Origin of the sequence: Microbispora sp. NPDC088329, assembly GCF_040685655.1 — a bacterium.
GTDB lineage: Bacteria > Actinomycetota > Actinomycetes > Streptosporangiales > Streptosporangiaceae > Microbispora.
In genome coordinates this window covers 207,958-262,927 of the sequence record NZ_JBFBIP010000006.1, presented here as the reverse complement: position 1 = coordinate 262,927, position 54,970 = coordinate 207,958, and the positions used below count along the sequence as shown (strand labels likewise).

The following is a 54,970-nucleotide window of genomic DNA, read 5'->3' as shown; positions in this document are numbered from 1 at the left end:
GGGCGAGCGCGGGAACACCCGATCCCTCGGCCGTCCTGGGCAAGGCACTGGTCCAGGGGCGCGGGGTGACGTTCACGGAGACCGAGAAGTCGTGGATCGGGGACGACAGATCGGACCCGACGATCTTCCGGACCTCCGGAGTTGTGGCTTTCGGCAAGGGAAGGCTCACCGGCGCGTCCATCAAACGGGTGACCAAGTCCGGGAAGACGTTCAGGTTCCTCATCGCCGGCGGCAAGACCTACGCCCGGGGCGGGTTGTGGTCGGACGCCCTGCCAGCGGGCAAGAGCTGGGCGTACAGCCCGGACCTCGCCATGCGGCCGTACCAGGCGTCCGGCCAGTCGATCGACGTCTTCGACCCCGCGGCGCTGCGTGTGGTCTACGCGACTCGGAGCGGCCAGGCCATGCGTCAGAAGGTCAAGGGCGTCGCGGCCACGCGCTACAGCGGCATCGTCACGGCGAAGGCCCTGTGCGCGGTGGCGGCCGCGTGCCGCGAGGAGTTCGGCAAGTCGAGCCCGGTGAAGATCGGCTGGAGCCTGTGGGTGGACGGCCATGGCCGGATCGTACGGCTGACCACGCAGTGGGCGAGGAAGCCCGACCGTGACAAACGTGTCATCGGCGGCGGCGGGCAGACCGACACGTACTACGCCCGCTGGGGCGCGCGGGTCGTGGTGAAGGCTCCGCCCCCGGCGCAGGTCGACGCCGGATGAGCCAGGCCCGAGCGTCCGTGACTCCGCCATGTGGTCGGCCGGCCTTCAGACCTCCGGGTTGTGGCGCGCGATGGCGGCGTTGAGGGCGGTGGCGAAGACCGTCCACCCGGCGTACGGCAGCAGCAGGAGGCCGGCCGTACGGTCCTGACGGAGGAGACGGCGGGTCAGCAGCGCGTTCGACACGTTGAGCGCGAGGAGCTCCGCGAGCGCGAGGCGGGGGTTGCGCGCCTTGAAGAACAGCGGCGGCCAGGCCGCGTTGAGCGCCAGGTTCGCGGCGAGCGCCCACCGCAGGGCCCCCCGGGAGTCGTCGTCCCCGTGCGACAGCGCCCGGGCGGAGGCGTAGGCGATCGTCGCGTACAACGGCGTCCAGACCAGGCCGAACGCCTGCGGCGGCGGCTGCCAGGAGGGCTTGCGCAGCCGGGCGTACCAGCCGGAACGGACGTCGGTGGACAGGCCTCCGACCGCGGCGGCGGCGGTCACGGCGAGGGCCGTGCCCATCAGGGTCTTCGTCGATGTGCGTCGCATAGGAGGTCCTCTGCCCAGCGGGCGACGCTCATGCGGGAGCACTCCGCGAGGACGAACTCATGCGGGAACGTGGTTGCGCAGGCGCAGCGCGTCGGGATAGGGCGACAGGTACGTCTGGTCGCGGACGTACTCGACCCCCGCGCCCCTCGCGTGGTGCCTGAGCAGGGCGAGCGGCACAGTCAGGGCGACCCTGCGGGCCCGGTAGGACGCGATCACCTCGGCCAGATCGGCCCGGCGGACCGGATCGAGCTGCCCGCCGATCATGCCGAGGCAGTGATGCAGGACGTTGACGTGGCGCCCGACCGTGGCCGTGGTGGCGAGGGCCGCCCGGAACGCCCGGTCGTACTCGCGGGCCAGCGCCTCCCGGGGCGACTCCCCCGCCGCGGCAACCAGCCGCCCGATCTCCCGGTACGCCGCGGGCGCGTGGGAGAGGATCTGCATCTTGTGCCGGGCGTGGAAGGCGACCAGGTCGCGTGGGCGCCAGTCGCCGGCCAGCAGGGCCCGCAGGCGGGCCGAGGCGAAGATCCGTTCGACGAAGGCCTCCCGCAGCACCGCGTCGTGCAGCCGGCCCTCGTCCTCGACGACCAGCTCCGGGCGGGCGCGGGTGATAGCGGCGGCGAAGATCCCCTCGCCGTGCCGGTCGGCCGGCCCGTTTCCCCCGGCGTACACGGGGATCCCGTGGAGCCCGCAACTCGGGCTCCTGGACTTGAACACGTAGCCGTCGACGTCCGCCAGATCCGCCGCGCGCCCGGCGGCGAGGCCGGTCATCGGGGCGGTCAGGTCCTCGCGGGTCCGGCGGGTCACCAGCCGGGGCCCGTCCGGGGAGCGCTCCAGCCGGAGCGTCTCGCGCGGGGCGCCGAGACCGATCTCGATCTCCGGGCAGATCGGCACCCAGTCCACGTGTTCCGCGAGCTCCTCGGTGAGGAACCGATCGCGGCTGTGGCCGCCGTTGAACCGCACGGGAGCGCCCAGCAGGCAGCTCGACACCGCCACCCTTGGCCTGACCACGGTTGTCATGGTCAGGCCGCCCGCAACAGCGTTGAAAGGCGGTGCAGGCCGCGCGCCGTACGCGCCTTGACCGTGCCGAGCGGAACCCGCAGGTGCTCGGCGATCTCCCGCTGGGTCAGGTCTCCGTAGTACGCCAGCTCGATCGCCTGGCGCTGCACCTGCGGCAGCGCGGCCAGCGCACGCCGGATCCGGTCGCGGTCGGCGAACTCGTCGCCGTCCAGCCGGCCGTCGTGTCCCGCCGGGTCGGGCACCGCCTCCAGCGGCACCGTCGCCGGCGTACGCGCCCGCAGATGGTCCACCGCACGGTTGCGGGCGATTCCGTACAGCCAGGCCGACAGGCTGCGGCCCGGGTCGAAGCGGTGCCGGAAGCGCCACACCTCCGTGAAGACGACCTGCAGGACATCCTCCACGTCCTGCGACGGCACGAGTCTGCGCAGGTAGGAGCGCACGGCCGGGGAGTGGGCGCGGTAGCACTCCCCCAGGGCTCCCGCGTCCCCCGTGGCGAGCCGGAACTCCAGCGTCTCCTCCATCCGGGCCCCCTTCGCCGGAGAAGTTATTCAAAACCTATTCATAACTGCCCGCGTCTGGAGGGAACACCCACGATCACCGAACACTGAATCAAGAATGCGTCAAAGACGCACGAATCACCGCAGAGTGGTCATTACCGCCGAGATGGCGTCGCGAAACGTCGTCACCCGAACGACCTCCGAGGGCAGGCCGTCCCCCCAGCCAGGGCCGCCGACCACGACGCGGCAGGCGGGGCGGAGCCTCGGCAGAGCGGCCAGCGGTGCCGGATCACCGGTCTGACGGATCTGCGACCACACGAACACCGCCGCGGGACCGAGGCGGCGCATCGCGTCCGCCAGCGCGGTGTAGGGCGTGCGGGCACCGAGCACGCGGGTCTCCACCCCGAGCGTGCCGAGCGCGGCGGCCAGCGCGTGGATCGGCAGCGCGTGCTGCTCCTCCTCGGCGCCGGCCAGCAGGACCGGGCGGGGGTGCACCGGCGAGGGCGCACGCGCGGCGAACCGCGTCAGCGCCGCCTGGATCCGGTCGGAGAACAGGTGCTCGATGTCGATCCCGGTTCCGGTGTCCTGCTGCCTGCGGCTGACGGCCGCGAACACCGGCAGCACGAGCCGCTCCCACGTCCACACGACGCCGTGCGCGGCCAGCGCCGCGTCCAGCCCCGCGTTCACGGTCGTCGCGTCGAGCGCCGTCACCGCGCGGACCAGCATGACCGCCGACAGCGATCCGAACTCCGGGGCCGGCCGTACGGCGGAGAACGGTGGCGCCGGGGGTGACGGGGCGGCCGATGGGGAAACGGCCGCCGACGACCCCTGCGCCCCCGGCGGAACGGATGGCTGGAACGATTGGGGCGGCTCGAAGGGCGCTGGGGACACGAAGGGCGCTGGGGACTCGAAGGGAACGGCGGAATCCGGCGGCGCCGTTCCCTCTCCGGGCGCGGGCCGCGGCCGCAGCGCCTGTCTGGCGGCGTCGGCCGGTGGCATTCCGGCCCGGATCAGCCGGTTCATCTCCTCCAGGCGGCGCAGGTCCGCGTTGTCGTACCGGCGGTGGCCGCCGGGGCTGCGCCTGCTCGGGCCGATGCCGTACCTGAGGTTCCACGTGCGCAGCGTGGACGCGGGCACGCCGAGCCGCCGGGAGACGGCTCCGATGCCGTAACCCGGCTCCTCCTCGGCGGCCGCGTTCTCGCCGGCCCCCGGTGCGCCCTCGCGCGTCACGCGCTCACCCCGCGTCCGTCCCGCCGGTCATCCCGGCCGCTCGCCGTCCTCCGGCCACCCGCCCTCCCTATGGCCAGCCTCTCAGCCCCCGGCCCGCGCTCCGTACGGGCCCCACGCTCCGTACGTCGGGAGCGGCGGGACCGGCAGGGGACCGGCACGCCTCGGCACCCGCCGCTCGTGGCCGCCCCCGCGCACGGCGCTCGTGGCCGCCCCGGCCACCGGCCCGCCCCTGGCCTTGTTTCGGCGCGGCGGCCCTGTGCGGATGCAACCGCCGGAGCGAGCGGGCGCGAAAACTCTACTGACGGCGCCGCCGATCACCGTAGCGATCGAAGGAGCAGGACCCATGGTGACGTTGACCCGCGAGACCGGCAGCGTTCGGGACCAGACGCGGGAGCCGTTCGATCGCCGGCTGTTCGCCCTGTCCCCGTTCGACCTGTTCGATCTGCTCGACTTGTTCAACCCGTTCGGCCTGTATCCCCGAGGCCAGGACGGCCCCGCGCCGCTGTCCCGGCCCGGTCCCCGGCAGGGCGTCGCCCCTCCGGCCGGCTCGGCCGCGCCCGTCAGCGGGCCCGCGACCGGAGGGGCCCGCTGATGCGCGCGGGCGGACCGGTCGTGATCGTCGGCGCCGGGCTGGGCGGTCTGGCCGCCGCCATGCGGCTGGCGGGGGCGGGGCACGAGGTGACGGTCGTGGAGGCCTCCGAAGTGCCGGGCGGCTGCTGCGGCACGGCCACCCTGGGCTCCCACCGCTTCGACACCGGGCCCTCGGTGCTGACCATGCCGGGAGTGCTGGCCGACACCTTCGCCGCCGCCGGGCAGGATCTGGAGCGCTGGCTGCCGCTGCGGCGGCTCGATCCGTACTACCGGCTGACCTTCCACGACGGGTCGCGACTCGACGTGGTGGCGGGGGCCGACGCGATGACCGAGCAGGTGCGCGCGCTGTGCGGGCCCGCGGAGGCCGCGCGCTACCGGCGGTTCCGGCGGTCGCTGGGAGAGCTGTTCGATGCCGAGTGGAGCGCGTTCATCGACCGGGACATGACCCGGTTGCGCGCGCTCGCCCGGCCGTACGCGCTGGCGCGGCTGGCCGCGCTCGGCGGCTTCCGCCGCATGGACGGGCTCGTGCGGCGTCACCTCACCGACGAGCGGCTGATCAGGGCGCACACGTTCCAGGCGTTGTACGTCGGCCTGTCGCCGCGCCGCGCCCTCGGCGTGTACGCGGTGATCGCCCACATGGACACGGTCGGCGGGGTCTACTTCCCTCGAAAGGGCGGCATGCACGCCGTCCCCCGGGCCATGGCCGCAGCCGCCGAGAAGGCCGGGGCGCTCTTCCGGTACGGCGTGCGGGCCACCCGGATCGAGACCGACGGGGCGGGGGTCGTCGCCGTCCGCCTCGACACCGGCGAACGGCTCGCGGCCCGGCACGTCGTGGTGGCCTGCGACCTGCTCCGGGCCCTCGGCCGGCGGGGCGGCGACGGCCTGCTGCCGGAGGAGGCGGCCGACTGGCGGCTGCGCCGGCCCCGGTTCTCCCCCTCCTGCCTCGTGGCGCACTTCGCGCTCGACCGGCGTCCGGAGGGGCAGGCCCACCACACCCTGCACTTCGGGCAGGAGTGGGAGACGACGTTCGCGGCGCTGGAGGCGGGCAGACCGCAGCCCGACCCGAACCTGCTGGTGACCTGTCCTGTCAACCACGGGCCTGTCAACCACGGGCCTGACGACCACGGGCCTGACGACCACGGGCCCGGCGGCGGCGGGCGCGCCGTGCTCAGCGTGCTGGAGCCCACCGCGAACACCCGGAGCGGCGCCGACTGGACGGTCCTCACCCCCCGCCTGGTGGACCGCATGCTGGAGCGGCTCGCCGGCCTCGGGTACGGCGACCTGTCCGGTACGCCCCGGCTGGTGTTCGATCCCCCCGCCTGGCGGAGGCGCGGCCACTCGGCCGGCACGCCCTTCGCGCTCGACGCCCGTTTCACTCAAACGGCGTGGTTCCGCCCGTCCGGGGCGGCCCGGCGGGTCCCCGGCCTCCACTTCGCGGGCATGTACACGGCTCCCGGGGTCGGGGTGCCGCCCGTGCTGATCTCCGGCCGTCTGGCCGCCGAACGCATCCTGGAGAGCACCCCATGAGCACACCGCCTCAGGCGCCGACCGCGACCCTGACGGCCGGTTACGAGTGGTGCCGCAGCCTGCACGCGAGCTACGGCCGCTCGTACTACCTGGCCACCCGCCTGCTGCCCGCCTGGAAACGGCCGCATGTCCACGCGTTGTACGGTTTCGCCCGCTACGCCGACGAGATCGTGGACTCGTTCGCGCTGACCGGCGACCGGGCCGCGGCGCTGGATCGCCTGGTCTCCCGGCTCGCCGCCGCGCTGGACGGCGACCGCGCCCGCGACCCGGTACTCTCCGCGTTCACGCACACGGTGCGCGCGTTCGAGATCGACCAGGACGACGTGCGGGCGTTCCTCGCGTCCATGCGCGCCGACCTCACCGTGCACCGGTACGCGACCTACGACGACCTGCTCGGATACATGGAGGGCTCGGCGGCGGCCATCGGGACCATGATGCTGCCGGTGCTGGAGGCCCTGCCGGGCGAGGAGGAACGGGCCCACGAGCCCGCCCGCCAGCTCGGGCTGGCCTTCCAGCTCACGAACTTCATCCGCGACGTGCGCGAGGACCTGACACGGGGCCGCGTCTACCTGCCGCTGTCGGACCTCGACAAGTTCCGCGTCCGCGAGGCCGACCTGGCCGCGCCGTACGCCTCCGCGGCCGTGCGGGAGCTGGTGGCCTGCGAGTGCGACCGCGCCCGCGACCACTACCGGCGGGCCCGCGACGGCATCGCGCTGCTCGCGCCGTCGTCCCAGCCGTGCATCAGGGCCGCGTACGAGCTGTACGGCGGCATCCTGAACGAGATCGAGGCCGCCGGGCACGACGTGCTGGCGAGGCGGGCGACGGTTCCCCGGCGGCGCCGAGTTGCGATCTTCGCCCGGCACCTGCTCGCCGCGCGCGCCGCCGTACGGGCCGAGCGGCGCGTGGAGGTGGCGTGAGGTGGATCCGGACGCGATGCCACGGCCGGTCGTGGTGGACGCCATGGGCGGGGACCACGGGCCCGCGGAGATCGTGCGGGGGGCGGTCGAGGCATGGCGGGACCACGGCGTGCCGGTCGTCCTCGTCGGCCAGGCCGGGGTCGTCCGCGGGGAACTGGCCCGGCTCGGGGCGGCGGGCGAGGTCGACGTCGCGCACGCCGCCGAGGTCGTGCCGATGACCGAGCGGGGTGCGGGTGCGGTCCGCATGGCCTGCTCCAGCCTGGCCGTCGGCTTCGATCTCATGCGGGGCGGGGCGGGCGCGGCCTTCGTGTCGGCGGGGTCCACCGGGGCCGTCGTCGCGTGCGCGGCCGACCGGCTCGGCACCGCGCCCGCCGTGCTGCGTCCCGCGCTGGCCGTGGCGCTGCCGACGACGGCGGGCGGGGCCACGGTCCTGGTCGACGCCGGCGCGACCGTGGATCCGACGCCGGAGATGATCGCCCAGTTCGCGCTGCTCGGGGCGTCGTACGCGCAGCTCGTGCTGGGCGTGGCCGACCCTCGTGTCGGGCTGCTGTCGATCGGCGCGGAGCCCGGCAAGGGCAACCGGCTGACCCGCCTGGCCGAGAGGTTGCTGCGCGGCCTGCCGCTGCGCTTCCAGGGCAACGTGGAGGGCGGCGACGTGCTCACGGGGGCCGCCGACGTGATCGTCACCGACGGCTTCACCGGCAACGTCGTGCTGAAGAACGTGGAGGGCACCGTGCGCGCCACTCTCGCCCTCGCGGCGGCGGAGGGCGTGGCCGGTCCCGCCGGTCTGCGCCGGGTGGCGCGCCGTTACGCCCCCGAGACGCACGGCGGCGCGGCCCTGCTCGGGCTCACCCGCACCGTCGTCGTGGCGCACGGCTCCTCCCGGGCCGGCACCATCGCCCGGGCCTGCGTCGTGGCGCGCGACCTGGCCGAGGGCGAGGTCGTGGCCCGTCTCGGCGACCGTCTCGCGCTCCACCCCGGGTGGTGAGCTCCCGCACGGCGGGCCCGGTCACGGCTCACGACGGGGGATTCGCGAGGGACGCGAGCACGGCGGCGACGCGCGCTTCGAAGGGCGAGGTCATGGAGTTCCCGGGACGGGGGACTCACGCGCTTGCCGGAGGCTTGGGACTCGGGTGCGTACCCTGAGCCCATGGCAGTCCCGACCCCGCGGCGTGTCGTCAGGACATGACGCCTGTCGCCTCCGGCCGCTCAGCACTCTGGCGTTCCGCCTCCCGGACGTCCGGTGACCCACGCGGCGAGGGGATCGGCGCCGTCCCAGGTGCCCGCGCTCGCGTAGGGAATGAACCGGGCGAACAACTCCTCCGAGTACCAGTCGTGAGCGCGGACCCGTCCGACGACCTCGCGGTGCGCCCGCCCGGCATAGGCGAACGCGCGTACGGCGGCGGCCTCGCGCCACAGGGAGAAGGTCGCCTGCCGGGCCAGCGGCCACTCCCCCAGCCCGACGGAGGCGAGGCAGCCCTCCTGGGCACGCAGCGACCGGTCGACGGCGGGTACGTACCGGTAGAACACCGGCAGCCTCGACGGCCGGATCGACGCCCGGGTCAGCACCGCCACCGGCCCGCTGTGCGGGCCGCGGGTCAGGGGGGTGAACGGCTCGACGCCGTTCCAGCGTCCGCGCGAGGCGATCGGCGCGAGCCGTACGTGCCAGCTCTCGATCGCCTCGCGCCGCCACCTGGCGGGGATCGGCGAGTGGGCCAGGAACTCCTCCAGCGCCCGCTCGTCCCGCCAGACGGCGAGCAGGGCCCAGCGGCGCAGATCGGCGCCGAGGGTCGTCGACGGCCCCCGGCCCGTGCCGAGCAGCCGCCAGAACAGCAGCCCCCCGGTGCGGCGCAGCACCGGGCGGTCGAAGGCCATGTGGCGCATCGCCCCCCGGTCCGCGTACCTCTGGAGGTGGAACGTGACGACGCTCCCACCGCTCGTCCCCATGCTGGTGGCGCTCATCGGCGGCTACCTTCTCGGTTCGATCCCGGTGGCGGTGCTGGCCGGGGGGCGGCGGGGCGTCGATCCCCGGGAGGTGGGCGACCGCAACCCCGGCTTCTGGAACGTGCGCGAACGGCTCGGCCTCCGGGCCGCCGCGCCGGTCTTCGCCGGGGACATGGCCAAGGGCCTGCTCGCCGGGCTGCTCGGGCTGCTGGCGGGCGGCGCGCACACGACCGCGCCGGGAGTGGTCGCCGGTGCGAGCGCCCCGGCCGCGTACCTGGCGGTGGGGGCCGCGATGATCGGGCACGCCTGGCCGGTCTTCGCCGGGTTCCGCGGCGGGCGGTCGGTGCTGACCTTCGCCGGCGGCATCGCGGTGATCTGCCCGCCCGCGTTCGTCCTCGCGCTCGCCGTCCTGGCGGTGGCGTTCCTGGTCACGCGATCGTTCGCGATCGGGGCGCGGGCCGGGGTGTTCGCGATCCCGCTGCTGCAGCTGCCGTTCGCGCCGATCGGCCACGTCGCCGCGACGGGCGCGCTGATGTGCCTCATCGGGCTGCGCTTCGGGCAGGCGGCGCTGGCCGCGCGCCGCACGTGACGGCATCGGCGGAGGCGGCGGGGCCGGGGTCGCCGGCACGGCGGGCGCGGCAGGCAGGGTAGGCGCGGTAGGCGCGGTTCCGCCAGGTCCTGACGGGCCGCAGCGTCGCCTGCGTCAGCCGTACGGCCGTGAGCGGGTCGAGCAGGAACGACAGCACGACGCCCGCGCCGGGCCGGGCGTAGCTGCGCCGCAGCGCGGCGGTGAGCAGCACGCGTACGGCGAGCAGCGTCAGGTCGAGCCGGGTCGGCCGACCGGCGGCCAGGCGGAGCGCCGGCAACGCGGCGGCGAGCCAGACGACGGCGAGATCGGCCGCCTGCCAGACGGGGCGGGTGACGTCGCGCAGCGGCAGCGAACGCCCCCACTCCCGCCACACCTCGCCCGCCGACTCGTGCATGTCGACCTCCAGCAGGTCTCCCGCGTCGAGGAAGCCGACCCTCCAGCCGTCGGCGGCCAGGGCTCTGGCGAGGGCGACGTCGTCGGTCATGTGGCCGCTCACCCGGGCGAAGCCGCCGGCCCGCCGCATCGCCTCCCGCCGGAAGGCCAGGCACTGGCCGTTGGCCACCACCCGGTGGGGCGGTGGCGGGGCCGCAGGCCCGATGGGGCCGAACCGGTAGACGAGCGTGGCGAGGAACGACGCGTGCAGCGCCTGCTCGGCGAGGCCGTCGCAGACGAACCGCGGGCCCGCGCTGACCAGGTCGTGATCCCCGAGGGCGGCGGCGAGCGCGCCGAACAGGCCGGGACGGGGCCGGGTGTCGGCGTCCAGAGTGACCACGATCCGGCCGTTCGCCTCCCGCATCCCCTGGTGCAGCGCCCACTGCTTGCCCACCCAGCCGTCGGGCAGCGGGTCTCCGCGCACCACCGTCGCGCCGTACGCGGCGGCGAGCCGCGCGGTGCCGTCCGACGACTCGTCGTCCACCACGATCACCTCGGTGACGGCGGGATCGGCCAGCACCGCCCGCAGGCAGGGACCGAGCCGCCGTTCCTCGTCCCTCGCCGGCACGACCACCGAGATGCCCGGACGCCCGGCCTCCGGCGTCCCGGAATGGCCGATACGCCCGCCGCTTCCGGACCGGGATGTCGCACCCTCGCCCGCCCTGGCCGCCCCTGCGCCGGGCCCCGCCGGGTCGCCGGCGCCGGGAGGCGGGTCCGGCGGGGGCGCGGTGAGCGGAGGCAGCCGCCGGCGGCCGCGGGCGAGCCGCACCAGCACGACGAGGGCGGCGACGGCCTGGGCGGCGGTGAGCACCCGCGCGGCCGTCCCGGCCACCCCGGCCCTCCTGACCACCCCAGCCCTCCCGGCCTTCCCGGCCCTCCCCGCCCTCCTGATCACCTCGGTCCTCCCCGCCCTCCCGGCCCTCCTGATCAGCCCGGCGCTCCTGACCACCGCGGCCCTCCCCGCCCTCCCGGCGGCGCCGGAAGCCCCGGCACCCCCGCAGGCCCCGCGCGCCCCGGTCCTCACCCTCGCGACTTCCCCGGCCGTCATGCGGAGCCGGGGAAGTCGCGGCGCACCAACGCGGCCACGATCCGCCCGCCCATCGCGACCAGCGGCAGCCCGCCTCCCGGATGCGCGGACCCGCCGACGAGATACAGGCCCCGCCGAGGCCCCCGGTTGCCGGGACGGCGGAAGGGGGCGAACGGGCCGCCGTAGGCGCCGCCGTAGATCGCCCCGCCCCACCCGCCGTACCGGTCGCGCAGGTCCGCCGGGGTCAGCAGGTCGAGGAAGCGCAGCCGCCCGGAAAGGTCGTACCCCCTGCTCGCCAGGCGGTCGAGGACGAGCTCCGCGTACGCCTCCGGCGGCATCGGCCAGCGCCCGGGGTCCCCCGCGGGAACGTTGACCAGCATGCTCCAGCTCTCCGCGCCCTCGGGAGCCTGGGCGGGGTCGTCCACCACCGGGCAGGCGATGTAGACCGTGGGGTCCTCCGGCGGCCGGCGCCGGTCGAAGATGTCGCCGAACTCGCGCCGGTAGTCGGCGGAGAACACGACCGAGTGATGCGCCATGCCCTCGGTCCGCCCCTCCACGGCCGCGAGCAGCAGGAAGGCGGACGACGACAGGCCCAGCCGCGCGATCCGGCGCAGCCGGGCTCGATCGGGCAGGAGCCGCCCGTACAGGCAGGCCGCGTCGGCGTTGACGACCACGATGTCGGCGCGGACCGCCTCCCCCCGGGCCGTACGGACGCCGCCGACCCGCCCCGCGCCGGCGATGACCTCGGTGATCTCGGTCTCCAGGCGGATCTCGACGCCCGCCTTGTCGAGCGACAGCGCCAGCGCGTCCGCGAGGCGGGGCAGACCGCCCCGCACGTACCACCCGCCGTCGCCGTGCTCGATCGCGGGGACGCAGCCCAGGGCCGCGGGCGCCCGGTAGGGGTTCGACCCGGCGTAGGTGGCGTAGCGGTCGACGTACTGGCGCAGGCGGGCGTCCCGGAAGAAGCGGCCCGCCAGGGCATGCAGGGTGCGGCCCGGCGCGACCGCGAGCAGGTCGCCCGGCCGGGGGCGCGCCAGAGGCCCGCCCGGCTGCCCGCTCTGCCGACCCGCCGGCCGATCGCCCCGGCGATCATCCGGCCGCCGGCCCGCCGGGCGGAACGGCGGCTCGACGACGGGCCCGGACGACGGTCCCGCGAAGAACGTGCGCGCGGAGGCGTCCAGGCAGCGCTCGGCCCAGCGATGAAAGGCCCGCCAGTTGCGGCCCTCGCCCGGCGCGAGCCGGTCCACCTCCTCCGCCGTACGCTCCGGGTCGCGGTACGTCGGCAGCACCGAGCCGTCCGCCCAGTGATAACGGCACAGCTGGTGGAGTTCGAGCAGGTCGAGCGGGACGCCGAGGTCCAGGAAGAGACCGGGCAACGTGAGCAGCGACGGGCCGGCCGAGAACGTGAAGCCGTCCCGCGTGTGCTCGGCCAGCTTGCCGCCGAGCCGGGGCAGCCGCTCGTACAGGCGCACGTCGTGCCCGTCCCGCGCGAGCAGCAGGGCGGCCACCATCCCGCCGACGCCGCCCCCGACCACGATCACCTCCGCCATGAGCGCTCCCAGGCGAGCAGGGCGAACGACCCCATCGCGAGCCCTCCGGCGGCGGCCACGAACACATCGGGCGGCCGGAAGACCACGGCGAAGCCGACGGTCTCCATCGCCGCCATCACCGTGTAGAGGACCACGAGCCCGGTCGCCCCCGCCGCCCGTCCGCCCCGGCCGCCTCCCACGGGCCCGTGCTCCCGCCCGGAGGCGGCACGGCCGGTGAGGAGGTCGAGAACCAGCATCACCAGGAGGGAGACCAGCAGCCACCCGGCGAAGTTGCCGAGCGGCACGCCCCGGTACGGCCCCGGCTCCGCCCAGACCCACAGTCCGAGCCGGAGCATCTGCGGATCGAGGAACAGGTCCCAGGCGGTGAGCGCCGAGGCTCCGGCGATGACCGGCACCAGCCGGCCGCGGGGCGTCACGCGCCGGGCGACGGCGTGGGCGGCCAGGCCCATGCCGCCCCAGGCGAGGGCGACGATCAGCGGCACGCCGCCGGGCCGCGGCCACAGGGCGCCGGTGTAGCGGTAGGCCCCGAAGGGCAGGCCGGTCCTCGTGCCGATCCACTCGGCGGCGTAGCCCGCCGCCACCGCGGCCGTGAACGCGGCCGCCGCCCTGCGCGGGGTGTAGGCCGCCGCCGCGAAGGCGAGAGCGCTCGTCGCGAGCAGGACCACGACCACGGTGGTGAGGCGGAGGTCCTGGGGGCGCAGCCCGGTCGCGATCTGGGCCGCCACCATCGCGGCCAGCGCGGCCACGCCGGTCGCGTTCGACCAGGCGTTCTTCGGGCGCGAGGGGTTCGCCGTCCCCGTCACCGGCCGCCTCATCGACAGCCTCACCGGTCGTCTCACCGGCCGCTTGGGCGGCCACGACCCGCCCTCCCGCGGCCCGCGCCGCCCGGAGGGCGTGCCGTCAGACCGGGCCGTCCTCTTCTCCGCGGCCTCCCACGTCTCCACGTAGGGTGATTCGAGCGGATCCCCCTGATCGGATGCGCCCCGCACGGCACGAGCGCGACTGTGGCGGCTCGCCTGCCTCATCGCGGCGCGGCGAGCCCGCGCCGGGGCGTCCGGGCCGGATCAGCGACGGCGGCACGCCGGCCCGGGCCGGGTCGTCACCAGCGGTGGTGCACCTGGGGGCGGATCAGGTCGTCGTAGATCCCGCGGACCGCCTCGTGCGTCTCGGCCGGCAGCTGCGCGAACCGCGCCGCCGCCGCGTTGGCCTCGGCCTGCCGGGGATTGCGGGCGCCGGGGATGACGACGCTTACTCCGGGCTGGTCGATGACCCAGCGCAGGGCGAACTGCGCCATCGTCATGCCCTCCGGCACGAGGCCGCGCAGCCGCTCGACCGCCTGGAGGCCCACGCCGTACTCGACGCCGGAGAAGGTCTCGCCGACGTCGAACGCCTCACCCTGGCGGTTGAAGTTGCGGTGGTCGTTTTCCGCGAAGACCGTCTGCGGGCCGTACCTGCCCGACAGCAGGCCGCTCGCCAGCGGGACCCGGGCGATGATCCCGACTCCGGCCTTCTCGGCGGCGGGCAGGACCTCGTCCAGCGGCTTCAGCCGGAAGGCGTTGAGGATGATCTGCACGGTGGCCACGCCGGGGCGCGCGATCGCGGTCAGCGCCTCGGCCACCGTCTCCACGCTCACGCCGTACGCCGCGATGCGGCCCTCGGCGACCAGCGTGTCGAGTGCGTCGAAGACCTCGTCGGTGTCGAAGACGGCGCTGGGCGGGCAGTGGAGCTGCACCAGGTCGAGCGTGTCGACGCCCAGGTTGGCGCGGGAGCGGTCGGTCCAGGCGCGGAAGTTGTCGAGGGTGTAGACCTCGGGCGTCTGCTGCACCCTGCGGCCCATCTTGGTGGCCACGGTCAGGCCGGACCGCTCCTTCAGCAACTTCCCGATGATCTTCTCGCTGCGGCCGTCGCCGTACACGTCGGCCGTGTCGATGAAGGTGGTCCCGGCGTCGACCGCGGCGTTGAGCGTGGCCAGGGCGTCGGCCTCGCTCACCTCTCCCCAGTCGGCCCCGAGCTGCCAGGCCCCCAGCCCGACGACGCCCACCTGCTTGCCCGTCCTGCCCAACACGCGCTGTTCCATGAGGTCAGATCGTAGCGGGGCAGCTCAGGCGGGGGGCGCTCCACCCGCCAGGTGACGCAGGAACCAGTCGCGAGCGAGCCCCGCGACCGTCTCCAGGGCGCCCGGCTCCTCGAACAGGTGCGTGGCGCGGGGCACGATCTCCAGGCGGACCGGGGCGGTGATCATGCGCATCGCCTCCCGGTTGAGACCGAGGACGACGGAGTCGCGCTCCCCCACGATCAGCAGCGTCGGCTGACGCACCGAGCCGAGCGCGCCCTCCGCGAGGTCGGGCCTGCCGCCCCTGGACACCACCGCCCTGACACCGCCGGGCCGCGCCGCCGCGGCGACGAGCGCGGCGGCGGCGCCCGTGCTCGCGCCGAACAGGCCGATGGGCAGGCCCCCGACGACCTCGTCCCCGGGCAGCCGGTCGGCCAGCGCGCCCACCCGCCCGGCGAGCAGGCCGATGTCGAAGCGCAGGTGACCGGTGACGGCGTCGGCGCGCTCCTCCTCCACTGTGAGCAGGTCGGCCAGGACGGTGGCCAGTCCGGCCCGCTGCAGTTCCCCGGCGACGTAGCGGTTGCGCGGGCTGTGCCGGCCGCTGCCGCTGCCGTGGGCGAACAGCACCGCTCCCCGGGCCTCCCGTGGGACCGCCACGTCCGCGTCGAGCACGACCTCGCCGATGGGGATCCGCACGCTGAGTTCGGCTTCGCTCATGAGGCCCGCCCTTCCCGGCCGCCCCGGCTGATCCCCGGTCTGTCCCCGGCTGGTCCCCGTGCTCCCCGCTGAACCACCGGGCCTACCCCCGGCCGGTGGCGGCAAACCGGGGACGGCGTGCCCTCCGTGCCAGGAAAACAGCAGGCGGCGCCGGTAGCGGCGCGAGCGCGCCGGGTCAGCGGCGGCATGGGCGCGGAGCCGGCGGTCCGCGTGAGACAACGGGGTCAGGAGCGGCGCGAGCGCAGCGCCTTGAGCACACTCACGCCGTGCTTCCCGCCCTCCGCCCTGCCGTTCCCCGCGCCGCCCACGGCGCCTTCCACGGCGCCTTCCACGGCGTCTTCCACGGCGTCTTCCACGGCGTCGCCCACCAGGCGCCGGTACTCCTCCGACTCCATGGGGCACAACGCGATCCGGCCGTCCCGGTCGAACAGCAGCCCCCAGCCGTACCTCTTGGCCAGGGGCGACGACCGCAGGCACGCCTGAGGACGGGAGAAGAACTCCTTCCTGAGCTCCGCGCGGCGCGCGCCGGACAGGTCCGCGGGCAGGTCCTGCCGCCGCAGCCAGGTCTCGAACAGCACGTCCTCCTGCGTCAGGCCGTACGGCGCGCCGGAGAGCAGCTCATACTGCAGGACGGCGACGGTGGGCTTGCCGCCCCGGGCCCTGGGCACCTCCGCGGCGGTCACCGGACAGTCGTCGGCGACCGCGATGAGCGTCGAGTAGTAGTTGAGATCCTCGGCCATGGCTCCACTATGCCCGGTTCGCCCGGCGGGTCGGCGCTTCCACGACGCGCCTCCGAGGATCAGCCGCGGGCGCCGGAGCTCGCCGGGGGGCGCGGCTCCGGGATGAGACGCACCCCCTCGGGCAGGCCGCTCACGTGCACCGCGCCGCTGCCCTCCCTGGTCTCCAGCTCGACCCGTACGCCCGCGAGCGGCAGCCCGGAGATCCGCAGGTCTCCGAACCCCTCGGGCAGCACCGGGGCGATCCACACCTTGTGGTGCGGCACCCACGGGTCGATGCGCAGCAGGAGCCGTAGGAGCTGGACCGGGGTGGCCGAGGCCCACGCCTGCGGCGAGCACGAGGTCGGGTACGGCACCGGTGCCGGGAACTCCCCCCGGTCGAACCCGCAGAACAGCTCCGGCAGCCGGTCGCCGAAGGCGCGGGCGGCGTCGAGCAGCCCGACGGCGATGCGCTGCGCCTCCCGCACGAAGCCGTAGCGCATGAGCCCGGACGCCACGAGCGCGCTGTCGTGCGGCCAGACGGACCCGTTGTGATAGCTCATCGGGTTGTAGGCGCCCATGTCGGAGGCGAGGGTGCGAACGCCGAAGCCGGTGAACATCCGGGGCGACAGCAGGTGCTCGGCCACGGCCGCCGCCTTGTCGCGGGCGACGATCCCCGACCACAGGCAGTGGCCCATGTTGGAGGCGAGCGCGTCGATCGGGCGGCCGTCATGGTCGAGCCCGACCGCGAAGTAGCCGCGGTGGGGCAGCCAGAACCACTCGTTGAACCGGGCGCGCAGCTCGGCGGCCCGCTCCCGGTAGCGCCGCTCGGTCTCGGTGTCGCCCGCCTCCTTGGCGAAGTAGTGGCGGGCAATGTAGGCGGCGTAGACGTATCCCTGCACCTCGGCCAGGGCGATGGGCGGCCGGGCGATCGTGCCGTCGGCGAAGTTGATGCCGTCGAAGGAGTCCTTCCAGCCCTGGTTGAGCAGGCCCTGGTCGGTCTTGCGCTGATACCACAGGAACCCGTCACGCATGCCGTACCGCTCGATCCACTCCAGCGCGGCGTCGGCGTGCGGGAGCAGTCGCTCCACCGCGTCCCGGTGCAGACCCCAGCGGCGCAGCTCGCCGAGGAGGATGACGAACAGCGGGCTGGCGTCGACCGAGCCGTAGTAGGCGTGCCCGCCGGCCGACGTGTCGTCCTGCCGGGCGCCGTACCTCAGCTCGTGCATGATCTTCCCGGGCTCCTCCTCGCTCATCGGGTCGATCTTGGTGCCCTGCAGGTCGGCCAGCCGGCACAGCGTGCCGTGCGCCAGGTCGGGGTCGAGCGGCAGGGCCAGCCACGAGGTGAGCAGCGAGTCGCGGCCGAACAGCGTCATGAACCAGGGCGCCCCGGCCGCGACGGTCGGCGGCAGCTCGGGGTGCTCGGGGTCGAACAGCCGCAGTGCGCCGAGGTCGTCGCGGGACTGGCGCAGGATCGCCGCCAGGGAGGCGTTGTCCGTCGTCACGTCGGGCAGGCGCTCGTCCCACTCGAACAGACGCCCCGCCCGCCGCGCCAGCGCCGGCGACAGCCGCTTCTCCGAGTACCACGGCTCGGTCTCGACGCCGTCGATGATCGGATTGGCCTGCACGCAGGCCGTCCACTCGCCGCGCGGCGGCACCACCACACGGAAGACGAGCAGGCGCGGGTTGACCACCGGCAGCACCGAAGTGCCGTCGGCCCTGGCCGCCACCCGCACCCCCCGGGCCTTGCTGACCGAGAACATACGCAGCGACCGCTCCTCCGCCGTGGTCGCCACGTCGGCCACCCAGTGCACCCGGTGGGTCTTCACCTCGAACAGGTCGCAGACATCGGAGCCGATGTGCAGGGTCACCACGCAGCCGGCCGGCTCGTGCGACATGTTGCGGATGGTGAGGTCCTCCGACAGCCCGCCGCCGACGTACCGGTCCCGCACGACCAGCAGCGTGCTCTCCGCCTGCCCCGGCCGCGGCGCCGCCCGGCCGACGAAGATCGCGTGGTACGGCTCGCGTGCCAGGACCTGGAGCTCCTCGATCGAGCCGTCGTCGACGCGCAGTTCCCACTGGGACAGCAGCCGGGTGTCGGCGTAGTAGATCCCCTGCGCCGACCCGGGCAGTATGTCGCCGTTTCGGGCCGACACGCAGAACGATCCCCCGGCCACGAGCGTCATGGCGCCCCCGCCGATGGCGCTGGGCTGTCCCTCGAACGTCCACCCGCTCGTCATGCCGATCACCTCGGCCCTGGTCCGTCGGTCCCGACAGTTGCCCCTTACCCGGACATCGAGCCGATTTTCGCCTCGTTCGCAGTCTGCTGCCGGGGCACTGCGCCACCACGCTGCCGCGCCTCCGGCACGTCGCCGCCGTACGCGTCGGCCCGCCGCGAGAGCCCGGCGGGCCCGGGCCGCACGCGGGATCTAATCCCCCGTGACCCGCTGTTTCCTACTCTTCCCGCATGCGCAGGTGGGTGAGCTCGCAGGGGCACGAGGTGGACCCCATCGTCATCGAGGGCCGCCAGTTGCTGCGCGTACGCCACCTGGGCTATCACGTCGGCTACTGCGCGTCGGTCGCGGAGGTGGCGGGCCACGTCGAGCTCGCCGACCTGGTGGAGGTCGTCGACCTGTGCCAGGCCGCAAGGCTCCGTGAACAAGAATGAGGGGTGAGCCGGACGGCTCACCCCTCTGTCGCGCCACCGCGTCACCTCACCGCGGCGCGTGCGCTCAGTCCCAGCCAGGCATGTTCCAGAAGTCGTCGGAGACCGGCGTCCTGGGCCCGGCCTTGGGCTTGGCGGCCTTGGGCTTGGCCGCCTTCGCCTTGCCCGGCTTCTGCATGCTCCAGCCCTGCAGCGGCCGTGCCCAGGCACCGGCGTCCTCGTCGTCGGTCTTGGGCTTCGACGGCGTGTGCGCGAAGTCGTTGCCCGACATCTTGGTGTACGTCGGCTGGTTGGACGTGGGGTGAAGGAAGATGTCCTGCGGCGAGCGCTGGCTGTTGTTCTTGCCGGTGGCGGGCATCGTGAACATGAAGCCCGGCTGCGAGCCGTTCGCCTGGTTACCGTTCGCCTGGTTGCCGGTGGCCGGGCCGGCCGGCTGGGTGCCCGCCTGCCGACCGCCGGATGCCTCGCCGCCGGGCGCCTGCGGGCCGGCCATCGGGCCGTTGGCGCTCTGGCCGTTCGCCGCCGGGCCGTTCGCCCGGTTGCCGGCCTCGTCGCCGGACATGAACGGAGCGACCTTCGCGCCCTTGTCCAGGATGTCCAGGGTCTTGGAAGCGACGACGTCGGGCTCCTCCGGGTGGTTCATCGCCAGCGCGGCGATCTTCTTGCCGGGCGACATCGGCTCCTTGGCGGACAGCGGAGCCGGGTCGGCGGGCGTGCCCGCAGGACCCGACAGGAGAGCCGCGGCGAGTATGGCACTGCATATAGGCATGAGAATTTCCCCCGAAATCTGGTGGACGGAACAAGAACGAAGGTAAGCGCACGATGCCGGGCGATCACGGAGCCGACACCCAGTGTCCGGTCAAATAAGAGAACCGTCCGGTTCAGGACATAGGCCCCAGGGCTCGCGCGAGCCGGGCGAATCCGGGACGTGCCCGAGGCAGAAGAGGCGGAAAACGGAACGGGGGCGAGCCGCGAGCGGCTCACCCCCGTAAGGCTGTCGCAGGGCGACGGCGGGTCACCTCGGCATGAGGACCTTGTCGACCTGATAAATGGTGGCGTTGCTCGTCGCGATGTTCCCGCAGGTGACCGCGGCGTCGTTGACCTTGAGGCTGGAGTCGGACCCGGAGACCGTGAGCTTGCGGCCCTCGAGAGAGGTCAGCTGGCCGTGCATGTCCGCCGGCCCCTTGCGTCCCTTCACCACGTGGTAGGCCAGCAGCCCCCTGAGCGACTTGCGGTTCGTCAGCAGCTGATCGAGCTGACTCTTCGGGATCTTGTTGAACGCCTCGTTGGTGGGCGCGAACACCGTGATGTCCTGGGCGGAGTTGAGCGTCTGGGCCAGCCCTGCCTTCTTCACCACCCGCGCCAGTGTGGACAGCGACGGGATGTCGGCGAGCGCGGTGCCGACCGGCACCTTCGCCAGCTCGGCGGGGCTGCCCTTGCCCGAGGCCGGGAGCGAGGAGCAGCCCGCCCCGACGGGCGACCCGGAGACCGACGGTGACGGGGTCGCGGACGCGGCCTCGCTCGCCTCGGCGCTGGGGGTCTCACTGGCCATGTCCGTGGCGGTCTCGTTGGCCGCGACCGGGGCCGCGGGATTGCCGCCGCCCTGACTGCCGCACGCCGCGGACATCGAAAGCGCCGCGGTCAGGGCGGCAAGGGCGAGCACACGGGTATTCATGATCGTGCTTCCTTAGTCGTGGAAAGGTCGTTGCTGGGTGGCGGGTCGGGTGCGTGATGAGACACGGAGTGAACGCACCGATCGGTCCTTCGACCGGACGCGGTGCCCGGCGTGCCACCCGCACGTCCGTCCGCGCCGTGCGAACCCCGGTGGACGGCGACACCGGAAGAGCCCGCCACACCGGCTCAGGACCGGTGTGGCGGGCCGATCGGATGGGCCGGTCACACGGGCCTCTTCCGTCAGGCCGTCCGGGCCGGGCTCACCGGCCGCGCGGCCACAGATGCCGGTGGGGCCGGGTGGCCGTCTTCTGACGCGCCGTCTTCGGCTCCCTCTGGGGCGCCGGATAGGACTTGGTCGTCTGGACCCCGTACACCGGGCGGAAGGTGAACGGCCGGGGTGCCTCGCCGGGCTTGCCGGAAGCGATGACGGGCTGGATGAACACGTCGCGCGTCTTGGGATCGATCACCGGAACGAGTGTGTTCGCGGTCGCCGCCCCGTCATCCGCCCTGTCGCTCTCCGTGTCGCCCGCTGTGCCGTCCCCCGTGCCGCCCGCGGTCGCGGAGGGCCGTCCCGCGCCCGCGACCGGCTTGCCGTTCGCGCCGGACGCTCCGGGGGCGCTCGCCCCTGTCTGCGAACCGGTCTGCGACCCGGCCGGTGATCCGGAGGCGGGGCCGGACGCGTTCCGCCCGCTGTCCGTCCCGTTGGGAGCCATCCATGGCGGCGCCTGGGGGAAGGGGAAAGGAAACTCCCCGGCCTGCGGCGCCATGCCGGGCAGCGATGCGAGTTGCGGCCGGGCCGTGGACGGCGGCGTGGCGTTGTTCTTGTCCGTGGTGGCCCTCGTCCCGGACGGAGCCGGGTCCGGCGGCACGGCGGCCGGCCCGGACAGCAGGGCGGCGGCCAGTACGGCGGCTGTACAGAGAGGCATGAGACTCCCCCGAGGTCATGGATGGTACGAGCACGACGGTAAGCGCCGCACCGGGGAGTGATCACGCATCCGACGACCAATGTCCGGTCAAGCATGATGATCGGGCGCATCACCCGCAAAGATCCCATCGCACCCGCAACCGGCCCCCGCGGGCCTTCGGGAGAGGAACGAGGCGAGCGGCCGAGGCGAACTCAGTCCGGCAGCCTGACCTCGATCGGCACCACGATGGGCGGATGCGACGGCGGGTTCGGCAGCGGCCGATGCCGGAAGTAGTGCTCCAGGGCGCGCCGCAGGCGGCCGAGCGCCTCGTCGACCGTGTGCCCCTCGCAGGCCACCTCGACCTGAACGCACCGTGCGCAGTACAGGCCACCGTCCTCGGGCGTGACGGTCGCGGTCAGCCGCACGGTCCGTCCCATGCTTCCACCGTGCGCGACAGCGGACCCGGATAATCCCGGCGCACGGGCAACAGTACGGAGATACGCGCCCGGCCGGTTCCGGCTCACCCCCGCTTCGTGCCGGGATTTTGCCTGATAGGGAGGCATGCCGGTGTCCCGCCGAGAGGATGGCGCGTTTCCCCGGGTAGGGCGGGGCACATGGGCGAGAAGGACAAGAAGGAAGAGCCGTCGGTGGGCGACGAGGTCACCTGGAAGAGCCACGGCGGCGAGGCGGCCGGCAAGGTCGAAAAGAAGATCACCGAGCGCACGGAGGAGGCGGGCCGCACCGTGGCCGCCTCACCCGAGGACCCGCAGTTCCTCGTGCGCAGCGAGAAGAGCGGCGGGACGGCGGTGCACAAGCCGTCGGCCCTGCATCCGAAGGATAAGGAGTGACGTGACCGCCGGCGGGGGACGGACCGCGGCCGAGTCCGGCCGGGCGGTCGACGTGTCCGTGGCCGCAGCGGGTCGATGACCGCGCGAGAAGCGGTCGGAGGAGATCGGTCAAGCTAAAGATCGGCCGAGTGGGAGATCAGCCGGACGGGAAATCGGCCGGGCGGGTCCACGGGCGCGCACCGGGGGTCGCGCCCGCCGCCCCGGCCGTCCCCGGCTCAGTTGAGCGTCTTCTTCCAGTGGAAGCCGCCGGGCAGGTTCACGGTGAGGGTACGCCGCCCGTCCGCCGTCTTCGTGACGCGGAAAGCGCGTCCGCCGAAGCTGTGCCCGACGCCGCCGCGCGAGAGGTTGAGCCTGAACGGTCCCATCTTGATCGATTTTCGGTAGCTCCAGCCCATGACTTCTCCAAGGTTGTCCGTGCCTCCGCGACTACCCGCAAAGACGATCAGCACACCGGATCGGCTCCGTTTACGACCGTGCCGATGGGTATGGGCTGGGCATGCCCGAGCTTTCGGGCCACCAGGAACGTGCCGGGAATCCCGAACGGGCGCGAAGGTTCACGGTCCCCGCCGCGTCCGCGGGTTCCGCGCCTGCCCGCGAAGATGCCCGCCCGAAACCGGAAGGAGTGACGCCATGGGACACGCCGGAGTGATGCTGGAGACCTATCCCGCCGATCTCGGCGGTGTGGACAGGCAGGTGCTGGCCAACTGCATCGAGGCCTGCTTCGACTGCGCGCAGACCTGTACGGCCTGCGCGGACGCCTGCCTGAGCGAGCACGCGGTGGCGGAGCTCGTGCGCTGCATCCGCACCAACCTCGACTGCGCCGACATCTGCGCGACGACGGGCCGGGTGCTGTCCAGGCACACGGGCTACGACGCGAACCTGACGCGGGCCCAGTTGGAGGCGTGCGCGCAGGCCTGCCGCAGCTGCGGCGACGAGTGCGGTATGCACGCCCACGTACACGAACACTGCCGGGTGTGCGCCGAGGCGTGCCGGCGCTGCGCCCAGGCGTGCAACGAGCTGCTGGCCGCGCTCGGCTGAGCGTTTGCCCGATGCGATGACGTACCGGTGAGAGAGACCGTGTAAAAACGGTTCCTATGGCAGAAGAAGGGGACGACGAGCCGACCGGCGACGACCTCGAGGCCGTCACCGCCGCCGTGCTCACCGCCTCGCGTGTGCTCGTCGCGATCTCCGCGCGGTCTCTCGCCGCCGCTGAGGATAGGGTCACCCTGCCCCAGTTCCGCATGTTGCTGGTTGTGGGACAGGGCGAGACCAAGCTGGTGACGCTGGCCGACAGGCTCGGTGTGAATCCGTCGACCGCCATGCGCATGGCCGACCGCCTCGCCGTCGCCGGTCTGATGAAGCGCGAGGTCAATCCGCACAACCGGCGGGAGACGCTGCTGCGGCTGACCGACAACGGACGGCGGATCGTGGACGAGGTCACGGCCCGGCGCAAGAAGGAGATCACCGCGATCCTCACGCGGATGCCGGCGGCCCAGCGGCGGGCCCTCATCGTCGCTATGCGGGAGTTCAACGACGCGGCGGGCGAACCGCCCGCCCGCATCGCCTTCCCGCTCGGGTGGCCCGGCCCGTCCTCCTGATCGCCGTGTCAGGCGGCCCAGCGGCGGGCGTTCGCGAACCCTCGCGGGCGGCCCGGCAGCGGGTCGGCAGCGGGTCAGCAGCCGGAGGCGGCGCAGGCCCCGGGGATGAGCCCGGGGGCTCCGTCGGCGCCCGACGGCACCTCACCCCGGTCCTGGCCGGCCCCGCCCTTCGAGGCACCGCCCGTCTTGCCCGACGAGCCGGTCCCGGCCCGGCCCGCTCCGGCGCTCTTCTGACCGGACGAGCCCCCGCCCGAGGAGCCGGAAGCGGTGTCCGCGCCTCCTCCGGCGGGTGCCTGCGCTCCACCGGAGCCGTCTCCGCCGGACCCGATCGCGCCCTGGTCCGACGCGCCCTGGTCCGACGAGCCCTGCGATTCCTGTCCGTCCCCCGCACCGGCGTCGTCCCCGGAGGAACCGGAGGAACCGGCGGTATCGCCGTCCTGTGCGGGGGCCGCCGACTGCTGCGTGCCGCCCGCGGCGGGCGGACCCGACGGGTCCGAGCGGCCGGCGAGCGCGTAACCCGCTCCCCCGGCGGCCAGCACGGCGACCAGGGCCGCGGCGGCGATGATGAGGGGTTTTCTGTTCTTCGGCCTGGTCGCCGGCTCCTCCTGACTGGAGAGGACTTCCTGCCGGAACCGATCATCCTGGCTCGTCTGCGAGGGGACGTGCCCGTGCATGTGAGACAACTCCCAGCGGTCGTTTCGGGGGAAAGCTCCACGGCTTCCGCGGGTGGCTGCCCACCTTAGCCCCACTGGTGACCAAATCTCACAAAGAGCACTAAACAATCATGAATTCCCCAGGGTTTCCTCTGGTCCGGGCACGCCGCGCACCAGCTCAGCGGCTGTGCGTCGCGGCGCTGTGGTAGTCGGTGTACGTGTAGGGGTTGCCGAGAATCCTCGTTTCGGGGATGTCGGGGTTCATCCCCTTCTGCCACGCCTCCTCGCCCAGCGTCGCACGCAGATACTCGACGGTCCGCTCCACCTCGCGGCGGGCCGCGGCGAGGTCCACGCCGGCAAGGCGGTGCTCGTGCTTCACCACACGCGACCGTTCACGAGGACCGTGTGCACGTCGCCGCGCTGCGCCTGGAAGCGACATGCTCGTACGGATCGAGCACAGGCGGAGAGCTCCCGCCGGGCGGGGTACGACGGGGAAGAGGCGGGCAGGTCCGCCTTGACGCAGGTTCGGCGGGCGCCGCCGCGGGCGGGGGCCCGGTTCGCCCGGCAAGGCGGGGACGCAACCGATTCACGCCGAGAGCGCGAGAGTGGAGGTGCCGGCCATGAGGGGACGCGTTCTGCCGGCGGCCCTGCTGGCGGCCGGTCTGCTGACCGGCGGCGCGCGGGGCGCCGCTCTCGCCGCGACGGCCCCGGCTCAAACCCCGGCTCAGATCCCGGCTCAGATCCCGGCTCAGACGCCGGCACCGACGCCGGCGGCACCGGTCGGCACGACTCTCGCCTCCGATCACAACGAGCAGGACGTCATGTTCGCCCGGATGATGATCCCGCACCATCGTCAGGCGGTGGAGATGGCGAAACTGGCCGAGGGACGGGCGTCGGACCCCCGGGTCGTGCGGCTCGCCGAGCGGATCGAAGCCGCCCAGTCTCCCGAAATACGGACGATGAGCGGCTGGCTCACGGCCTGGGGCGAGCCGGTGTCCGGCGAGAGCCCCGCGCCGGCGCACCGTCACGCCATGCCCGGCATGATGTCCCCCGAGGAGATGCGCCGTCTCGAAGGGCTGTCCGGCCGGGCCTTCGACCGGGAGTTCCTCTCGATGATGATCCGGCACCACGAGGGCGCGGTCACCATGGGGCGGGACGAACTGCGCGGCGGGGTCTACGAGCCGGCCCGGCGGCTGGCGGCGTCCGTCGTGTCCAGCCAGTCGGCCGAGATCACGGAGATGAAACGCCTGCGGGGATGAAGCGGACGACGCGGGCGGCCGCCGACGGTGTCAGACGATGCTCGGGCGAGGGGCGCCGTCTTCCCCGCCGGATGCCGGACCGCCGGACGCCGCCGCATTGACGGACGCCACATTGACGGGCGCTGGATTGACGGGCGCCGGCTTGACGGGCGCCGGACCGCCGGACACGGGCGCCGGACCGCCGGACACAACATTGACGGGCGCCGGATTCGCGGACGCCCGCGCGGACGGGCGAGCGGCCCGCGTCGTGGCCCCCACCGTGGCCCCCACCGTGGCACGCGCAGTGACCCGTCCGGGGCCGCGTTTGCGGTGCCGTCCGCCGGAGGTCGCCGCCGCGGCCTTGACCCGGAGCCCGGTGACGGCGGTGGAGACGACCGCGAACAGCAGGCCGGCCGGCAGGACGGCGTCGCCGGGCGACCACACGACGCCGGGGGACTGCCCCTGCGTGGCCGCCAAGTTCCTGATGGTGAGCCCCACCGCACCCGGGACGCTCGCGTGCACCGCCGCCACGGGCTGGATCGTCACCGGCGCCTTCGGCGTGACCTTGACCTTGCGCGGCAGGCCGTACCCGACGATCTTGCTTTTGTCGCGTACCTTGCGCTTCAGCCACACGCCGTCGACGTTGCCCTCGATCGTGTGGACCTTCCCGTGGACGACCTTCTCGACCACGCCGACGTGGTCGATGTCTCGGATCTTCTTGGACCCCGACCAGTCGAAGAAGACCACGGCGCCCGGCTCGGGCGTGCCGCTCCACGCGTCGTGCTCCTTGAACCACTTGGCGTGCCGTGTGGTCAGCGCGAACTCGCCGACGCGGTCCTGTACGCCCGCCTGGTTCGCCGCCCAGGAGACGAACATGTCGCACCAGGGGGCGGTCCTGAAGTCGGGGTCCTTGGCGATGGTGTCGGCGTACCATTCGCCGAACTTCGTGTGTTTCCCGGCTCGTTCGCGGTAGCCCAGTTCCGGGCGGACGGCGTCGAGCAGCTGTCGTGCTATCGGATCGGTGGAAATCGCGGGCTCCTCATGGCGCGCTTCGAGACATGACGAACCGGCCCGCGGGCGTGACGGCAGGGCGGCATCACCGCGTGACGGCACGGCGGCCGGAAGACACGGCCGCGGCGGGGCGGGATCAGAAACGGGAGACGTGGCAGCCCGTCACGGGCGCGCCATCACCCCGGAAGCCTGGAGACGTTCCAGGGCGGGCATGTGGTCCGGGCGACGGACCCCGGACCGGGTGGGCAGGTGGAGCGGACACTCCACGCGCTCTCCTCTCCTTGGCCGCCTACCGGGTTAGCTGACGGGTTCGGGCCAGGAGTAGCCCTACCGGATGGTCCGGATTCACCCCAGAAAAGGTGGGTCCCCGGTTCCCGGGATCGATGACATCCGGGATTCGGCGGTCGCCGGTCGTCCTCGGGTTGAGGACCGCTCACCGGCGTGACACACGGGAAGCTTAGTAGATAACAAGTAAGACACGGCCAAAAACCCGGCAAACAGCCCGATTCCTGCTGCGGTCGGCCGAAGTTTCCCGCAGGTCCCCACGGTTGCGGGCAACCAACCGTGAGATGCGCCACAGGGGGCGCCGACGGCCGGGCGGAGCCTGTAGAGATCACCGCTGTCCGACCACGTGGGTAGCCTTACGGTCATTTCGGATCGACCGACAGAAGGGACCCGGGCAGTGCTGGACGACGCCGGACTCCAAGCCCTCCGGGAGGCGGCGCGGCTGTCTCCGGACAACCTCCCCCTACGGCGGCACCTCGCCGGGCAGCTCCTGGCCAAGGGATATCTCGCCGACGCCGAGGCCGAGTACCGGGCCGCCCTCCTGCTGTCGCCCAGGGACCCGGACGTCGTCGCCGGTCTGGCGGAGGCCTTCGTCCGGCAGAGCTCTTACGGCGCCGCGCTGTCGGCGCTCCAGCCACTCCTGGCCGAGCCCGGTTTCCCGCCGCGGATCGGGCTGCTCGCCGCCAGGGCGCTGCTGGGCGAGGGTGACGTGCCCGGCGCGGCGCGCCGCTACCACGACGCGGTCTCCCGCGATCCGTCGCTGTCCGACCCCGGCCTGGCCGCCCGGCTGGAGCCGCAGCCGGCCACGCCGTACCAGACCCAGACACAGCAGAGCCAGACACAGCAGAGCCAGGCGCAGCAGCCACAGACGCAGCCCGGCACGCCGTACGCGCCGGGGCCGCCACCCGGCCCGGCGTACCCCCCACCTGCGTACCCCGCACCGGCGCACGACGGCGACGTGGAGGTCCAGCGCTCCGGTGTCACCTTCGCCGACGTGGCGGGAATGGAGGCGGTCAAGGATGCGCTGCGGATGAAGCTCCTGCTCCCCGTCCAGCAGCCCGAGCTGTTCGCCGCGTTCGGCAAGCGGGCGGGCGGCGGAGTGCTGCTGTACGGCCCTCCCGGCGCGGGCAAGACCCACCTGGCCAGGGCGGCGGCGGGAGAGCTCGGCGCGTCGTTCATCGACGTCGGCCTGGCCGACATCCTGGACATGTACATCGGGTCCAGCGAGCGCAACCTGCACGCCACGTTCGAGATGGCCCGGCGCAACCGGCCGTGCGTGCTCTTCTTCGACGAGGTCGACGCGCTGGCCGCGCGCCGCTCGGACATGCGCCAGGCGCACACCCGCCAGCTGGTCAACCAGTTCCTCGCCGAGCTCGACGGCGTGGACGAGAACGCCAACGACGGCGTCCTGGTGCTGGCGGCCACCAACGCGCCCTGGTACATCGACGTCGCGTTCCGGCGGCCCGGCCGCTTCGACCAGCTGGTGTTCGTGCCGCCGCCCGACGCCGCGGCCCGCGCCGCCATCCTGCGCATCCTCTGCCGAGACAAGCCGCTGGCCGAGATGGACTACGACGCCGTGGCCCGGGTGACGGACGGGTTCGTGGGCGCGGACCTCAAGGGTGTCGTCGACCGCGCGGTGGAGACCAAGCTGCATCAGTCGATCAGCGCGGGCCGGCCCATCCCCCTGTCCACACCCGACCTGCTGGCCGCGGCCCAGACGGTGCGGCCCACGGCCGTACGCGAGTGGCTGACCACCGCGCGCAACTACGTCCTGCACGCCAACGACTCCGGCGCCTGGGACGAGCTGATGCCCTGGATCAACGGCACATCCAACGGTGCGTTCGGCGGCAAGAAGGGCGGCAAGGGCAGGTGGTGACGGCCGCGGCGCCACTCGAAAGGGCACGCACGCTGCTGACGCTGAACCGCCCGGCGGAGGCCGAACGGGAACTGCGCGGCCTGCTCGCCCGGGAGCCCGAGAACGTCGCCGGGCACGCCTTCCTCTCCGTGGCGCTGACGCAGCAGCACAGGGCGTCCGAGGGGATCGGCGAGGCCACCGAGGCCGTGCGGCTCGCGCCCGACCACTGGTTTCCCCACTACGTCGCCGGGCACGCGTACCACCGGGCGGGGCGCCCGCACGAGGCCGTCGCCGCCGCGCGGGCGTGCCTGGCGCTGTCCCCCGAGCACGCGCCGGCGTGGGAGCTGCTCGCTCGGGCGCACGTCTCCCTCGAGCAGTGGCCGCAGGCGGCCGACGCGGCGGAGCACGGGCTCGCCGCCGACCCCGAGGACGCCGACCTGGCCGGCATCCTCGCGGTGGCCCTCACCGTGCTCGGCGACGCCCTCCGGGCGAAGGAGGCGGCCGCGCGCGCCGTCGGGCTGGATCCCGAGAGCGCGACGGCCCATCTGGCGTACGGGCGGGCGCAGCTCGCCTTCGGCGCGCCGGCCGAGGCGGCCCGCGCGTTCCGCGAGGTGCTCCGCCTCGATCCCGGGTTCGACCAGGCCAGGGACCTGCTGGTGGCGGCGTTGAAGCGGCGTAACCCCGTCTACCGCGTGCTCGCGCGCCTTCGCGGCACGTTCTCCGGCGGATGGCGGATGGTGTTCCTGCTGCCGGCCGTGCCGCCGCTCATCGCCGTCTTCGTCCTCATCGCGCTGCTGCACTGGGCGGCCTGGGTCGCCGAGGCGGTCACCACCCTGCGCCTGGCCCGGGCCAGGGCCACCAGGCTGCTCTTCGACACCAGGGAGGCGAGAGTGGCGGCGCTGTGCTGCTGCCTTCCCGCCGCGGGTGCGGCGCTGCTCGTGGCCGGCGTGGCGACCGGCGGGGCGGCGCCCGCGGTGGCGGGCGCCGCCGTCATGGCCCTGGTCACCCCCGTGCAGGAGGCGGCGCACACGAGCGCGCCCCGCGGCCGCCTCGTGCTGTACGGCTGGTCGGGCCTTTTGGGGCTGGCCGCCGTCCTGTCGGCGATCGCGTCCCTCCCCACCGTCGCGCTGCTCACGGCGTACGCCGGGGTGGCCTCCATCTGGGTGGCGGCGGGCGTGCGGCGCCTGTTCGGGACGGGTGCGGCGCACGCGCTCTGACCGGCCCGGGGCCGATTGCTTAGTTAGTCAAAGCAAGCATTATCGTGGCCCTCCTGGACCCGCCGCCGGAGGCGACCGGCTCGTGCGGGAGCGTGATCACAGGTGGAGGGACTATGACCGACGCGATGTGGGCCGGCACGGTCGCCGTGACCGGGCACGAAGGCGCCGGCCTCGAAGCGTACGCGGCCCGGCCGCTCGGCTCCGCCCCGCACGGCGGGGTCGTGGTGATTCATCACATGCCCGGCTACGACGAGGCCACCAAGGAGATCGTCCGCAGGTTCGCGGCGAACGGCTACGCCGCGATCTGCCCGAATCTGTACTCCCGGGAGGGCGCCGGCGTCAGCCCGGACGACCAGGCCGCGGCGGCCCGGGCCAAGGGCGGCATCCCGGACGAACAGCTCGTCGGCGACGTCGCCGGCGCCGCGGCCTATCTCAAGGCCCTGGAGCACGCCAACGGCAGGATCGGTGTGATCGGCTACTGCTCCGGCGGACGGCAGGCCTTCCTTTCCGCGTGCTCGCTGGACATCGACGCCGCGGTGGACTGCTACGGCGCCTTCGTCGTCACCGCGCCGCCCGCCGAATATCCGCTCAAGGCCGAGCCGCTGATCTCCCGGGCCGCCGATCTGTCCTGCCCGCTGCTCGGGCTCTTCGGCGCGGACGACAGGTTCCCCTCGCCGGAAGAGGTGGGAGTGCTCTCCGCGGAGCTGGAGAAACTGGGCAAGGAACACGAGTTCCACGTCTTCCCCGACGCCGGCCACGCGTTCTTCGCCGTGGACCGGCCGGCCTACCGCCCCGCCGCCGCGGTGGAGGGCTGGAAGAAGGTCTTCGGCTTCTTCGGCCGCCGCCTCGCCGCCTGAGGAGACCAGGATGTGCACCTATCTCACCGAGAAGCTCCGTCTCGACGGCGCCGCCAAGGGGGCCTCGGGCTGGTTCACCGTCACCGACGGCATGGTCTACGTCGATCATCCCTACCACGCGTGCCATGAGCACACGGTGAACATCGACCTGACCAACCCCTCGGAGGGCCCGTCGGCCCGGGTCGCCATCGAGCTCACCGAGGAGGCGGCGCTCGCGCTGGTCGAGGCGATCCACAAGGCACTGGCCGCGGCGCCGCCCGGCCTCGCGTCGGCCGCTCCTCGTCCCGCCTCCGCCTGATCCGGCTCTCCCGACGCGGTCTCGTCCGCCCGCCCCTGCCGCGTCCGCTCGGGCCGCGTCTGGTCGGGCCGCTCGCCCTGCCCGCCCGAAGTAAGTGAGCAGGGCTGAGCGAGCAGGGCTGAGCGAGCGGGGTGAACGGCGGGGATAGCGCGGCCGGCGGGTGCGTCAGACGTCGAGCGACATGTACAGGCGGGTGCCGCCCGGCCGGAAGCCCACGCGTTCGTAGACCCGGCGCGAGCCTTCGCCTCCGTACTCCAGCCACACCGACCGGGCTCCCCCGGCGAACATCGTTTCGGCGAGCGTGGCGGTGACCGCGGCGGCGATGCCCCGTCCACGAAGGCCGGGACGGGTGCCGACCCCGGCGAGCTCCGACGTTCCCACGGCCGGGGCGGAGCACATGGCCGCTCCGGCGCAGCCGCCGCCGGGGGCCCGGACGAACCGGACCGCGCCGCCGCCCTCCTGTGTGCGGCGCAGCCGGGCCGCGCCCTCCGGCGAGGCGGCGAACTCACCGCCGAAGGCCTCGGACAGTGCGGCGTCGATCGCCGCGTAGTCCTCGTCGGTGGACGGCGTCTCCACCGGGAGAGCGGCCTGCGGCCTCGTCAGCGTGGCCGGGGTGCAGACGAGGTAGTCGTGCACCGCCTCGACGGTGAACCCCGCCTCACGAAGCGCGGGCTCCACCTCGGGCGCGGCGTCCGGGGCGAACTCGAGACGGGGCTTGAGCCCGCGCTCGCGAAACGCCCCGATCAGCGCCGCGACCTCCCGCCCGCCCGGCCTGGCGCCGGGCAGGGGTGTCGCGTAGTTGACGTACGGACTGGTGGTGCCGGGATCCACGCCCACGACGAAGTCCCCGGTCTCGACGACTTCGGGACGGCGGCGCAGGTTGGCCACGGCGAAACTCTGGACATCGATGCCCACGGTGATATCGACCTCACGAATGACAGGGTGAAGCGGTTCGCCCGCAGCGCGGAGCGGAGGGGTGAACTCGCATGGGAAAGCCATCCCGGACGGGGATTGGAGACGGTGCGCGGGGCACCGGTCGCGTGGGGCCACCGTGAGACGGTGAGGCAGTGAGCCGCTGTCGCGGGAGGCGTGGCGGTCAGTGCCGACGGCGGCCGCCGCGGGACGCCGAGAACATAGGCTTCGTTCCTTCGCTGCATTGTTCGTGTGTGAAGCGCGCTCACTCTCCCAAGAGGGTCCGTGAGCGCGCAAGCCGTTATTCGCCTGCCGAGTCAGCGCGTCGCGGGCGCGTCACCGGGCCGCCGGACGCCCAGCCGCGCGGCGAAGGCGGCGGCGTCCTCGGCACGTGCCCCAGTTGGAGCAGGTCGGACTCCAGCGCGACCACCCCGTCGGCGACGGTGGCGAGGGGCCGTTCCCGGCGGGAGGTGCGCGGCGAGCGGCCGGGGCCCTCGGGGCCCAGGACGGCGGCTTGCCGCTCGCCGGCGGGGACGAGAAGGTCGGGGGCCACCAGCCGCGGTCGCGGGTGTCCCGCAGCGGCACACGCCCGTGCCGTGCCGTGCCGTCCCGTCTCAGGACCCTGGGCGGTACTCGACGGTCCGGCGGCCGCCGCCGGGATAGATCATGATGAGGAGGTCCTGAGTGGTTCCGGGGTCGCCGGCCGGCTTGCGGTAGTGGACCCTGACCCGGTAGTGCCCCTTCCCTCTGAACGCGAGGTTCGGCAGGTCGCTCATTCCCGCGATGGGATCCATCAGCTCGATGTGGCCGGTCGGGCTCTCATAGCCGACCTCCACCACGTGGTCCCAGCCCTTCACCTCGACCGGAGGCCGCCGCCGGTACAGCTCCGCCGTCAGGCAGTTGTCGAAGTCGGAGTGAGTGAGGATCATCAGATGCCCCGGGAGGGCGGCGACGAGCCCGCCGGCCCGGAGCCTGTCCGGCAGCCCGTCGTCGAACGCGTCGTCCGTCTCGGCGGACTCGATGATCCCGTAGTCGGTGCCCATCAGCGCCCTGACGACCCGGAGCGGCCGGACGAGCGGCCGGTGGCGCGCCCTGTCGCACGCCCGCTGATTGGCCGCCTTCCACGCCCCGAACTCGGCCTCCTCCGCTGCTTTCCGTTTCCGCAGGTCCGCCTCCGCCGATGGGCAGATGGCGGCGACCAGGTACATGTCCGCGCCGCCCGGGCGATAGGCGTCGCACGCGGCGTGCCCGTAGGCGAGCAGGTCCCGGTCGGAGACGTTCCGGAAACCCCCGCTCGTGCGCGCGGCGCAGAGGAACGCCCGCTCGCCCGCGCCGAACGGCAGCACGTCGAGCGCGCCGGACGCCGACCCCTCCACCGAGTGCATCTCGCAAGGACGACGGGCGATGTCCCCCGCGGCCAGATCGGCGACCGGCAGGAACGCCACGAGTGCCAGCGCGGCCAACGGCACGGCGGCGCGGCGCGGCCACCGGTGGCGCGTCACGGACCGCAGCACCCGCCGGACCCGGTGCCCGGGGACGCGCACCGCGGCCAGCACGCACAGGGCGGCCGCGGCGGCGACGGCGTCGGGGACGACGAAAAGCCTGACTCCCAGAAGGCCGCCCCACCTCTCGAGGCAGCCCGTGTCGCGTGCGATGTCCGCGGCGAACGCCAGCGGGGCGAGGCCGTACAGGACGAGCAGCGGCGCCACCGCGACGCGGGCCAGCACGCGGCCGGCACGAGGGCTGCCTCTCCAGGTGGCGGCCCAGTTCGCGAGGAACGCGAGGACGATCCCTGGAAGCCCGGCGTACCAGGCCAGAGGGAGGTACGCGCGGGCCGGCCACCACAGGCGCGTCGCCGAGTCGTAGAGGTCGCGCGCCGGGCAGTACCCGAACGAGAACCAGCCGAAGCCGGCACCTGTCAGGGTCAGGTCGTAGGCCAGCCCCGCCGTGGACACGACCAGTGCGGCGGTCCACCACCATCGCGATCTTCTCGGCACGAGCCGCCACGCTACCGCCCACCGCCGACATCCGGCGGCGAGAACGAGACCCGGCCACGCAAGGCACCACCCCGGAGATCGGGCGGCGCTCAGTCCGTGTGTGATCCGGTCTTCCACGCGAGACGGAGCTGCTCTTCGGCATCGGTGGCTTGGCGAAGACCCGCCTGGTAGGCCGGTTCCCAGGCCGTCCGGTCATTCAGGTCCGAGCCGAATGCGCGTATCGATTCCGGATCGGGCTCGATGGTCACCACTGTGTGCGCCCCTGCGACCGCCAGCTCCTGGTGGAGCAACTCGCGGGGGAACAGGTGCGCCTGCGGGTCGATCACGACAAGCGTGCGGGCTCCGGCCGCGAGTCCGGCGTTGGTCGCCGATCGCAGGGAGCCGTCCATGTATCGGCGGCCGTTGATGGTGATCGGTGGGTAGATGCCCGGGAAGGCGGTGCTCGCCGCCACGGCGGAGGGCAGCGGTGCGCCACTGGCACGGTCGAAAACCTCCTGCTCGCCGGTCTCGGCGTCCAGCGCGGCGATGAGCAGCTCCCGGTCCGGCCATTGGTCCGCGCCGGCCATGGCGCGCATCCGGGCGATATGTGCCTGCTCGGGGCCGGTCTCGGCGGCGAGGGCGATCTGGCCCACTCGGCGCCGCGCCTCGTCCGGATTCGAGGCGGCACCGGCGAGCACCGCGAACGCCTCGCCCAGCCGGCGCCCGTCCACCTGGGGAGGAGTGCTGCCGGAGTCGGCAGGGCGCACTGGGGTGGCGAGCCGGTCGGGGTCCTGACCGGTGGCCAGCAGTGCGGCGGTGATCGCGCCGGCCGAGGTGCCGACGATCAGATCGGCTTCGCCGAGATCCACCCCGGCGCGGCGCAGTCCGCAGGCAAGCCCAGCCGTCCAGGCCATGCCGACGAGACCTCCGGCGCCCAGTACGAGTGCCCGGTCGAGTGAGTGCACGACTGTCTCCTCCTATTATTGAAACAGTCGTACCATATATTGACGTAGACGGAGATCGGCGCCGGCGAGAGGATGATCCACCGTGGGGCGACCCCCAGATCCCGCCCGGCGGGAGGCCACGCTGGCGCGGGCGACCGACTACGTACTGGCGCACGGCCTGGCCGGGTTGAGTTTGCGGCCGCTGGCCGCGGCTCTCGGTACCAGCCCGCGGATGCTGCTCTACGACTTCGGCAGTAAGCAGGAGTTGGTATCCGCCGTCCTTGCCGAGGCCCGCCGCCGCGGTGCGACACGGTTGGCTGAGAACCTCCCGCCGGAGGCGGGCTCTCCGGAGGAACGCCTGCGCGGCATCTGGGCCTGGATCAGCGCGCCCGAGCGTGCCCCGTACGTCCGGCTGATCTTCGAGGTGCACGCCGACGGCCTGGCTCGCCCCGAGAACTACCCGGACCGAGCCGAGGCGATCACGAATTGGTTCGACACCCTCGGCGCCACGTTCCGCGACATCGCCACCACCCCTGATGACACCGTCACGCCCACGTTGGTCATGGCCGTCATCCGGGGCCTCCTGTTCGATCTGACGACCACCGGCGACCGCCACCGCACCGACCGCGCCCTCGACCGCTTCTGCGAACTCCTCCGGTAGTGAACGAAGAACCGGTGAAGCCGGCGGAGGGATGTGTCCCCCGCCGGCCGACCGCCGTACGGCGCCCGCGGCACGCCCGCACAGGGGCGGCGGCGCGCCCGACGGCTACCACTCGCCGCCCGGTGAGCCGACCCCCCGGCGCGTGCCTCCGTGCTCGTGCTGCCGGTAGGTGGCGGCGAACGCCAGCGCGCCGAGGCCGAACAGGAAGATGATCGCCCCGGTGACCACGTTGTCCCAGATGGTCGCGGTGGTCGCCGACCGGCCGCCGCGGATCACCCACGGCGCGATGATCGTCCAGACACCGAGCACCGGCAGCACCCAGCTCATGCCGTACGTGCGGCCGAAGGCCGACGCGCAGCTCATCGCGAGCGCGGCGACCGTCAGCCCGACGATCAGGTTGTTGATCGCCAGACTGCCGAAGCCGCTGAAGCCGACGATCCACGGCGAGATGGCGAGGTAGAGCCCGGCGAGGAACGTCACTCCGTCCATGACCTGCGCGGGAACGGTCGATCCCGCGCGGTCGTACGTCTGGCGCAGTTCCGTCGCGTCCGGGCGGCGTGCCAGACCTGGTCGCACCATGTCGCGTCACCTCTTTTCCCAGGTGAGCGGGGCCAATGACGCGGAACCCCGCACTTGCATCATCCAACGCCCCGCAGGATGGAGGGGAGGTCTGCGGATGCGCGGGAAACAGATGGACGACATCTGTCCTTCAGATGTACCGGCGCGACCGGGCAGTGCCTCACGACGGAGACGACCGCAGAGCCTGGGCCGCGTTCACGATGGAGACGTGGCTGTAGGCCTGGGGGAAGTTGCCCGCCTGACGCCGGTTGCGGACGTCGTACTCCTCCGACAGCAGGCCGACGTCGTTGCGGAGGGACAGCAGGCGCTCGAACAGGCGCCGCGCCCGTTCGCGGCGGCCGATCAGGGCGAGCGCGTGGGCGAGCCAGAAGGAGCAGGCGACGAAGACGCCCTCCCCGCCCGGCAGTTCGTCCACGTCGTCGGCCTCCGGCCGGTAGCGCAGGACGAGGCCGTCCTCGGTCAGTTCGCGGCACACGGCGTCGACGGTGCCCGCCACGCGAGGGTCGTCCAGGGGCAGGAAACCGAGCCGGGGAATGAGCAGCAGCGCGGCGTCGAGGCCCTTCGAGCCGTAGAACTGGGTGAAGGTGTTCCGGCCGGGGTCGTAGCCGTGCGCGCACACGTCGCGGTGGATCTCCTCGCGCAGGGCACGCCAGCGGCGGGCGGGGCCGTCCTGGCCCTGCGTCTCGACCGAGCGGACCATGCGGTCCGCCGCCACCCACGCGAAGACCTTGGAGTGGACGAAGTCGCGGCGCGGGCCGCGCACCTCCCACAGCCCGTTGTCGGGCTCCCGCCACGCCCCCTCCAGATACTCCATGAGCGCGCACTGCAGGTCCCACGCCTCCTCGTCCGGCCGCAGGCCCGCCTCCCTGGCCTGGTAGAGGCAGTCGATCACCTCGCCGTACACGTCGAGCTGGAACTGCCGCGAGGCGGCGTTGCCGATCCGCACCGGCCGTGATCCCTCGTAACCCGGCAGCCAGTCGACGGTCCACTCGGGCATGTGCCTGCTGCCGTCGACCGTGTACATGATCTGCAGGTCGGCGGGGTCTCCGGCGACCGCACGCAGCAGCCAGTCGCGCCAGGCCGTCGCCTCTTCCGCGTACCCCGCGCCCATCAGCGCCCGGAGGGTGAACGACGCGTCCCGCAGCCAGCTGTAGCGGTAGTCCCAGTTGCGCGGGCCGCCGAACCGCTCGGGCAGCGAGGTCGTGGGCGCCGCGACGAGGCCGCCCGTGGGGGCGTACGTGAGGGCCTTGAGCGCGAGGAGGCTGCTGCCCACGGCCTCGCCGTACTCCCCCCGGTACCTGCACCGGCCGAGCCACTGCCTCCACAGCCGGTCGGTGGCGGCCAGTTCCTCGGCCGCCTCCAGCCGCCGCGGCCGGCCCTGCCACGACTGCTGCCAGGTGAGCACGAACGACACCCGGTCTCCCGCCCCGACCGAGAACGACGCGGTCGTGCCGCGGAGGCGGGAGTCGTGGGTGAGTTCGACGGGCGACTGGAGCCAGGCGGCGTTGGGACCGGCGATCACCGCGAGCTCCCCCTCGCGGTGCCGTACCCAGGGAATCACGGCGCCGTATTCGAAGCGCAGCAGCAGTTCCGTGCGCATCTCCACCCGGCCCCGCACGCCCTCCACGATCCGCACGAGGTCGGGCGCCTCGCCGCGCGGCGGCATGAAGTCGAGGACCCGCACGGACCCGCCGGGCAGGTCCCAGGTCGTCTCCAGGACCAGCGTGCCGTCCCGGTAGCGGCGCCCGGTGCACACGCCGCCCGCGGCGGGGGCCAGCAGCCAGCGTCCCGCCGGGCGTCCGCCCAGGAGCGCCGCGAAGCAGGCCCCGGAGTCGAACCGCGGCAGGCACAACCAGTCCACCGAGCCGTCCCTGCCGACCAGGGCGGCCGTGTGCATGTCCCCGATGAGCGCGTAGTCCTCGATGCGCATCGTTCTGCCTCGTGATCCCGTACGGACGGGAGATCGCGGCGTGCGTTCCGGATTCCGCGCATCCCTACCCGGTCACCGGGGGGCGAATCCGGCGGGCCGTTCAGGCCGGGCCGAGGACGTACCGCTCGACGAACTCGTTGGCGAAGACGCCCCGTGGGTCGTAGTGCCGCGCCAGCGCCCGGAAGTCGTCCAGGCGTTCGTAGCGGGAGGGGAGCATGTCCTGCGGCAGCGTGAACAGCTTTCCCCAGTGGGGCCGCGCGTCGAACGGCGCCAGGCACTCCTCGATCGCGGTGAGCACGGGCGTCACGGCGGCGGTGTCCTTGATCCAGGTGAAGTGGAAGGCCACGGTGTCGCGGCCCTGGCTCGGGCTCAGCCACAGGTCGTCCGCGGCGATCGTGCGGATCTCGGAGATCTGCAGCACCGGGGCGATGCGGTCGCGGATCCCGTCGAGGGCGCGGAACGCCGCGGCCGCGTGCCGCCGGGGCACCATGTACTCCGACTGGAGCTCCTCGCCGCTGCTCGGGGTGAAGTCGGGCCGGAAGTGGGGCAGGCGCTCGAACCAGGGGCCGGGGACGCCCATCTGCGCCGTGCAGTGCACCGCGGACATGCCCGGCACGGGATGCCGCGGGCCGTCGGCCGGCGCCGCGCCGAAGAAGCCGCCGCCCGACTCGGCGCCGTAGAGCCCTCCGGCGGCCGTGGCCCCCTCCAGGCCGCCCGCGGCGGCGTCCCCCGCGAGCCCGCTCACGGCCGCCGCCTCAGTGGGGCCGCCGGGGAGTGCGCCGGGGGCGGAGTCCACCCGCTCCTTCACCCAGACCTGGTTGACGCGGGAGGTCCGCCAGTCGGTGAACAGGCTGACGCTGTAGGCGGCGGACATGACGGCGTCGAACTGGTCGTCCAGCACCTCGGCGGGCAGCCCCTCGTACACGCGCTGCCGGACCTCGAACGACGGCACGACGTCCAGCGTCATGGCGACCACGGCGCCGAGGGCGCCGAGGGCGACCACGGATCCCGCGAACCGGTCGCCGTCCGCGTCGCGGCTCAGCGTGACCAGGTCGCCGTCGGCGGTCACCATCTCGATCGCGCGTACGGAGGTGGCGAGACCGCCGTTGGCGTCGCCCGAGCCATGGGTGCCGGTCGCACAGGAGCCCGCGACCGAGATGTGCGGCAGGGACGCGAGGTTGGGCAGGGCGTAGCCCTTGTCGTGCAGACGGCGGCCCAGTTCGCCGTACCGGACGCTCGCGGCCACCCTGACCGTGGACGACCCGCCGTCGACGTCGATCTCCGGCGGCAGCGCGTCCAGGGAGATCAGCGCGCCCGGGGAGTCGGCGATACGGTTGAAGGAGTGGCCGCTGCCCAGCACGCGGGCCTTCTCGCTCCGCGCCACCAGGGCGCGCACCTCCTCCAAGGAGGAGGGCCGCTCGACCGCCGCGGCCCGGAAGGCGATGTTACCGGCCCAGTTTGTCACCATTTGAGTCACAGATGAGTTCTACCGGAACACGGCACGCACGTGCGCCGGTCGAATCCTCGTTCGCGGTGGCGTCGCCGGGCAGGGGTTCGATCGCGATCGCCGGTACGGTCAGGCGCCGCGGCCGGGCAGGCTCGCGAGATACCAGTCGACGATCTTGAGCCTCTCGTCGGCCAGTCTGGCCTCCACCTCGGCCTGGGTCTTCGGCGCGCCCAGCAGCACGTCGTCGCCGGGCCGCCAGTTCGCGGGGCAGGAGACGCCGTCGCGGTCGGCCGTCCGCAGCGCGTCCACGAGCCTGAGGATCTCCGGGACCATCCGTCCCGCGTTCATCGGGTAGTAGAGGATGGCGCGGACGACCGACTGCGGGTCGATCACGAACACCGCGCGGACCGCCGCCGTCGCGGACGCGTTCGGGTGCAGCATGCCGTACGCGCGGGACACCCGCGTGTCGAGGTCGGCGATGATCGGAAAGGGGATCCGCACTCCGAGCCTGTCCTCGATCGCCCGTGTCCAGGCCAGGTGGCTGTGCACGGAGTCGACCGAATTGCCGAGCAGGGCGACGTCCCTGGCGGCGAACTCCTCCGCCAGCTCGGCGAACGCGACGAACTCGGTGGTGCACACCGGGGTGAAGTCGGCCGGATGGCTGAACAGCACCAGCCACCGCCCGGCGTAGTCGGCGAGCCGGACCGGCCCGTGGGTGCTGTCGGCCTCGAAGTCCGGCGCCTTGTCGCCGATGAGCGGCAGCCGGGTGGCGGGTTCGGCCGCGCCGGTCGCGGCGCCGGGCGTCGCGGGGGTCACGGCAGAGGTCATGGCAGAGGTCATGGTCGATTCCTTTCCCCGGGCCGGCCCGCGGGTGCCGTCGCGGATGCCGAGGTGATCTCCGCTCTCCCGCCGCGGCGTCGCCGCGTCGTCCATCGGGGCCGTACCCGCCGGAACCGGTGGCGACTACGAGCCGTTTCGCCCAGATTCGGTAATACCGCTCCGCGCGCCGCGGGAATGAACGACAGACGGAAGGAGACGCCATGCCGACGACCGAGGTCAGTCATCCGCTCTTCGCCCGCTTCTACACCTGGTTCAGCCAGGTGATCGACAGGAACGGCCTGTCCGGGCAGCGGGAGGCGCTGGTGGCCGGGCTGTCGGGCCGGGTGATCGAGATCGGCGCGGGCAACGGGCTGAACTTCGCCCACTATCCGCCGTCCGTCAGCGGCGTGCTGGCCGTAGAGCCCGAACCACGGCTGCGGGCGACCGGCCGCCGCGCCGCACGTGCGGCGCGGGTGCCGGTGGAGGTCGTCGGCGGCCTGGCCGACCGGCTTCCGGCCGCGGACGGCGAGTTCGACGCGGCGGTGGTGTCGTTCGTGCTGTGCTCGCTGCCCGACCCCGCCGCCGGGCTGCGGGAGATCCGCCGCGTGCTGGCCCCCGGCGGGCGGCTGCGCTTCCTCGAACACGTCCGCGCCGGCCCCGCGGGCTGGGCCAGGGCGCAGGATCTGCTGGACGCGACCGTGTGGCCGTCCCTGACCGGCGGCTGCCACACGGGCCGCGACAGTGTGGCGGCCGTCGAGGCGGCCGGCTTCACCGTCGAGTCGCTGGAGCGCTTCGTCTTTCCCGGCCGCGTCCGCAGCCCCATCTCCTTCTGCGTACGCGGCGAGGCCCGGCCCTGACCCGTCCGGAAGGGATCAGCCGGGGTCCGGGCGGCTCGCCAGCGCGTCGTACCTGCGGAAGGCGGACACGCCGAAGCCGGCCACCAGCACGAGGACGGCGCACACCAGGCCGCCGCCCGCCCAGGAGGGCACGAGCCCGAAGGCGTCCGCGGTGGCCCCCGCCCGCAGGTCGCCAAGGCGGGGACCGCCCGCCACGACGACCATGAACACCCCCTGCAGGCGTCCGCGCATCTCGTCGGGCGCGTACGTCTGCAGGATCGTCTGCCGCCACACGGCGGAGGCGAGGTCGATCGCGCCCCCGATCGCCAGCAGCGCCACGACCAGCCACAACGGCTGCGCCAGCGCCGCAGCGGCCACTGTCACGCCCCACAGGGCGATCACGAGCGTGAGCGCCACACCCTGGCGGCGCACCCGGCCGACCCAGCCGGAGAAGACGCCGGCGACGACCGCCCCGATGGCGATGCTCGCCGACAGCCAGCCGAACGCCACCGCCGACCCGCCGAAACGCTCGGCCGCCAGCTCGGGGAACAGCGCCCTCGGCATCGCGAACGCCATCGCGATGATGTCCACCACGAACGACATGAGCACGACCGGCCTGCTCACCACGTAACCGAGCCCGTCGATCACCGAGCGCAGGCCCGGCCGGGAGACCTCGCCGACGGGCGCGAGCGGCGGCAGCCGCACGGCCGCGTAGAAGCCGGCCCCGAACAGCACGGCGTCGATGAGGTACGCCATGGCGTATCCGCCCTTGGCGAGCACCACGCCGGCCAGCAGCGGCCCGACCACCGTGCCGATGCTGCTGACGAGGAAGTTGAGAGTGTTGGCGGCGGGGACCCGCTCGGTGGGCACGATGCGGGGGATGATCGCCCCGCGCGTGGCCGAGGTGACGGCGAAGCCGATCGACTGCAGGGCGATGACGGCGAGGATGAGGTGGACGCTGCCGAGCCCCGACCAGGCGTGCAGCAGCAGGGCGACGGTCGACAGCCAGGCCACCACGGAACCCGCCAGCAGGAGCCGGCGGCGGTCCATCGCGTCGGCGACCGCGCCACCCCACAGGCCGAAGACGACCAGCGGGACGAGGCTCACCGGCCCGAGCAGGCCCACCCACAGGGACGACCCGGTGATGGTGTACACCTGACCGCTCACGGCCACCGAGGTGAGCTGGAAGCCGATGAACGAGACCCCCTGCCCCACCAGCAGCCGCCGGTACGCGGGAATGCTCAGAGGCCTGGTGTCGAGGGCGACGCGCTTCAGAACGGCCTGTACCCCCGCCACCTCTACCTCACCGAACTGGTCATATAGAACATTTGACGCACTTTACCCCGGCCACATTTGAAGGCTCACCGTCGGAGTATCCGGCGGGGATCAGGATGAACCGTTCGCGGCGCGCACGTGCGGCTCTCCTCCGGGCCACTCCCACCGGGGCCGACCGCGAGCCGAACGTTTCGGAGAAATTCCGAATCTTTCCGTAACAACGCCGCGCGTCTCACGCGCCCCGGACGGCGGGGACACAGAATTTCTGTCGGTGTTCCGAAACTTCAGGCGACGAGCGGGGCGGTGCTGGCGCGGACGACCAGGTTGGTGGTGAGCTCCAGGCGGTTCTGCGGCGGGCTCTCGCCGCGAGCGAGCGCGACCACCATGTCCGCGGCGGCGGCGGCCATCTCGGTGAGCGGCTGGCGGACCGTGGTCAGCGCGGGGATGAGCCACTGCGCCATCGGCACGTCGTCGAAGCCGACCACGCTCAGCTCGTCCGGAATGCGCAGCCCCATCTCGTGGGCCGCCTGGTACACGCCCATGGCCTGCGCGTCGTTGAAGGCGAACACAGCGGTCGGGCGCCGGGGCAGCGCGAGCAGGAAGCGGGCGTGCGCCATGCCGTCCTGGGCGCTGAAATCGCCCTGCCGCACGAGCTCCGGGTCCGTCGGCACGCCGGCGGTGTCCATGGCGGCGCGGAAACCGTCGAGCCGCGCCCGGCTGGACAGGGCGTGGGCGGGCCCGGTGATTAGGCCGATGCGCCGGTGCCCCAGTTCCAGCAGGTGCCGTGCGGCCGACAGGCCACCGCTCCAGTTGCCGGCTCCCACCGAGGGCAGCTCGTGCCCGGGATCGCCGGTGGGATCGACCAGCACGAGGGGGATGTCCCGTGTCTTGAGCTGCTCGCGCTGGGCCCGGGTGAGGCCGGAGAAGACCACGATCACGCCGCAGGGACGGCGGCCGATCACGCCCTCGATCCAGCCCTTGGCGGGAGGGTGGCGCTCCTGCAGCTCCGAGACGACCACCGCCAGGTCGTGCTCGCGCGCCACCTGCTCGACCCCCTTGATGACCTCCATCGCGTACGCGCCCTCCAGCTCGTGGAAGACCAGTTCGATGAGAGGGGTCGCGGCCGGGCGCTTCTTCTGCCGGCGGTACCCGTGCTCGCGGATCAGGTCCTCGACCAGGGCGCGGGTCTCGGGGGCGACCTCGGATCTTCCGTTGACGACCTTGGAGACGGTCGCGGGGGACACCCCCGCCAGCTCGGCGATCTGGGCGATGGTCAGCGGCCGGGAGGGCGCGCGGTCCGGAGGTGTCGGCTCCCTGGTCGTCGTCATACGCCGCAGTTTAGCGCCAACTTTCGGACATTCACCCGAATGTTTCGGATGTCACACCGCCGGTTCCTTGACGCACTCCAGCGCAGCGACCTAGAGTCCACATAAACTATCGGTCCTGATTTAGAAACTTTCGGACGACGACGGTCCAGGCGACAGTCCGGATGAACAGTGCGGATGAACAGGGGGCGCTCGATGCGGTTGCTCGTGTACCGCCGTCTGCCGCCGCCGCGGCACGGGTACCACCGGGCCGATCGCCACCGGACCTCCGTACGGCGTCTTGCGGGGCCGAGCCCGACGCGATGGATCGACAAGCAAGGGATGTCATGACATTCGTAGACGCGCCGGGCATCGCGCCCTGGCGGGACGGCGGCCGGCCCCTCGACGAGCGCGTCGAGGCGCTGCTGGCCGAGATGACGCTGGAGGAGAAGGTCGCCCAGCTCGGATCGGTCTGGACCGACATCTCGACGGCCGGATCGGAAGCCGCCGCCGGCAACGTCGCCCCGTTGCAGGACCTGTTCATGAAGGACGGCGCCGACCTCGCCGGCCGGATGCGCGACGGCGTCGGCCACCTCACCCGCGTGTACGGCACGGCGCCGGTGAGCCCGGCGGAGGGGGCGGCCGGGCTGCGCCGGCTGCAGGAGCAGGTAATCGCCGCCAACCGGTTCGGCATCCCGGCGATCGCCCACGAGGAGTGTCTGACCGGGTTCGCCACCTACGGCGCGACCGCCTATCCCACCCCGCTGGCCTGGGCCGCGACCTTCGACCCCGCGCTGGTGCGGCGCATGGCCCGGGCCATCGCCGACGACCTGCGGGCGGTCGGCGTTCACCAGGGCCTGTCGCCGGTCCTCGACGTGGTGCGCGACTACCGGTGGGGCCGGGTCGAGGAGACGCTCGGCGAAGACCCCTACCTCGTCGGCCAGATCGGCGCGGCGTACGTGCGCGGGCTGGAGGAGACCGGCGTCATCGCGACGCTCAAGCACTTCGCCGGGTACGCCGCCTCCCGGGCGGGCCGCAACCACGCCCCGGTCAGCATCGGTCCCCGGGAGATGGCCGACGTGATCCTCCCGCCGTTCGAGACGGCGATCCGCGAGGGCGGCGCGCGGTCGGTCATGAACTCCTACACCGACATCGACGGCGTGCCGGTCGCCGCCAACGCCGACCTGCTGCGGCGCGTGCTGCGCGACCAGTGGGGCTTCGACGGCACGGTCGTCGCCGACTACTGGGCGGTGCCGTTCCTCGCCATGAACCACAACGTCGCCGAGGACGAGGCGCACGCGGGCGTCATCGCGCTGCGCGCGGGCATCGACGTGGAGCTCCCCGAGACGGTCGGCTACGGCTCCCGGATGGTGGAGCAGGTGCGGGCCGGCCGCGTGGAGGAGTCGCTGGTCGACGATGCGGTCCGCCGGGTGCTGCGGCAGAAGATCGCGCTGGGCCTGCTGGACGACGGGCCCCTCGTGCCCGACGGCGCCGGCGATGTCGATCTGGACAGCCCCCGCAACCGCGACCTGGCCCGCGAGGTGGCCGAACGCTCGGTGGTGCTGCTGAGCAACCCCGCCGGCGTGCTGCCGCTGGCCGCGGAGACGTCCGCGCGGATCGCCGTCATCGGACCCTGCGCGGACGACCCGCGGACCCTGCTCGGCTGCTACGCCTTCCCCAACCACGTGCTCGACCGCTTCCCCGATCACGGGATGGGCCTGCCCGTCGCCCCCGTCCTCGGCTGCCTGCGGGCCGAGTTCCCCACCGCCGACCTGCGGTTCGCGCGGGGCGCGGACGTGTCCGGCGACGACGCCTCGGGCATCGCCGAGGCCGCCGCCCTGGCCGCGGACTCCGACCTCGTGCTGCTGTTCGCCGGCGACCGGGCCGGACTGTTCGGCAACGGCACCTCCGGCGAGGGCTGCGACGCCGCGCACCTCGGCCTGCCCGGAGTGCAGGACGAGCTGGTCGAGGCGGTCCTGGCGACCGGCACGCCGGTCGTGCTGGTCGTGGTCTCCGGCCGGCCGTACGCGGTGGGCGCCCACGCCGGCCGGGCCGCGGCCGCGCTCCAGGCGTTCCTGCCGGGCGTGGAGGGCGGCGCGGCGATCGCGGGAGTGCTCAGCGGCCGGGTCGAGCCCTCGGGCCGCCTGCCCGTCCAGATCCCCGGCTCCCCGTTCGTCACCCCCTCCACCTACCTGCAGCCGCCCCTGGGGCTGCGGACGGACGGGATCTCCGTGTCCGACCCGACGCCGGCGTTCCCCTTCGGCCACGGCCTGTCGTACACGACGGTCCGCTACGACGCGCTGGCCACCTCCGCGGAGCGGTGCCCCACGGACGGCACGGTCGAGGCGCGGGTGACCGTCACCAACACCGGCGCCAGGGCGGCCGAGGAGGTTGTGCAGCTCTACGCCTCCGACCCGGTGGCCCTGGTGGCCCGTCCCGTCGCGCAACTCGTGGGCTTCGCCCGGGTGCCGCTCGCGCCCGGCGAGACCCGCGAGGTGGTCTTCGAGGTGCCGGCCGACGCCTTCTCCTACACCGGGCCCGACCTGCGCCGGATCGTCGAGCCGGGGGTGATCGCGCTCACCGCGGGCCCGTCGGCCGCCGACCGCCCGCTGCGCGCCGAGATCCTGCTGACCGGCGACACCGTCGCGCTCGGCCGGGACCGGCGGCTCACCACCCGCGCGCGGGTGCCGGAACCGGCCTCCTGACCGTGACCCGCTTCCGGCGGGCGGCGACGCGCCGCCCGCCGGACCGCGTCACGGCGCCACACCCGGCGACAGCCGCCCGTCCCCCGCCGCAGCACCCGCGCTGCTCCTTTCACGACAGAAGAACGATATGAATCCTCCCCACGGAAGGAGAGCGTCCCCGATGGCCCGGACCCACCTCGACGCGCTCAGGCTGGACGCGCTGACGCTGGAGCAGAAGGCCTCACTGCTGTCGGGCCGGGACTTCTGGACGACCAAACCGCTGGAGGAGGCCGGGATCCCCTCCGTGGCGCTGTGCGACGGGCCGCACGGGATCCGCCGGGAGGCCGGCGGCTCCGACCATCTCGGCATCAACGAGAGCCTGCCCGCCACCTGCTTCCCGCCGGCGGTCGCGGTGGGATCGAGCTGGGACGCCGAAGTCGCCGCCCGGATCGGCGCGGCGGTCGGCCGGGAGGGCCGGGCCCTCGGCGTGGCGGTCGTGCTCGGCCCCGGCGTGAACATCAAGCGTTCGCCGCTGTGCGGGCGCAACTTCGAGTACTACTCCGAAGACCCCCTGCTGTCGGGCGTCCTGGGGGCGGCGCACGTCGCCGCGCTGCAGGCCGAGGGGCCGGGCGCCTCGGTCAAGCACTTCGCCGCCAACAACCAGGAGACCGAGCGCATGCGGGTCAGCGCGGACGTGGACGAGCGCACCCTGCGCGAGATCTACCTCCCCGCGTTCGAGCGGGTGGTCACCCGGGCCAGGCCCGCCACCGTGATGTGCTCCTACAACCGCGTCAACGGCGTCCACGCCTCTCAGAACAGGTGGCTGCTCACCGACGTCCTGCGCCGTGAGTGGGGCTTCACCGGCGCCGTCGTCTCCGACTGGGGCGCCGTCCAGGACCGGGCCGCCGCGCTGGCCGCCGGGCTGGACCTGGAGATGCCGGGAACCGGCGGCGCGGGCGACCGGCGCATCGTGGAGGCCGTCCGCGCGGGCGACCTCGACGAGGCCGTGGTGAACGCGAGCGTCCGCCGCGTCGTCGCACTCACCCGGCGCCGCGGCGGGGTGTCCGGCGCGTTCGACGCCGACGCCCACCACGCGCTCGCGCGCGAGCTCGCCGCGGAATGCGCCGTGCTGCTCAAGAACGAGGACGGCACGCTCCCCCTCTCCGCGGGCGCCCGCATCGCCGTGATCGGCGAGTTCGCGGTCAGGCCCCGCTTCCAGGGCGGCGGCAGCTCCCACGTCAACGCCACCCGGGTCGACGCGGCGCTCGACGCGATCCGCGCCCTCGCCCCGGAGGCCGCCTACGCGCAGGGGTTCTCGCTGGACGGATCGGGCGACGCCCGCGAGCTGCGCGAGGCGGCGGCCGAGGCCGCCGCGGCCGCCGACGTCGCGGTCGTCTTCACCGGTCTGAGCGAGCGGGAGGAGTCCGAGGGGTTCGACCGGGAGACGATCGGCCTGCCCGCCGTCCAGGTCGAGCTGATCCGCGCCGTCGCCGCCGCGGCCCGCCGTACCGTGGTCGTCCTGTCCAACGGCGGCGTCGTCTCGCTGGAGGGCTGGCACGACGACGTGGACGCCGTCCTGGAAGGCTGGCTGCTCGGTCAGGCGGGCGGCTCCGCCGTCGCCGATCTGCTCTTCGGCGTCGTGAACCCCTCCGGGCGCCTCGCCGAGAGCATCCCGGTCCGGCTGCAGGACACGCCGAGCTACCTCAACTTCCCCGGCGAGGCCGGGCACGTCCGCTACGGCGAGGGCGTCATGGTCGGCTACCGCTACTACGAGACGGTCGAGCTGCCGGTGCGCTATCCTTTCGGCCACGGCCTGAGCTACACGACGTTCGCGATCCGCGGCCTCAAGGTCGTCCGTACGGGCGACGACACGGCGACCGTCACCGTGACGGTGACCAACACCGGTGCGCGGCCCGGCAAGCACGTCGTTCAGGTCTACGTGGCCACCTCCGCGGGTCCCGTACGCCGCCCCGCCCGGGAGCTGCGGGCCTTCACGAAGGTCGCACTCGCTCCCGGCGAGTCGCGTACGGTCACCCTCCCCCTCGACCGGCGGGCGTTCGCCTACTACGACGTCCCGCTCGGCCGGTGGGTCGTCGCGCCGGGCGACTACACGATCCAGATCTGCGAGAACGCCTCGTCCGTCACGGCCGAGACGACGATCGGCCTCGACGGCGACGCCGCCGTCCCCGTGGTGTCGCTCGACTCCACGCTCGGCGAGTGGCTCTCCCACCCGCTCGCCGGCCCGGCTCTCCTGAAGGTCCTCACCGGCGGCGGGAGGAGCGAGCGGCCCGCGGAGAACGACGCCGACGGGCTGCGGATGGCCTCGTCGATGCCGATGGGGCGATTCCTGACCTTCGCCGGCATCGACGTCCCTCATGCGACCCTGCGGGAGCTGGTCGAGCTGGGCGGATCGGGCGGCGCCGCCGCCTGATGGGAGCTACCGGGTCGTCTGATCAGGCAGACTCGGTGCCTGGTAGCCGCCGCGTGACCCGCTCCCCGTGCGCGCCCGTCCGGCGCCGGAGACCGGTGAGGACCGCCTCACGAACGTGCTCGCCGTCCCCCGGCCTGCGCCGCCGGCCGATGTCGCGGCCGGCCTCCGCCGGGTGCCCCTCCCGCTTTCGGCGCAGATGGTAGGAGACGGTGGCGACGGCGAGCGCGCCGCCCCAGATCGGCCAGAAGCATTCCGGCAGCCAGGCGCCCCACTCGTCGAGGGCGAACCGGCCGGCGATGGTCCACCGGATGTAGGTCAGCCCGGCCACGGTGATGATGATCGAGACGAACCCGGCGGGGACGACCGCGAGCGGCGGCGGCACCCTCCGCCCGCGCAGGAGGGGCAGCCGGGCACACGCGGATCGCCGACGTGTCCGGAATGGCCGAGAGCGTGGCCCTCATGGTGCTGGCCGGCCTGGTGATCCGGTACGCGCCGCCGAGAGCCGCCGCACCGGCGGCCGCGGCGGCGATCGCGGCGGCGGCCGTGTGGGTGCTCCGCGTCTACGCCCCCGCTTCATCGTTGGAAGGAGTGGGGGTGTGCGCGTTCTGGGGAACGGGCGCGCTTGTCGCCGCCGGGGTGGGCGCCTACCTGCGTCTCCTCGACGTACGGCAGGAGCGCGCGGTGGCCGACACCCGAACCGCCCTGCGGCTGCGACTGGCCCAGGACCTGCACGACTTCGTCGCCCACGACATCAGCGAGATGGTCGCGCACGCCCAGGCGGGCAGGGTCGCGGGCGATCCGCTGCGGGCCCTCGAACGCGTCGAGGCCGCCGGTCAGCGAGCCATGTCGATGCTCGACCGCAGCCTGGACATGCTCCGGCACGACCGGCCCCGGGTCCGCGCCGGCGACCTGAACAGCATCCGCGAGGCCGCCGCGCGGTTCTCGGCCGCCGGCCCCGCGCGCGTCCGGTTGAGCATGAACACGCCGGTGGCGGTCCCCATGGAGACCGCGGCCCTCGCCTACCGGATCGTGGTCGAAGGACTCACCAACGTCCGGCGGCACGCTCCCCGGGCCGGGCCCCCGGCCGCCGGCGGGGCGGGGCCGGGCCGGCCTCGCGGCCCTCGTCCGGGAGCAGGGCGGCGAGCTCGTCGCACGGGCGGTACCGGACGGGTGGTCGCTGACCGCCCGCCTGCCGCTGGCACAATCCCCCGGGTGGTCACCCGTATCCTCGTCGCCGACGACCAGGAAGGCATCCGCGGCGCCTTCCGCATGATCCTCGACGCCCAGCCCGACATGACCGTCGTGGCCGAGGCCGCCGACGGCCGCACCGCGATCGACACGGCCATGGCCGTCCGGCCCGACGTCGTGCTCGCCGACATCCGCATGCCCGGCGCAACGGTCTCGAGGTGACCCGCGCCCTCGCCGGGACCGGCGTCCGTGTCGTGATCGTCACCACGTTCGGGCTGGACGAGTACGTCCACGCCGCGCTCGAACACGGGGCCGACGGATTCGTCCTCAAACGCTCCGGCCCCACCCTGCTCGTCGAGGCCGTCCGCGCCGCGATGAACGGCGACATGCTCATCAGCCCGGAGCTCACCGTCCGGCTGCTGGGACGCCCAGGAGCGTCTCGCGGCCCTCCACAACGCCCTCGCGGAGCGGCCGTGTTCCGGGCTGTCCTGCGACGGAGCCTCCCGCCTGACCAACGCGGACGGCTTCCGCCGCCAGGCCGCGGCGTTCGCCCGCCCCTGGTAGTGCTTCGTCAGGCCGGCACACGAAATCACATCGCTCAGCTGAACGGCTTCCAGCGGTTCGATCCCTGTGGCCGGCCCGCCGTGCGCAGCATCTCAACGGCTCAGCTTGAGTCAATCGCGAGGCCGCGCCGGCATCCGCAGCGGGACACCGAATCGGTTGAAGGCGTTCATCAGAGCCACCTGGACGACCAGCGCGCCGAGTTCCTCGTCGGTCATGAGGTCGCGGACGCCGGCCCAGATCTCGTCGCTGACGCCGTGCGGGGTCAGCGTCGTTGCGGCCTCGGTGTACTCGAGCGCCGCCCGCTCCGCCGGGGTGAACAGCGCCGATTCGCGCCACGCGGATAGCTGGATGATGCGGTTCAGCGATTCGCCCTGCTCCAGAGCATCGTGGCTGTGCAGGTCGATGCAGTGCACGCAGTGGTTGATCTGCGAAGTACGCAGCTTGACCAGCTCGCGGATGGTCGGATCGAGTGGCGAGGTGAGAATGGCCTGGTCCGCGGCGTAGAGCGCCTTGGCGGCCTTTGGGGCGGCCGTCCGCAGGTCGAGGCGGGGCTCACCGGTGTGCACGTGCGTGGTCATGATTTCTCCTTCGGGCGTGGATACGTTGTCGAGCCAGGCGTGCGCGGGCGGGGGTCACGAGGACTGCGCGGCTGACCAGTCGTCGAAGGTGGTGCGCCCGATCCGGGCGGCACCCAGCGGAACCAGCGAGTCCCGCACGATCGGTACGCCGAAGTAACCGGCGCCGGCGTCCGGCTTGAGGGGGCGCTCATCACCTCGCGCGGCGAGCGCCGGACCGATGAAACGGGCGAACGCCGCGCGTTCCGGCCCCGCGACCTCGATCACGCCGTCGAGCGGGGCGGAGGTGGCCACGTCCACGAGCGCGGCGGCGACGTCGGCCGCAGCGACCGGCTGAAGGTCCGCGGTGGGCGGCACGATCACGTCGTCCTTGGCCATGCCGGCGCCCATGGCCGTCAGGTTCTCGAAGAACTGCGTCGCCCGCACGATGGTGAAAGGGGTGCCCGACTCGGCGACGAGCCGTTCCTGCGCGGCCTTGGCGTCCAGGTAGCCCGGGTGCGAGAGCCGGTCCACACCGACGATCGACAGCACCACATGGTGCCGCACCCCGGCTTCCCGCCCGGCGTTCAGCAGGGTGCGGGTGGAGGTGGTGAAGAAGCCGAGGATCGGTTCGGGTTCGAAGATCACTTTGTTGGTCACGTCGACGACCACGTCCGCCCCCTTCAGCGCGTCGGCGACGCCGCGGCCACTGATCGTGTCCACGCCGGTTCCCGGCGCGGCCGGTACGACGTCGTGGCCGAGCCGCTGCAGCGACTCGACGACTTTCGACCCGATGAGTCCGGTTCCCCCGGCAACGACGATGCGCATGTCCCACTCCTGAATCCGGATAACTGTTGTCCGAGATTCTATTCGGACAAAACCTGTCCGAGTCAAGTAGGCTGGGCGAATGAAGATGTCAGGCGGAGTCGAGTGGGCCTTGCACTGTTGTGTCGTGCTCAGTGGGGCGGGCGCGCCGGTGACGGCGGCCAAGCTCGCCGAGCTGCACGACGTCTCGCAGAGCTATCTGGCCAAACAGCTGCAACTGTTGTCCCGCGCGGGCCTTGTGCGCTCGACGCTGGGCCAGTCCGGCGGCTATGTGCTGACTCGGGCTGCGAATGAGATCACGGTGCTGGACGTGGTCGAGGCGATCGACGGCGCCCAGCCGGCGTTCCGGTGCACGGAAGTGCGTCAGCGGGGCCCGATGGCCGTGCCGGCGGAGCGGTGTGACACTCCCTGCCCGATCGCCCGCACGATGGATTCCGCCGACCGCGTCTGGCGGGAGTCGCTACGGAGGGTCACCATTGCCGACCTGATCGCCGACGTCAACCGTACGACGGCACCTGAGATACTCGCGGGGGCCCGGGAGTGGCTGCGCGCCTGAGCGACGGCGACGAGCCGTGCCGGGCCGTGAACAGATCCGGCTCCGGCACCGTTCGCAGCGAGAGTGTGCCCGGTCAGTGGTGTATCTCGATCTTGTTCGATGAACGCAAGATCTTCTGTGGCCTTCCAGCGCTCCCCGGCTGTCAGAGGGCCATGGCACGCTTCCGCGGCGCCGTCCGGTGAGCGGCGCCACGGCGCCGCATCTCCGCGAGCACCTCCAAAGGACTGGCCAGGAGCCTGGAGAAGGCCAGCTCCGCCGCGCCGACCAGAGTGGTGTCGTCCCCGAGCGCCGACACCCGCAGCCGCACCTGCTCCCGCGAGATCAGCATGGCGTTCGCCTCCACCCTGCGGCGGACCTGCGCCGCCGAACCCGGGTACACGTCCCGCAGCATGCCCCCGAAGACCACGATGCCCGGGTTGAAGAGGTTGATCAGGTTCGCCACGCCGATGCCCAGCCAGTCGCCGATCCGGTGCAGCGCCTCCGCCGCCGCCGCGTCCCCGGCTTCCGCGGCCTCGACCACGGCGCGGACGCCCTCGCGGCCGCTCAGCTCGCCCGAGCGGCCCGCCGCGTCGATCAGGGCGTGCTCGCCGACCTCGGCCTCCAGGCAGCCTCGCGAGCCGCACATGCAGGGCCGCCCGTCGTACGGGTTCACCATCATGTGCCCCAGCTCGCACCCGTAGCCGCCGTCGCCGCCGAGCAGCTTGCCGCCGACGATGATCCCGCCGCCCACGCCGACGTCGCCGTGCAGGTAGATCAGGTTGTCGAAGCCGCGGCCCACGCCCCGCTCACGCTCGGCCAGCGCGCCGAGGTGTGCCTCGTTGCCCACCAGCACCGGAAGCCCGAGCCGGCCGCCCAGCTCCACGCCGAACGCCTGGTCCACCCACCCCATATAGGGGCCGTAGCGGACCGTGCCGTCGGTGGGGCGGATCATGCCGCAGTAGGCCGCGCCGACCCCGACGCAGACCGAGCCCGGGCGCGCGCCGCGCCGCAGCTCGCGGCCGAAGCCCGCGAGCACGCCGACGACGTCCTCCAGGTCGGCGCCCGCGCGGGGCCTGACCGCCTCCCGGCGGTCGAGGATCTCGCCGCCCAGTCCCACCCTGGCGGCGACCAGGCGGTCGACGCGGACGTCGAAGGCCAGCACGTGCGCCCGATCGCGTTCCGGTCGGACCACCAGCGACGGCCGGCCCGCCCTGCCGGTGTCTCCGGGGAGCTCCTCGCTGACCAGGCCCGCCGCGGACAGCTCGGCGGTCAGCGCCATGATCGTGCTGCGGTTCAGGCCCATCCGGTCGGCCAGCTCCGAGCGGGAGAGCGGGCCGGCCAGGTGCACGTGCCGCAGCAGATCACCGAGATTGCGCCGGCGCATCTCCTCTTGGGACCGACCGGCTTTCGACATGGTGCGCACATCCTGACGACTCGGAGGAACTTCTCGTTGGCGGGCCGTGGACGGGAGGACGGGGACCGAACCCCTCCCTCGTCTTGAGATTACCAATGCGGACGTCCGCGGCGGAGCCCGCGTTCACGGCCGCGCCCGCTCACCGTGCCCACTCACCGCGCCCGCTCACCGCGCCCCCGAGCGCGTCAGCGGTGCGACGGCACCGGAACCAGCGAAACCGGGACCCGCGAAACCGGGACCCGCGGCACCGGACGGGGTGCGGGCGCCGGTCGCGGAACCGCGCGCCCGCGCTTGGCCGCCTGGGTGCCGGTCGCCCGCCCGCCCGCGGAGTCCGCCGCCTGCCGCGCCACGGCCTTCGCCCGGGGCGCGGCTCCTCCCCCATGGGCCGCCGCCCTCGAGCGGGTGGCCGCTCCGGCCCCGGGCGGCGCCTGCGGCGTCGGCGACGGCACGGGCGGATCGCCCGCGTACGGCATGCCGAGCGCCTGCACGATGTCGCACCCCCGGTTACCCCTGCACATCGCGTTCTGGATACCGGTTCCCCCGTTCGCGACGTTGATGGAGACCTGCTGAGTGCCGCGGTTGCGCGTGGCGTTCGAGGCGGTGAGCCCGGGGCCGGCCGCGTCCCTCTCGAGCCGGGCGGGCCGGAGCACGGACTCCTGGGAGCGAGGCGTCTCCCGCCCGTGCGCGTGCACGGCCCCGGCGGCGGGGGCCGCGGCGGCCAGCGCCACCACGACCGACGCCCAGGCGAGGAGACCGAGGCCGATCTTCCTCGTGGCCGTCCCGTCGTACCGCTGACAGTTCATCCCGCGCTCCCACCGGTCGCAACGCTCCGGGCGGCCCTTTTCGCCCAGGCCTCGTCCACGCTAGTGAACCGCCGGTTCCCCGCGCCTGGTGCGCGCGGCGTCTTACGGCATCATTGCCATATCAGTCAGCGCGCCCCCCGCATTTC

General features: G+C 73.4%; 55 protein-coding genes, 2 pseudogenes and 1 riboswitch (1 of these 58 cut by a window edge). Of the genes and pseudogenes, 22 read left to right on the top strand and 35 right to left on the bottom strand.

Features of this window, described 5'->3' with window-relative positions; translation table 11 throughout:
- Positions 1-707: the 3' portion of a hypothetical protein gene (locus AB0O28_RS15215; protein ID WP_363640320.1), read on the top strand. The gene continues 67 nt to the left of window position 1, outside the view; the window shows 707 of its 774 coding nt (coding positions 68-774); its start codon lies off the left edge, out of view; the stop codon is at positions 705-707.
- A gap of 45 nt (positions 708-752) precedes the next feature.
- On the opposite strand, the gene AB0O28_RS15210 is transcribed toward AB0O28_RS15215, so the two are convergent.
- The 4 genes from AB0O28_RS15210 to AB0O28_RS15195 form a co-directional block, all read right to left on the bottom strand.
- On the bottom strand, positions 753-1,232 hold the full coding sequence (locus tag AB0O28_RS15210) for a TspO/MBR family protein (protein ID WP_363640318.1): 480 nt from the start codon (positions 1,230-1,232) through the stop codon (positions 753-755).
- A gap of 57 nt (positions 1,233-1,289) precedes the next feature.
- Positions 1,290-2,249: a DUF523 and DUF1722 domain-containing protein gene (locus tag AB0O28_RS15205; RefSeq protein ID WP_363640316.1), complete on the bottom strand. Its 960-nt coding sequence runs from the start codon at positions 2,247-2,249 to the stop codon at positions 1,290-1,292.
- Positions 2,250-2,251: 2 nt separating this feature from the next.
- The gene (locus tag AB0O28_RS15200; RefSeq protein ID WP_363640314.1) at positions 2,252-2,770 is read right to left on the bottom strand and encodes a sigma-70 family RNA polymerase sigma factor; all 519 of its coding nucleotides are present in this window, start codon (positions 2,768-2,770) and stop codon (positions 2,252-2,254) included.
- Between the two features lie 114 nt (positions 2,771-2,884).
- On the bottom strand, positions 2,885-3,976 hold the full coding sequence (locus AB0O28_RS15195; RefSeq protein WP_363640312.1) for a MerR family transcriptional regulator: 1,092 nt from the start codon (positions 3,974-3,976) through the stop codon (positions 2,885-2,887).
- A 343-nt stretch (positions 3,977-4,319) separates the two neighbouring features.
- Here AB0O28_RS15195 and AB0O28_RS15190 point away from each other — a divergent pair, with 343 nt between their 5' ends.
- From AB0O28_RS15190 to plsX, 4 genes are read left to right on the top strand one after another with little or no spacing between them, the layout of a single operon-like run.
- On the top strand, positions 4,320-4,568 hold the full coding sequence (locus AB0O28_RS15190; RefSeq protein ID WP_363640310.1) for a hypothetical protein: 249 nt from the start codon (positions 4,320-4,322) through the stop codon (positions 4,566-4,568).
- On the top strand, positions 4,568-6,094 hold the full coding sequence (gene crtI / locus AB0O28_RS15185; RefSeq protein ID WP_363640308.1) for a phytoene desaturase family protein: 1,527 nt from the start codon (positions 4,568-4,570) through the stop codon (positions 6,092-6,094). The genes AB0O28_RS15190 and crtI overlap by 1 nt, the downstream gene beginning before the upstream one ends.
- A complete protein-coding gene (locus AB0O28_RS15180) occupies positions 6,091-7,011 on the top strand; it encodes a phytoene/squalene synthase family protein (RefSeq protein WP_363640306.1) in 921 nt (306 codons plus the stop codon). The genes crtI and AB0O28_RS15180 overlap by 4 nt, the downstream gene beginning before the upstream one ends.
- A gap of 1 nt (position 7,012) precedes the next feature.
- Positions 7,013-7,999, top strand: a complete 987-nt coding sequence (plsX, locus tag AB0O28_RS15175) for a phosphate acyltransferase PlsX (RefSeq protein ID WP_363640304.1) — start codon at positions 7,013-7,015, stop codon at positions 7,997-7,999.
- Positions 8,000-8,220: 221 nt separating this feature from the next.
- On the opposite strand, the gene AB0O28_RS15170 is transcribed toward plsX, so the two are convergent.
- Positions 8,221-8,973, bottom strand: a complete 753-nt coding sequence (locus tag AB0O28_RS15170; protein ID WP_363640302.1) for a spheroidene monooxygenase — start codon at positions 8,971-8,973, stop codon at positions 8,221-8,223.
- On the opposite strand from AB0O28_RS15170, the gene AB0O28_RS15165 reads away from it, so the two are divergent.
- Positions 8,930-9,544 carry a glycerol-3-phosphate acyltransferase gene (locus AB0O28_RS15165; RefSeq protein ID WP_363640300.1) on the top strand — a complete coding sequence of 205 codons (615 nt, stop codon included), beginning with the start codon at positions 8,930-8,932 and terminating at the stop codon, positions 9,542-9,544. The two genes, AB0O28_RS15170 and AB0O28_RS15165, sit on opposite strands and share 44 nt — an antisense overlap.
- Here AB0O28_RS15165 and AB0O28_RS15160 read toward each other — a convergent pair.
- The 7 genes from AB0O28_RS15160 to AB0O28_RS15130 all read right to left on the bottom strand — a co-directional run bounded on the left by AB0O28_RS15160 (position 9,495) and on the right by AB0O28_RS15130 (position 18,279).
- Positions 9,495-10,808, bottom strand: a complete 1,314-nt coding sequence (locus AB0O28_RS15160; RefSeq protein WP_363640298.1) for a glycosyltransferase family 2 protein — start codon at positions 10,806-10,808, stop codon at positions 9,495-9,497. The two genes, AB0O28_RS15165 and AB0O28_RS15160, sit on opposite strands and share 50 nt — an antisense overlap.
- Positions 10,809-11,020: 212 nt before the next feature.
- Positions 11,021-12,553 carry an FAD-dependent oxidoreductase gene (locus AB0O28_RS15155; protein ID WP_363640296.1) on the bottom strand — a complete coding sequence of 511 codons (1,533 nt, stop codon included), beginning with the start codon at positions 12,551-12,553 and terminating at the stop codon, positions 11,021-11,023.
- The gene (locus tag AB0O28_RS15150; protein ID WP_363640294.1) at positions 12,541-13,356 is read right to left on the bottom strand and encodes a carotenoid biosynthesis protein; all 816 of its coding nucleotides are present in this window, start codon (positions 13,354-13,356) and stop codon (positions 12,541-12,543) included. The genes AB0O28_RS15155 and AB0O28_RS15150 overlap by 13 nt, the downstream gene beginning before the upstream one ends.
- A gap of 296 nt (positions 13,357-13,652) precedes the next feature.
- Positions 13,653-14,630, bottom strand: a complete 978-nt coding sequence (locus tag AB0O28_RS15145; RefSeq protein ID WP_363640292.1) for an aldo/keto reductase — start codon at positions 14,628-14,630, stop codon at positions 13,653-13,655.
- A 24-nt stretch (positions 14,631-14,654) separates the two neighbouring features.
- A complete protein-coding gene (locus AB0O28_RS15140) occupies positions 14,655-15,323 on the bottom strand; it encodes a hydrolase (RefSeq protein ID WP_363640290.1) in 669 nt (222 codons plus the stop codon).
- A gap of 224 nt (positions 15,324-15,547) precedes the next feature.
- Positions 15,548-16,063, bottom strand: a complete 516-nt coding sequence (locus AB0O28_RS15135; protein WP_363640288.1) for a DUF6157 family protein — start codon at positions 16,061-16,063, stop codon at positions 15,548-15,550.
- Between the two features lie 59 nt (positions 16,064-16,122).
- Positions 16,123-18,279: a glycogen debranching N-terminal domain-containing protein gene (locus AB0O28_RS15130; RefSeq protein ID WP_363640286.1), complete on the bottom strand. Its 2,157-nt coding sequence runs from the start codon at positions 18,277-18,279 to the stop codon at positions 16,123-16,125.
- A 227-nt stretch (positions 18,280-18,506) separates the two neighbouring features.
- Between AB0O28_RS15130 and AB0O28_RS15125 the strand changes: the two genes are divergently transcribed.
- On the top strand, positions 18,507-18,707 hold the full coding sequence (locus AB0O28_RS15125; protein WP_363640284.1) for a transposase: 201 nt from the start codon (positions 18,507-18,509) through the stop codon (positions 18,705-18,707).
- A gap of 64 nt (positions 18,708-18,771) precedes the next feature.
- Here the strand turns inward: AB0O28_RS15125 and AB0O28_RS15120 are convergent, their stop codons facing one another.
- From AB0O28_RS15120 to AB0O28_RS15105, 4 genes are all read right to left on the bottom strand, one after another.
- Positions 18,772-19,473, bottom strand: coding sequence for a hypothetical protein (locus AB0O28_RS15120; RefSeq protein WP_363640282.1), 702 nt, complete (start codon positions 19,471-19,473; stop codon positions 18,772-18,774).
- 246 nt (positions 19,474-19,719) lie between these two features.
- Positions 19,720-20,379 (bottom strand): fasciclin domain-containing protein, encoded by a 660-nt coding sequence (locus AB0O28_RS15115; protein ID WP_363640280.1) that lies wholly within the window; start codon positions 20,377-20,379, stop codon positions 19,720-19,722.
- A gap of 259 nt (positions 20,380-20,638) precedes the next feature.
- A complete protein-coding gene (locus AB0O28_RS15110) occupies positions 20,639-21,304 on the bottom strand; it encodes a hypothetical protein (protein ID WP_363640279.1) in 666 nt (221 codons plus the stop codon).
- A gap of 191 nt (positions 21,305-21,495) precedes the next feature.
- Positions 21,496-21,720, bottom strand: a complete 225-nt coding sequence (locus tag AB0O28_RS15105) for a type II toxin-antitoxin system HicB family antitoxin (protein ID WP_363640277.1) — start codon at positions 21,718-21,720, stop codon at positions 21,496-21,498.
- A gap of 177 nt (positions 21,721-21,897) precedes the next feature.
- Between AB0O28_RS15105 and AB0O28_RS15100 the strand changes: the two genes are divergently transcribed.
- Positions 21,898-22,131 carry a DUF2945 domain-containing protein gene (locus AB0O28_RS15100; RefSeq protein ID WP_363640275.1) on the top strand — a complete coding sequence of 78 codons (234 nt, stop codon included), beginning with the start codon at positions 21,898-21,900 and terminating at the stop codon, positions 22,129-22,131.
- Positions 22,132-22,346: 215 nt separating this feature from the next.
- Here AB0O28_RS15100 and AB0O28_RS15095 read toward each other — a convergent pair whose 3' ends face one another.
- Entirely contained in the window at positions 22,347-22,580 is a 234-nt protein-coding gene (locus AB0O28_RS15095; RefSeq protein WP_363640273.1) for a DUF4236 domain-containing protein, read from the bottom strand.
- 181 nt (positions 22,581-22,761) lie between these two features.
- Between AB0O28_RS15095 and AB0O28_RS15090 the strand changes: the two genes are divergently transcribed.
- The gene (locus AB0O28_RS15090; protein ID WP_363640271.1) at positions 22,762-23,169 is read left to right on the top strand and encodes a four-helix bundle copper-binding protein; all 408 of its coding nucleotides are present in this window, start codon (positions 22,762-22,764) and stop codon (positions 23,167-23,169) included.
- A 56-nt stretch (positions 23,170-23,225) separates the two neighbouring features.
- Entirely contained in the window at positions 23,226-23,729 is a 504-nt protein-coding gene (locus tag AB0O28_RS15085; protein ID WP_363640269.1) for a MarR family transcriptional regulator, read from the top strand.
- A 74-nt stretch (positions 23,730-23,803) separates the two neighbouring features.
- Here the strand turns inward: AB0O28_RS15085 and AB0O28_RS15080 are convergent, their stop codons facing one another.
- On the bottom strand, positions 23,804-24,403 hold the full coding sequence (locus AB0O28_RS15080) for a hypothetical protein (RefSeq protein WP_363640267.1): 600 nt from the start codon (positions 24,401-24,403) through the stop codon (positions 23,804-23,806).
- A gap of 157 nt (positions 24,404-24,560) precedes the next feature.
- Entirely contained in the window at positions 24,561-24,761 is a 201-nt protein-coding gene (locus tag AB0O28_RS15075) for a hypothetical protein (RefSeq protein WP_363640265.1), read from the bottom strand.
- Positions 24,762-25,002: 241 nt separating this feature from the next.
- Here AB0O28_RS15075 and AB0O28_RS15070 point away from each other — a divergent pair, with 241 nt between their 5' ends.
- Positions 25,003-25,641, top strand: coding sequence for a DUF305 domain-containing protein (locus AB0O28_RS15070; protein ID WP_363640263.1), 639 nt, complete (start codon positions 25,003-25,005; stop codon positions 25,639-25,641).
- Between the two features lie 30 nt (positions 25,642-25,671).
- Here the strand turns inward: AB0O28_RS15070 and AB0O28_RS15065 are convergent, their stop codons facing one another.
- Positions 25,672-26,733, bottom strand: coding sequence for a CHAP domain-containing protein (locus AB0O28_RS15065; RefSeq protein WP_363640261.1), 1,062 nt, complete (start codon positions 26,731-26,733; stop codon positions 25,672-25,674).
- A 168-nt stretch (positions 26,734-26,901) separates the two neighbouring features.
- Positions 26,902-27,044, bottom strand: a riboswitch (cyclic di-AMP (ydaO/yuaA leader).
- Between the two features lie 269 nt (positions 27,045-27,313).
- Between AB0O28_RS15065 and AB0O28_RS15060 the strand changes: the two genes are divergently transcribed.
- The 4 genes from AB0O28_RS15060 to AB0O28_RS15045 all read left to right on the top strand — a co-directional run bounded on the left by AB0O28_RS15060 (position 27,314) and on the right by AB0O28_RS15045 (position 31,143).
- Positions 27,314-28,792, top strand: a complete 1,479-nt coding sequence (locus tag AB0O28_RS15060) for an AAA family ATPase (RefSeq protein WP_363640259.1) — start codon at positions 27,314-27,316, stop codon at positions 28,790-28,792.
- Positions 28,789-29,988: a tetratricopeptide repeat protein gene (locus tag AB0O28_RS15055; RefSeq protein WP_363640257.1), complete on the top strand. Its 1,200-nt coding sequence runs from the start codon at positions 28,789-28,791 to the stop codon at positions 29,986-29,988. The genes AB0O28_RS15060 and AB0O28_RS15055 overlap by 4 nt, the downstream gene beginning before the upstream one ends.
- A gap of 113 nt (positions 29,989-30,101) precedes the next feature.
- On the top strand, positions 30,102-30,845 hold the full coding sequence (locus AB0O28_RS15050) for a dienelactone hydrolase family protein (RefSeq protein WP_363640255.1): 744 nt from the start codon (positions 30,102-30,104) through the stop codon (positions 30,843-30,845).
- A 10-nt stretch (positions 30,846-30,855) separates the two neighbouring features.
- Entirely contained in the window at positions 30,856-31,143 is a 288-nt protein-coding gene (locus AB0O28_RS15045; RefSeq protein ID WP_363640253.1) for a DUF6295 family protein, read from the top strand.
- A 165-nt stretch (positions 31,144-31,308) separates the two neighbouring features.
- Here AB0O28_RS15045 and AB0O28_RS15040 read toward each other — a convergent pair whose 3' ends face one another.
- From AB0O28_RS15040 to AB0O28_RS15025, 4 genes are all read right to left on the bottom strand, one after another.
- Positions 31,309-32,058 carry a GNAT family N-acetyltransferase gene (locus AB0O28_RS15040; RefSeq protein WP_363640251.1) on the bottom strand — a complete coding sequence of 250 codons (750 nt, stop codon included), beginning with the start codon at positions 32,056-32,058 and terminating at the stop codon, positions 31,309-31,311.
- A gap of 298 nt (positions 32,059-32,356) precedes the next feature.
- Positions 32,357-32,608, bottom strand: a complete 252-nt coding sequence (locus tag AB0O28_RS15035) for a hypothetical protein (RefSeq protein ID WP_363640249.1) — start codon at positions 32,606-32,608, stop codon at positions 32,357-32,359.
- A gap of 61 nt (positions 32,609-32,669) precedes the next feature.
- Positions 32,670-34,052: a hypothetical protein gene (locus tag AB0O28_RS15030; RefSeq protein WP_363640247.1), complete on the bottom strand. Its 1,383-nt coding sequence runs from the start codon at positions 34,050-34,052 to the stop codon at positions 32,670-32,672.
- An 89-nt stretch (positions 34,053-34,141) separates the two neighbouring features.
- Positions 34,142-34,996: a patatin-like phospholipase family protein gene (locus AB0O28_RS15025; RefSeq protein ID WP_363640245.1), complete on the bottom strand. Its 855-nt coding sequence runs from the start codon at positions 34,994-34,996 to the stop codon at positions 34,142-34,144.
- 82 nt (positions 34,997-35,078) lie between these two features.
- On the opposite strand from AB0O28_RS15025, the gene AB0O28_RS15020 reads away from it, so the two are divergent.
- Positions 35,079-35,636, top strand: coding sequence for a TetR family transcriptional regulator (locus tag AB0O28_RS15020; RefSeq protein WP_363640243.1), 558 nt, complete (start codon positions 35,079-35,081; stop codon positions 35,634-35,636).
- 105 nt (positions 35,637-35,741) lie between these two features.
- Here AB0O28_RS15020 and AB0O28_RS15015 read toward each other — a convergent pair whose 3' ends face one another.
- From AB0O28_RS15015 to AB0O28_RS15000, 4 genes are all read right to left on the bottom strand, one after another.
- Positions 35,742-36,215, bottom strand: coding sequence for an SPW repeat protein (locus tag AB0O28_RS15015; RefSeq protein WP_363640241.1), 474 nt, complete (start codon positions 36,213-36,215; stop codon positions 35,742-35,744).
- Between the two features lie 160 nt (positions 36,216-36,375).
- Positions 36,376-38,145, bottom strand: coding sequence for a glycoside hydrolase family 15 protein (locus tag AB0O28_RS15010; RefSeq protein ID WP_363640239.1), 1,770 nt, complete (start codon positions 38,143-38,145; stop codon positions 36,376-36,378).
- A gap of 100 nt (positions 38,146-38,245) precedes the next feature.
- Entirely contained in the window at positions 38,246-39,613 is a 1,368-nt protein-coding gene (locus AB0O28_RS15005) for a D-arabinono-1,4-lactone oxidase (protein ID WP_363640463.1), read from the bottom strand.
- 108 nt (positions 39,614-39,721) lie between these two features.
- Positions 39,722-40,432 carry a peroxiredoxin gene (locus AB0O28_RS15000; RefSeq protein ID WP_363640237.1) on the bottom strand — a complete coding sequence of 237 codons (711 nt, stop codon included), beginning with the start codon at positions 40,430-40,432 and terminating at the stop codon, positions 39,722-39,724.
- A gap of 200 nt (positions 40,433-40,632) precedes the next feature.
- Between AB0O28_RS15000 and AB0O28_RS14995 the strand changes: the two genes are divergently transcribed.
- Positions 40,633-41,268, top strand: coding sequence for a methyltransferase domain-containing protein (locus AB0O28_RS14995; RefSeq protein WP_363640235.1), 636 nt, complete (start codon positions 40,633-40,635; stop codon positions 41,266-41,268).
- Positions 41,269-41,283: 15 nt separating this feature from the next.
- Here the strand turns inward: AB0O28_RS14995 and AB0O28_RS14990 are convergent, their stop codons facing one another.
- Together AB0O28_RS14990 and AB0O28_RS14985 are read right to left on the bottom strand one after the other, a co-directional pair.
- Complete coding sequence (locus AB0O28_RS14990; RefSeq protein ID WP_363640233.1) at positions 41,284-42,543, bottom strand: MFS transporter; 1,260 nt, start codon at positions 42,541-42,543, stop codon at positions 41,284-41,286.
- Between the two features lie 263 nt (positions 42,544-42,806).
- On the bottom strand, positions 42,807-43,850 hold the full coding sequence (locus tag AB0O28_RS14985) for a LacI family DNA-binding transcriptional regulator (protein WP_363640231.1): 1,044 nt from the start codon (positions 43,848-43,850) through the stop codon (positions 42,807-42,809).
- Between the two features lie 323 nt (positions 43,851-44,173).
- Between AB0O28_RS14985 and AB0O28_RS14980 the strand changes: the two genes are divergently transcribed.
- Both AB0O28_RS14980 and AB0O28_RS14975 read left to right on the top strand, forming a co-directional pair.
- A complete protein-coding gene (locus tag AB0O28_RS14980; RefSeq protein ID WP_363640229.1) occupies positions 44,174-46,531 on the top strand; it encodes a glycoside hydrolase family 3 N-terminal domain-containing protein in 2,358 nt (785 codons plus the stop codon).
- Between the two features lie 160 nt (positions 46,532-46,691).
- Positions 46,692-48,941, top strand: a complete 2,250-nt coding sequence (locus tag AB0O28_RS14975) for a glycoside hydrolase family 3 C-terminal domain-containing protein (protein ID WP_363640227.1) — start codon at positions 46,692-46,694, stop codon at positions 48,939-48,941.
- A 22-nt stretch (positions 48,942-48,963) separates the two neighbouring features.
- On the opposite strand, the gene AB0O28_RS14970 is transcribed toward AB0O28_RS14975, so the two are convergent.
- Positions 48,964-49,323, bottom strand: a complete 360-nt coding sequence (locus AB0O28_RS14970; protein WP_363640225.1) for a hypothetical protein — start codon at positions 49,321-49,323, stop codon at positions 48,964-48,966.
- A 56-nt stretch (positions 49,324-49,379) separates the two neighbouring features.
- On the opposite strand from AB0O28_RS14970, the pseudogene AB0O28_RS14965 reads away from it, so the two are divergent.
- Both AB0O28_RS14965 and AB0O28_RS14960 read left to right on the top strand, forming a co-directional pair.
- A pseudogene (locus AB0O28_RS14965) lies at positions 49,380-49,808 on the top strand (histidine kinase); the annotation flags it as partial.
- 345 nt (positions 49,809-50,153) lie between these two features.
- Positions 50,154-50,551: pseudogene (locus AB0O28_RS14960) on the top strand (response regulator transcription factor); the annotation flags it as partial.
- A 252-nt stretch (positions 50,552-50,803) separates the two neighbouring features.
- On the opposite strand, the gene AB0O28_RS14955 reads toward AB0O28_RS14960, so the two are convergent.
- Together AB0O28_RS14955 and AB0O28_RS14950 are read right to left on the bottom strand one after the other, a co-directional pair.
- The gene (locus AB0O28_RS14955) at positions 50,804-51,271 is read right to left on the bottom strand and encodes a carboxymuconolactone decarboxylase family protein (RefSeq protein ID WP_363640223.1); all 468 of its coding nucleotides are present in this window, start codon (positions 51,269-51,271) and stop codon (positions 50,804-50,806) included.
- Between the two features lie 54 nt (positions 51,272-51,325).
- Complete coding sequence (locus tag AB0O28_RS14950) at positions 51,326-52,075, bottom strand: NAD(P)H-binding protein (protein ID WP_363640221.1); 750 nt, start codon at positions 52,073-52,075, stop codon at positions 51,326-51,328.
- A 79-nt stretch (positions 52,076-52,154) separates the two neighbouring features.
- On the opposite strand from AB0O28_RS14950, the gene AB0O28_RS14945 reads away from it, so the two are divergent.
- A complete protein-coding gene (locus AB0O28_RS14945) occupies positions 52,155-52,628 on the top strand; it encodes an Rrf2 family transcriptional regulator (RefSeq protein WP_363640219.1) in 474 nt (157 codons plus the stop codon).
- A 142-nt stretch (positions 52,629-52,770) separates the two neighbouring features.
- Here AB0O28_RS14945 and AB0O28_RS14940 read toward each other — a convergent pair whose 3' ends face one another.
- On the bottom strand, positions 52,771-53,991 hold the full coding sequence (locus tag AB0O28_RS14940; protein WP_363640217.1) for an ROK family transcriptional regulator: 1,221 nt from the start codon (positions 53,989-53,991) through the stop codon (positions 52,771-52,773).
- A gap of 215 nt (positions 53,992-54,206) precedes the next feature.
- A complete protein-coding gene (locus tag AB0O28_RS14935) occupies positions 54,207-54,824 on the bottom strand; it encodes a hypothetical protein (RefSeq protein WP_363640215.1) in 618 nt (205 codons plus the stop codon).
- Positions 54,825-54,970 lie beyond the last annotated feature (146 nt).

Coding starts and splice junctions, on each gene's coding strand:
- AB0O28_RS15210 (WP_363640318.1), bottom strand. CDS start 1,232: ATGCGACGCACATCGACGAAGACCCTGATGGGCACGGCCCTCGCCGTG.
- AB0O28_RS15205 (WP_363640316.1), bottom strand. CDS start 2,249: ATGACAACCGTGGTCAGGCCAAGGGTGGCGGTGTCGAGCTGCCTGCTG.
- AB0O28_RS15200 (WP_363640314.1), bottom strand. CDS start 2,770: ATGGAGGAGACGCTGGAGTTCCGGCTCGCCACGGGGGACGCGGGAGCC.
- AB0O28_RS15190 (WP_363640310.1), top strand. CDS start 4,320: ATGGTGACGTTGACCCGCGAGACCGGCAGCGTTCGGGACCAGACGCGG.
- crtI (WP_363640308.1), top strand. CDS start 4,568: ATGCGCGCGGGCGGACCGGTCGTGATCGTCGGCGCCGGGCTGGGCGGT.
- AB0O28_RS15180 (WP_363640306.1), top strand. CDS start 6,091: ATGAGCACACCGCCTCAGGCGCCGACCGCGACCCTGACGGCCGGTTAC.
- AB0O28_RS15170 (WP_363640302.1), bottom strand. CDS start 8,973: ATGAGCGCCACCAGCATGGGGACGAGCGGTGGGAGCGTCGTCACGTTC.
- AB0O28_RS15155 (WP_363640296.1), bottom strand. CDS start 12,553: ATGGCGGAGGTGATCGTGGTCGGGGGCGGCGTCGGCGGGATGGTGGCC.
- AB0O28_RS15145 (WP_363640292.1), bottom strand. CDS start 14,630: ATGGAACAGCGCGTGTTGGGCAGGACGGGCAAGCAGGTGGGCGTCGTC.
- AB0O28_RS15140 (WP_363640290.1), bottom strand. CDS start 15,323: ATGAGCGAAGCCGAACTCAGCGTGCGGATCCCCATCGGCGAGGTCGTG.
- AB0O28_RS15135 (WP_363640288.1), bottom strand. CDS start 16,063: ATGGCCGAGGATCTCAACTACTACTCGACGCTCATCGCGGTCGCCGAC.
- AB0O28_RS15130 (WP_363640286.1), bottom strand. CDS start 18,279: ATGACGAGCGGGTGGACGTTCGAGGGACAGCCCAGCGCCATCGGCGGG.
- AB0O28_RS15125 (WP_363640284.1), top strand. CDS start 18,507: ATGCGCAGGTGGGTGAGCTCGCAGGGGCACGAGGTGGACCCCATCGTC.
- AB0O28_RS15120 (WP_363640282.1), bottom strand. CDS start 19,473: ATGCCTATATGCAGTGCCATACTCGCCGCGGCTCTCCTGTCGGGTCCT.
- AB0O28_RS15115 (WP_363640280.1), bottom strand. CDS start 20,379: ATGAATACCCGTGTGCTCGCCCTTGCCGCCCTGACCGCGGCGCTTTCG.
- AB0O28_RS15110 (WP_363640279.1), bottom strand. CDS start 21,304: ATGCCTCTCTGTACAGCCGCCGTACTGGCCGCCGCCCTGCTGTCCGGG.
- AB0O28_RS15105 (WP_363640277.1), bottom strand. CDS start 21,720: ATGGGACGGACCGTGCGGCTGACCGCGACCGTCACGCCCGAGGACGGT.
- AB0O28_RS15100 (WP_363640275.1), top strand. CDS start 21,898: ATGGGCGAGAAGGACAAGAAGGAAGAGCCGTCGGTGGGCGACGAGGTC.
- AB0O28_RS15090 (WP_363640271.1), top strand. CDS start 22,762: ATGGGACACGCCGGAGTGATGCTGGAGACCTATCCCGCCGATCTCGGC.
- AB0O28_RS15085 (WP_363640269.1), top strand. CDS start 23,226: ATGGCAGAAGAAGGGGACGACGAGCCGACCGGCGACGACCTCGAGGCC.
- AB0O28_RS15080 (WP_363640267.1), bottom strand. CDS start 24,403: ATGCACGGGCACGTCCCCTCGCAGACGAGCCAGGATGATCGGTTCCGG.
- AB0O28_RS15070 (WP_363640263.1), top strand. CDS start 25,003: ATGAGGGGACGCGTTCTGCCGGCGGCCCTGCTGGCGGCCGGTCTGCTG.
- AB0O28_RS15050 (WP_363640255.1), top strand. CDS start 30,102: ATGACCGACGCGATGTGGGCCGGCACGGTCGCCGTGACCGGGCACGAA.
- AB0O28_RS15045 (WP_363640253.1), top strand. CDS start 30,856: ATGTGCACCTATCTCACCGAGAAGCTCCGTCTCGACGGCGCCGCCAAG.
- AB0O28_RS15015 (WP_363640241.1), bottom strand. CDS start 36,215: ATGGTGCGACCAGGTCTGGCACGCCGCCCGGACGCGACGGAACTGCGC.
- AB0O28_RS15010 (WP_363640239.1), bottom strand. CDS start 38,145: ATGCGCATCGAGGACTACGCGCTCATCGGGGACATGCACACGGCCGCC.
- AB0O28_RS15005 (WP_363640463.1), bottom strand. CDS start 39,613: ATGGTGACAAACTGGGCCGGTAACATCGCCTTCCGGGCCGCGGCGGTC.
- AB0O28_RS15000 (WP_363640237.1), bottom strand. CDS start 40,432: ATGACCTCTGCCATGACCTCTGCCGTGACCCCCGCGACGCCCGGCGCC.
- AB0O28_RS14995 (WP_363640235.1), top strand. CDS start 40,633: ATGCCGACGACCGAGGTCAGTCATCCGCTCTTCGCCCGCTTCTACACC.
- AB0O28_RS14985 (WP_363640231.1), bottom strand. CDS start 43,850: ATGACGACGACCAGGGAGCCGACACCTCCGGACCGCGCGCCCTCCCGG.
- AB0O28_RS14980 (WP_363640229.1), top strand. CDS start 44,174: ATGACATTCGTAGACGCGCCGGGCATCGCGCCCTGGCGGGACGGCGGC.
- AB0O28_RS14975 (WP_363640227.1), top strand. CDS start 46,692: ATGGCCCGGACCCACCTCGACGCGCTCAGGCTGGACGCGCTGACGCTG.
- AB0O28_RS14955 (WP_363640223.1), bottom strand. CDS start 51,271: ATGACCACGCACGTGCACACCGGTGAGCCCCGCCTCGACCTGCGGACG.
- AB0O28_RS14950 (WP_363640221.1), bottom strand. CDS start 52,075: ATGCGCATCGTCGTTGCCGGGGGAACCGGACTCATCGGGTCGAAAGTC.
- AB0O28_RS14945 (WP_363640219.1), top strand. CDS start 52,155: ATGAAGATGTCAGGCGGAGTCGAGTGGGCCTTGCACTGTTGTGTCGTG.
- AB0O28_RS14940 (WP_363640217.1), bottom strand. CDS start 53,991: ATGCGCCGGCGCAATCTCGGTGATCTGCTGCGGCACGTGCACCTGGCC.
- AB0O28_RS14935 (WP_363640215.1), bottom strand. CDS start 54,824: ATGAACTGTCAGCGGTACGACGGGACGGCCACGAGGAAGATCGGCCTC.